The sequence below is a fragment of the Accumulibacter sp. genome, assembly GCF_031732815.1.
Taxonomy (GTDB): domain Bacteria; phylum Pseudomonadota; class Gammaproteobacteria; order Burkholderiales; family Rhodocyclaceae; genus Accumulibacter.
In genome coordinates this window covers 1-56326 of record NZ_JAVMKF010000316.1, presented here as the reverse complement: position 1 = coordinate 56326, position 56326 = coordinate 1, and the positions used below count along the sequence as shown (strand labels likewise).

Genomic DNA, 56326 nt, shown 5'->3' with positions numbered 1-56326 from the left:
CCACCTCGTGCGCGATGACGGCTTCTGCCTCCGAGCGCGTCATGCTCTGCAACAGTCCGGTGGATACGGCAACCATCGAGCTGTTGCGAGTGGCGCCGGTGGCAAAGGCATTCGGCTCGCCCTCGTAGATGGCGACCTCCGGCATCGGCAAGCCTGCCTTTTCCGAGAAGCGGCGAACCGTATCGACCAGCCAGAATTCGGTCGAGTTGGCCGGCGACTCGATGACCTGAGCGCCGGTACTCCATTTGGCGATGGTCTTCGACATCCAGAGCGAAATGAACGAACCGCCAAAGCCCATGATCAGGGCAAAGAACAGCAGCTTGCCCAAATCCAGACCTGTTCCCGAAAAGAACCGGTGCGCACCGGTAAGCGTGCTAACGATACCGAGCACGAGCATGATCGCCAGGTTTGTGGCGATGAGCAGAAAAACGCGTTTCATCGTTTGCCTCCAGAAAAGATGCCTGATCGCTGATGCCTGGCCGCCGGCCAAGCGTGCTCAGCGAGAAAGGCTGGCCAAGGCGCCGCTGTCGTGCCGGTATTGCCGCTGGCGCGCCAGCCGGCGCGCCAAGGTCCGTCCGGCACGATCGGCGGCGCGGTCTACCGCAACATGGAGGTCGGCCTGCGTATCTTCAACCACCAGGTCGAAAGTTTCGTTGCCGATGACGCGAATCCGGCATCGCTTGTCGTTGCCTCCGCGCGGCCCGTTGATGTCGGAAAGGACGACGCTGACGTTGGCAATGGCGTAACTTGCCCAATCGAATGCGAAGCGCAGACGGCGGTCGACGTGTTCGCGCAAGTCGGCGGTAAGATCGATACCTCTGGCCTGAATGACGATCTGCATGGAAGGACTCCTCGGAAGAGATTGGAGCGGAGAAACGAGGCGAAACGGCGCTAGTCTAGGCGATGCAAAAGCATCCGACAAATCGAATATACTGAACTGATGGTTCCATTTTTCCGAGGTAAGCGTGCATGCCCACGCTGAACTACAAGCATCTGCGCTATTTCTGGATGGTCGCCAAATCGGGAACCATCGCGCGCGCCTGCAAGCAACTGCACCTGACGCCACAGGCGATCAGCGGCCAGTTGCGCGAGCTCGAGCAGACGCTGGGTGTGGAACTGTTCCATCGTGTTGGCCGCGGGTTGGAAGTCACCGATGCCGGGCGGCGGATTCTCAGTTATGCCGACGAGATCTTCGCTCTCGGCGACGAGTTGCTCGATATCGCACGCGACCAGACGACCCGGCGAAGCCTGCCGTTTGCCGTCGGAATCGCCGATTCAGTGGCGAAGATGGTCGCTCATCGTCTGATCGAACCGGTCTTGAGTCTGCCTGAAGCGGTACGCCTGATTTGCCGCGAAGGACGATTGACGCCGCTGCTCGGCGAACTCGCCGTACATCGGCTGGATATCGTGATCGCCGACCAGCCGATGCCGGCCAACCTCAACGTGCGCGGATTCAGCCACCTGTTGACGGAAAGCGAACTCACCGTCTTCGGTGCCGATACGCTGCTCGCCAAGCTCTCTGGCGACTTCCCTGCCCTGCTGCAAGCTGCGCCCTTTCTTCTTCCGGGCGACGATGTGGCGATCCGCACACGCCTCGAGGAATGGTTTGTCAGTCAGCGTCTGCATCCGCGGATCGTCGGTGAGTTTGACGACAGCGCCCTGCTCAAGGCTTTCGCCCAGGGCGGTGCGGGTCTGTTCGTCGCACCGACTGCGATCGCCCGGCATCTGGCCGAACAGTATCGCGTCCGCGCCGTCGGCCGCATCGATTCGATCAGCGAACAGGTTTATGCGATCACCACCGAGCGCCGATCGACTCACCCGGCAACCGTGGCAATCATCGAACAGGCGCGCGCATCGACCATCGGCAGCAGCAGACGCGGCCGGCGAACGGCATCCGAGGCTGGGCTTGCGCCGCCCGACGAGGCCGTCGTTCGTTCGCTGCGATCGATTTCCCCAGACGACGGCGCAGAATCATGAGGGGACGAGTGTGCCCACACCGCAAGGGTGGACCGCGAGAGGCCGCCGCGGAACCTTCGATACTACGAAAATTTCGAAGTATCATTACAAATTATTCTGCTTTTCGTTCGACAGAGCGCTCTTTATCCTAGCTCGCGTTGCACCCCTGAACCCCTTACAGGAGATAACCATGAAATTCTTTACGATGCTGGCAGCCGTTCTAGCGCTCGGCTTGGCGGTGGTGGCCGGCGACGCTGATGCGGCAAAGCGCTTCGGAGGCGGCAAGTCCTCCGGTATGCAGCGTGAGTCAGTCAGTGCCGACCGCTCGCCGTCGTCGGCACCCTCCTCTGCTGCAGCAACGACTGGCGCGCGGCCGCCGATGGCTGGGGCGGCAGCGCCGGCACAGCCGAAACGATCGTGGATGGGACCGCTGGCCGGCTTGGCAGCGGGCCTTGGATTGGCCGCGCTCGCCGCTCATTTTGGCTTCGGTGAAGAACTCGCCTCGATGCTGATGATCGGCCTGCTGGTCATGGCGGGCCTTGCCCTGGTCGCGTTCATCATGCGGCGCAGGGCGGCATCGCAGGCAGCGGCTGGCGGCGGTCTTCAGTACGCAGCGGCAGGCGGACCTGCGGCGTACCCGGAGCACCGCTCCAGCGAGCCGGCAATGCTCTCTTCCGGCGCTGCGCAACCCCTTGCCGACGACAGCCACCCGACCGGGCATATTCCGGCTGACTTTGACGAAGCGGGATTCGTGCGCAACGCCAAGGTCAATTTCATCCGCCTGCAAGCGGCCAACGATGCCGGCAACCTTGACGACATCCGGGAGTTCACGACGCCCGAAATGTTTGCCGAGATCAAGATGAGTATCAGCGAACGCGGTAACGCCAAGCAGGAAACCGATGTGCTCGAGATCGACGCGCAGGTGCTCGACGTGACCGAAGAGAGCAGCCGTTACATCGTCAGCGTACGCTTTACCGGCTTGATCCGCGAAGAAAAGGATGCGGCGGCCGAGCGGGTGGATGAGGTCTGGCACATGGTCAAACCGCGCGATGGCCGTACGGGCTGGGTGCTGGCCGGTATTCAGCAAATGCAGTAGGCGCGTTGCAAGCGCCGGCGACGGCGTACGATGCAAGCATCGGGCGACGGCTCAGGCAGCGACTAGAAAATCGCGGCTGATGCCGTCGCCCAGATGATATATTCTGTCCATGAAGTCGGCCAGGTAGGCGTGCAGGCCGCCGGCCAGCACGTCATCAATGCGGGCAAAGTGCAGGCGAGCATGGAGCACGCCTGCCTGCCGCTCGGTTTCCGCCGAAACGCGGTTGGCAATCAACTGCAGCATCCGCACGATTCCGTCGGCACACGCGTGCAGCGAGCGCGGCATGTCCATGCGCAGGATCAGAAGTTCGGCGACGCGTGCCGGCGTGATCGCCTCGCTATACACCTTGCGATAGACCTGAAAAGCCGACACCGAACGCAGCAGCGCACTCCAGCGGTAGAAGTCGGTCGCCGCTTCATCGCCGTTCTGGTGCAGGACGTGGTACTGCATGTCGAGGATGCGCGCCGTGTTGTCGCCGCGCTCCAGGAGTCCGCCAAGGCGAATGAAATGCAAGGCGTCGTCCCTGAGCATCGTGCCGAAGGTCACGCCGCGGATGAGCGCCGAACGCAACTTGACCCAGTCGAAGAACTCGCTGATGCCGCGCGCGAGAATCTGGTCGAAGTGCTGCTGGCGCAATTCGAGCCAGGTTGCGTTGACGCTTTCCCACATCTCGGCGGTCAGCGTACCGCGCACGGCGTGCGCGTTTTCGCGCGCCGCGCGCAGGCAACTGTGGATAGAGGACGGGTTGGCCGGATCGGAAACCATGAAGTGGAGGACATTCTCGACGTTGACCTCGGCGTACACCTGGGCAAAAGCGTCTTCCAGGCTGTTCAACGCCAGGATGGCGCGCCAGTTCTCGTTCTGTGAGGCAACCGACTGCGGCAGCAGCGACATCTGGTAGGAGACATCGAGCAGGCGAGCAAGATTTTCCGCCCGCTCGGTGTAGCGGGCCAGCCAATAGAGGTGATCGGCAGTACGACTAAGCATTTTCGCTCTCCAGTACCCAGGTGTCTTTCGTCCCGCCACCCTGCGATGAATTGACGACCAGCGATCCGGCGCGCAAGGCGACCCGCGTCAAGCCGCCGGGCACCGTGCCGATGCCCTTGCCGGAAAGGACGAACGGCCGCAGGTCCACGTGGCGCGGTGCGATACCAGTGTCGACGAAGGTCGGGCAGTTCGACAAGGCGAGCGTTGGCTGCGCGATGTACTTGTCGGGTGCGGCAAGTATGCGGGCGCGGAAGTTCTCGATCTCGGACTTGCTTGCCGCGGGCCCGACGAGCATGCCGTAGCCGCCGGCGCCGTGCACCTCCTTGACGACCAGTTCCGGCAAATGCGCCAGGACATAGGCGAGGTCCTCAGGGCGGCGCAGAATCCACGTCGGCACGTTGTTCAGCAGCGCCGTTTCGCCGAGATAGAAGCGAATCATCTCCGGAACATACGGATAGATCGACTTGTCATCGGCAACGCCAGTCCCGATCGCATTAGCCAGTGTGACGTTACCGGCCCGGTAGGCCGAGAGCAGACCGGGAACGCCCAGCATCGAGTCCTTCTTGAACGCCAGCGGATCAAGAAAATCGTCGTCGAGCCGCCGATAAATCACGTCTACGCGCTGTGGGCCTTGTGTCGTGCGCATGTAGACGGTGTCGTCACGCACGAAAAGATCGCGCCCTTCGACCAGTTCGACGCCCATCTGTTGGGCCAGAAAGGTATGTTCAAAGTACGCGCTGTTGTACGCACCGGGCGTCAGCAGAACGACCGTCGGGTCGCTTACCCCCTGCGGGGCAACCGTCCGCAGGTTCTCCAGGAGCATGTCGGGGTAGTGCTGGACGGGCGCGATCTTGTGGCGCGAAAAGAGCTCGGGGAAAAGCCGCATCATCATCTTGCGGTCCTCGATCATGTAGGACACGCCCGACGGAACGCGCAGGTTGTCTTCCAGCACGTACGACTCGCCGGCCCCGGCGCGCACGATATCGACGCCGGCAACGTGCGCGTAGATCCCGCTGGCTACGTCCACACCGATCATCTCGGGCCGGAACTGCGGGTTGCGCAGCACCTGTTCGGGTGGAATCAAGCCGGCACGGAGAATTTCCTGCGCGTGATAGATGTCGTTCAGGAAAGCATTCAGCGCCGTGACCCGCTGCCAGAGTCCGGCCTGCAAGGCTTGCCACTCGCCGGCTGGAATGATGCGCGGAATGATGTCGAAAGGAATCAGTCGCTCGGTTCCGGCCTCCTCGCCATAGACGGCAAAAGTAATCCCGACCCGGTGAAAGGCGGTGTCCGCCTCAGCCCGCTTGCGCGCCAGCCGTTCGGCCGGCGTGCTCGCCAGCCAGTCGGCAAACGCGCGATAGTGCGCTCTGAGCTTGCCCTCGTCGTCTACCATCTCATTGTAGAAGTTCGCTGTCATCGCATTCGCCTTCAGCACCTGTTCCGGGATGAAAAGCAAATCGTATGCCAGGCGCTAGGCGACGTTGGCGAGCAGGAACCCGGCGACCGGCGGGAATCCGCGCGCCGGCTGTTGGTGCATGGAGACCCGCGATGCACTGCGCTGGTGCCCGGCGAGTTTGCCGCAGGCAGCCTGTGGTGCTGCGCTACGGTGACCGCAATCGGCGTGGCGCGTCAGACGCGCAGAAAATGCTTGCGGTAATACTTCAGTTCGGCAATCGACTCGCGAATGTCGGCCAGCGCGGTATGTTCCCCACGCTTGATCAAGCCTTGGGCCAGATCGGGCCGCCAGCGCCGACACAACTCCTTCAGCGTGCTGACATCAAGGTTGCGGTAGTGAAACCACGCTTCCAGGCGCGGCATGTATTTGTAGAGGAAGCGCCGATCCTGGCCGATCGAGTTGCCGCACAGCGGACTGGTCGATGGCGGAACATGTGCCTGGACGAAGGCAAGCGCTGCCGCTTCGACGCTGGCTTCGTCGAGTAGCGACGCGCGGACGCGGTCGATCAGGCCCGAACGGGTATGCGTTGTGCGATTCCACTCGTCCATCGCTTCCAGGCAGGCATTATCCTGATGCACCACCCAGACCGGCGACTCGCTGATCGTCGTCAGGCTTGTGTCGGTCACCACGATCGCCAGTTCGATGATGCGCTCGCGCTCCGGATCGAGACCGGTCATCTCCATGTCCAGCCAGACGAGGGAAGTCGCAGCCTGTGTCATATAATCCGCCTGAACCCGTACAAAGCCGCCATTCTGTCACAGCCCCATGCCCAACGCGTTTTCTTTCGTCTTTCTGGCTGCCTGCCTGCTCACCGCCAGCACACGCCTGTGGCTGGCCCGCCGGCAGATGGCGCACGTCGCCGCGCACCGGGCGCAGGTCCCCGCCGACTTCAGCGCGCGGATCGAGCTTGCCGCGCACCAGAAGGCGGCTGACTACACATTGGCGCGGACCTCGCTCGGCCGCGTCAGCCTGGCGCTCGATCTGGCGTTCCTGCTCGCCTTGACGCTTGGCGGCGGACTGCAGCGATTGCACGAACTATGGTTGGCGGAGCTGCCTGGAATAGCCTACGGCGTGGCGCTGATTTTCAGCGTGCTTGCGCTGGGCGCGCTACTCGATCTGCCGCTGGCGCTGTATCGTCAGTTCGTGATCGAAGAGCGCTTCGGCTTCAACCGGATGAGCGTGCGGCTCTTCTTCGCCGACCAGGCAAAAGCCGCGCTGCTCGCCGTGCTTATCGGCGTGCCGGTACTCGGGATTGTCCTCTGGTTGATGGAGGCGATGGGCGCCAACTGGTGGTGGTCGGTCTGGCTCTTCTGGTGCACCTTCAATCTGCTCGTCGTTTTCGTCTACCCGAGCTGGATTGCCCCGCTGTTCAACAAGTTCACTCCACTCGACGACGATTCGCTGCGCCAGCGCGTCGAGGCCTTGCTGGCGCGCAGCGGTTTTGCCAGTTCGGGTCTCTTTGTCATGGACGGATCGCGGCGCTCGAGCCACGGCAATGCCTACTTTACCGGCTACGGGCGGAACAAGCGCATCGTCTTCTTCGACACCCTGCTTAATCGTCTGCAGCCGACCGAGGTCGAAGCGGTGCTGGCGCACGAGCTGGGCCATTTCAAGCATCGCCATGTCCTCAAACGGGTCGTGCTCCATTTCGCCGGCGCACTCGCTTTGCTCGCCCTGCTTGGCCAACTGATCGACGAGCGTTGGTTCTACCTCGGTCTCGGCGTCACCACGATGAACACGGCGATTGGCCTGCAGCTTTTCCTTCTCGTCTGCCCAGTGTTCACCTTCATGCTCACGCCATTGTTCAGCCTGGCGGCGCGGCGCGACGAATTCGCGGCGGATCGCTATGCGGCCGAGCAGGTTTCGGCAAGCGAACTGATCAGTGCGCTGGTCAAGCTGTACGAGGACAACGCGGCGACGCTTACTCCCGATCCCTTGCACTCGCTGTTCTACGATTCTCACCCGCCGGCCGGTTTGCGCATCGCACGCCTGCAGGAGAGCCTTTGAAACTCGCCGGCCTTGTCGTCGCAGCGCATGGACGCCAGTACAGGGTCGAACTTGCTGACGGTACCACGCTCGTCTGCCTGCCCCGGGGCAAGAAGAGCGAAGTCGTGTGTGGCGACCGGGTCGTCGTCGAGCAAGTCAGCCCTGGACAAGGCGTGATTGGCGCGCTCACGCCCCGACAGACGCTGCTCTATCGTTCGGACCGCTGGAAGCAGAAACTGATCGCGGCAAACGTGACGCAAATCGTCATCGTCGTCGCGACCGAGCCGTCGTTTTCCGATGAACTGGTCACCCGCTGCATCGTCGCTGCCGAAAGCCAGGGAATCGAGGTTCTCATCGTGCTCAACAAGTGTGACCTGCTTGAGCGACTGGCTGAGGCCAGGGCGATGCTTGCGCCGTATCGCGAACTCGGCTATCGCGTGCTTGAACTGGCCGCACGTATCGACGCGACGAGCATCGTGCCCTGCCTGGCCAGGCATACCAGCCTGCTCATCGGGCAATCCGGGATGGGCAAGTCAACCCTGACGAACGCGCTGATTCCTCAGGCGCAGGCGACGATTCGCCCCGTTTCGCAGGCGCTCAAGGCAGGCCGGCACACGACCACGCACGCCAGTCTGTACCATTTCGGTGAGAATGCGGCATTGATCGACTCGCCCGGCCTGATGGCCTTCGGCCTGCGGCATCTTTCGCTGGCGTGCATCGCCGAAGCTTTCCGCGAGTTGCGCCCGCTGCTCGGTCAGTGCCGATTCCGCGATTGCCTGCACGAGCGCGAACCCGACTGCCGCGTTCTCGCTGCGCTGCGGGCGGGCAAGATAAGCCCGCGCCGCTACGCGGCTTTTCGTTCACTCTGCGCAGAGCTGGCGTAACTGCGAAGGACCCGCGACATGAGCGACATCATCATCCGCCGCCCGCATGGCAAGACCCATGCCGAGGCACGCGCTGCCGCCGAGCACATGGCGGCCGAACTGAAAGAGGAGTTCGCGCTGAACTACGCCTGGCACGGCGATGTCCTGCACTTCAAGCGAACTGGCCTGAGCGGCCAACTGACGCTCGACAGTCGCGAGGTTGCGCTCGATATTCGGCTCGGCTTCCTGCTCTCGGCGCTCAAGTCAACGATCGAGCGCGAAATTCACCGCTTTTTCGACGAGAACTTCCCGACCGGTAGCGGCTGATCAGTCGGCAATTTCCGCTTTCGCCGCCTCAACGTCGAGTCGCTCCATGGCGTCCATCGGCCGACACGCCGCCGCCTCCTGATAGAGCCGTTCGGCCTCCTTCATCTTCGCCTTGCCGTACATCATGACCAAGGCGTTGGCGAACTCGATCCGGCCGATCGCCGAGTCCGGATTGAGTTGCAGCGCCTTCTCGAGCAGTTCGTGGCCAGTGCTTTTCTTCGCCCCATAGGTCATGCCACCGACCAGCGCCCCCACCTTGTCGATCACCTCGGCATGGTAGGCACCGAGGGCGATATGCGCATCGGCGTGGCGCGGCTGCAACTCGATCGCACGCGTCAGGCTGTGCTTGATCTTGCCGCCCAGCCCCTGGGCCAATGCCTTGGCCACCGAAATGCTCTGGCTGTATCGACCGAGCGCGTAAGCGTGCAGATACCAGCCATTGGCATCGGCCGGAGTCCTCGACTGGAGTTCTTCGCAGCGCTTGGCGACCTCGAGCAAGAGGTCGCACTTGCGCCGATCGTCGGTCTCCAGATAGTTGGCATAGATGGCCGCCGCCTTGTTCGCCGCGTTATAGCCGGCCAGACCACACGCGACGCCGCTCTCGACGGCCTGCCCGAAGTCGCCCGCGTGATAGCTGCGCCACGCCTCCTGCACTGCCGGATCGTCGGGAAATGGCTCGCAATCGCCCCGGTGCAGGCGTTGCCAGTGATCGGCGAGGGCCGATCCGGCATAGCGATACTGCGCTTCGGTATAGGGAAATTTTGTCCACGCCATTGTTCTTCCTCCAGAGTGGTGAGATGTATTCGGGCTCGCTACGGCGCCACGTACTCGCGCGCCAGCCTGTCGAACAGCCCTTTCGCGTCGCCGATGAGAAAAGGCGAAAGCATCGCCATCACCTGATAGACGCCGCGCCCGAGGCGGTCGGTCTCGGCCTTGCCGCGCGGGTCACGCGCATACTCGAACGACAGCCAGTAAGTCGCCAGCACCGCCACGTTGGTTGCCAACGCACGCCGCTCCGGCGCGGTCGCGCGCATCGCTCCGCTCGACACCAGACCATCACACAGTGTCTGCGCGGTGCGCACCTTGTGCGCCAGAATTCGACAGAAATGGATTTCGAGCAAACGGTTGCGCGTCAGCAAGTCGTTCAGATCGCGGTAGAAAAAGCGATAAGCCCAGATTTCCTCAAAAAGCAGATGCAGGAAAAGCCAGATGTCCTCGACGTTGGCCAAACGCCGCGTCGGTGCGGCGAGCGTTTCCTCGATCTGGCGCTCGAAGACCGAGAAGATCGCCTCGATGATTTCGTCCTTGTTATGGAAGTGATAGTACAGATTACCCGGGCTGATGTTCATTTCATCGGCGATCACCGTCGTCGTGACGTTCGGCTCTCCGAACTCGTTGAACAGGCGCAGGCTCGTTTCAATGATGCGCTCGCGCGTTCGTCGCTTGGGTTTTCTTTCCATTCGCCGCCCGCCCTGCCCTGCTTCGATGTTTGACGAACGGTCAGCATAGCATTCGCAGCGAGCGCAGGGAACCCCGGCTTTCCGGGCACTGCGGATCAGCGTTGCGGGTCAGCGCTGGCGTGCCTGCAACCAGATCTCGAGATCATGCAGCGACGATTCCAGCGCCGCCGCACTCGTCGCCAGGTCGGGCCGCCGCTTGTGCGAGAGCAGAGAACGACTGTGGTCCTTGAGCACGCCGAGATTGAGGCCGATGCCGTGGCGCTCGAGGATCGGGCGCAGTTCGTGCCGCCGCCGGTACAACTCGCTGCGCGTGCGCTGATACGCGTGTTCGCACAGACGGCGGCGGCCGCGATAGCTGAACACGTTGGTGAAGAACATGTCGACGTCGTCGCGGGTTGGTTCGAAGAGGACGACATCCTTGCCCTTGAACTCCAGCCGATAGCGCTCCATGCCGGTACGCATGCGCGAATGAATGATGGCACGAAAGGTCTGCGCCAGAACGACTGGCAGTCCACCCTCGACCAGATGGTCGGGGGCCAGTGCCAGGTTGCCCTGCGGCGGCGTGCGGCGGGCTGCCAGGCGCGAGTCGAAAGGCACCAGCGGGTTGATGCACAGGACAAGATCGGCGCCTTCCTGCAAGGCGACCGAGGCATGCAGCGTCTTGATCAGCGCGCCGTCGACGAAATAGCGCTCACCAATCAAGACCGGCGGGAAAAGCCCAGGCAATGCCGCACTGGCCTGCACGGCAACCGAAATCGGAATGTCGTCGTAGCCCGGAGCACCAAAAGGAATCGATTCGCCCGTGTCGAGGTCGGTGGCAACAATGAACAGCCGGTGGTCGAGTTGGCGAAAGTCATTGCTCCGTCCGCCACTGGAGAAGAGTCGCCGGAGCAGCTGATCGATCCCTGCGTTGTTGAAGACGCCGGTCGGAATCGCGTGGCTCAAGCCCTGGAAAGCCTCGATCAGGCGCAAGTGCCACGGATCCGACAGGTACTGGCGAAGCGCCGTCCAGAACAGGACTGGAACCGACAGCGCGCGCCGGAAATACTCGCCCAATGCCGGTCTGAGCAGCATCTCGGGGTCGAAGACCTCCTCCGTATCGTCTTCCACCAGCATACGCGCCAAGCTGCCAGGAGCAAGCCGATTGGCCACCGCGGCTGCGATGAAGGCTCCCGAACTGACACCGACATAGATGTCGAACTCGTTGAAGTCGAGCCCGTCGAGCGCTTCGGCCAGCGCCGCCATTGCCCCCACCTCGTAGATGCCGCCTACCGGACCGCCACCGGCCAGTGCCAGTCCGATCGTCGAACGACTCGTTGTCGTAGCCATAGCCTAAGCCTCTCAATCCGGGAAGACTGCGCGAGCGCCGCGCGAAACGACGGCTGCAGGCGATTTCCCGCGTGCCTGCTGCCAGGCAGACGACTTGCCGCAGCCCCCCGGGAGCGCGGCGGCAGCGACGGCCGTCACACCTCCGGAAGACTGATCATCATCGGCAGGCAGCAAGCGCCAGCACAAGCGGCGCACCAAAGCCCGCCGACGCAGCACTGCCTACTCGCCAGCCTTTTGCGGAATCGTGTTCAGCACGTCAGCCGGCGTCACCGGCGGAACCGGTTTGGCGGCGGCCGCCCTTGGTTTTGCTGCAGCGGGTTTCGCCACCACCGGCGGACTGGCTACCGCGACCGCCTCGGCAGCTTCCTTGGCGGCCGGTTTGGCTGCGCTGCGCGCTGGCGCCCTGGCCGCCGGCTTGCCTTCGGTCAGCGCCTGCACGGCGGCACTCAACTCGACGACGCGTTTCGACAGCTTGTCGATATCCTGCTTGGTCGGCACGCCCAGGCTGCCGAGCGCGCGCGCGACCCTGTCCTCGAAGACCTGCTCGAGCCGATCCCACGTCCCCGCCGCCTTGCCGGCGACCTGAGCCACCTTCTCGTCGGTCATCTTGCGCGTCCTGGCCTGGATGCTCTCGCCTTCCTTGACCAGCGCGTCGAACACCTTGCCGCCCTCTTCCTGTGCTTTGGCAAAGGCACCGAGGCCCGCCAGCCAAATCTGCTGCGCCGATTCCTTGACCGTCAAAGCCAGTTGATTTTCCCCCAGGCCACCCGCCAGATCACGCAATTTCTTACCCATCATCATCTCCTTAACGTCGTTATCGAAAGGTCAACAAGTTTTTTGCTTGCCCTCAGGAGCTAGTCTAGTGACAATATCTAGAGGACGCACACTAAAGACCAGCGAAGTTGCCCGCCGAGCGTGTGCGTCCAGTCACGGCAGGCTTCGCACGACGACCATGTATGCAGGGAGACCCGTATGAATTACTTCATAACCGGCGCCACCGGTTTCATTGGCAAACGCCTGGTTGCCAAACTCCTGGCGCGCCCGGAGGCCACCGTGTACTTCCTGACACGCGCCATCGAGCTGCCGCGGCTGGCCGAGTTGTACGCTTACTGGCAGACGAGCGAAGCGCGCGTCATCCCGATCGTCGGCGACCTGACGCAGGCGCAGCTTGGCGTTTCGGAGGCTGACCTGAGCCGATTGAGCGGCCGCATCGACCACTTCTTTCACCTGGCCGCGATCTACGATCTGAAAGCGAGCGCCACCGATCAGCAGCAAGCCAACGTCGAGGGTACGCGCAACACGGTACGTCTGGCGGAAGCGATTGGCAGCCGGCATTTTCATCTGGTCAGTTCGATCGCTGCCGCCGGACTCTTCGAAGGACTCTTCCGCGAGGACATGTTCGAGGAAGCTGAAAACCTCGATAACCCCTACTTCCGTACCAAGCACGATTCGGAGGCGATCGTTCGCAAGGAGTGTTCGCTGCCATGGCGCGTCTTCCGCCCGGCAATCGTCGTCGGCGATTCACGTACCGGTGAAATGGACAAGGTCGATGGGCCGTACTACTTCTTCAAGCTCATCCAGAAGATGCGCAAGCTGTTTCCGGCGTGGATGCCGACCATCGGCATCGAGGGCGGCCGCATCAACGTCGTGCCGGTGGATTTCGTCGTCGCGGCAATGGATCATATTGCTCACCTGGACGGTGAGGACGGTCATTGTTTCCATCTGACCGATCCAACGCCGATGCGCGTTGGCGATCTGCTCAACACCTTCGCGCGTGCCGCGCACGCGCCGGAGATGGCCATGCGGGTCAATGCTGCATTGCTCGGCTTCATCCCGCGTTCGGTGCGCAAGGCGATGTTTGCCCTGACTCCGGTGCGACGAATCCGCAGTGCGGTGATGAAGGACCTCGGCCTGCCCGATGACATTCTCGAATTCATCAACTACCCGACGCGTTTCGACTGCCGCGAAACGCAACGCGCGCTGCGCGGCAGCGGCATTGCCGTGCCGCCGCTCGACACCTATGCCTGGCGGCTATGGGATTATTGGGAACGCCACCTCGACCCGGACCTCTTTATCGACCGGACGCTGCGCGGCCAGATCGAGGGCAAGCTTGTCCTCGTCACCGGCGGATCTTCCGGCATTGGCAAGGCCACCGTTCGCAAGATGGCCGAAGCGGGAGCCATCGCGGTGACCATTGCGCGCGATGCGCAGGCGCTGGAAGAAACCCGGCGCGAGTTCGAGGCTGCCGGCCTGAAGCTGATCACCTACGCGGTCGACGTCGCGAACCCCGAACAGTGCGCCGCCTTCGTCGAGGAAATCAGCCGCCTTTACGGGGGCGTCGACATTCTGGTCAACAACGCGGGGCGCTCGATTCGCCGCGGAATCGAAAGCTCGTTCGACCGCTTTCACGATTTCGAGCGAACGATGGAGGTCAACTACTTCGGTGCCTTGCGGCTCACGATGGGCTTTCTGCCCGGCATGATCGCCAAACGCAAGGGCCACGTGATCAACATCTCGTCGATCGGCGTGCTGACCAACGCACCGCGTTTCTCGGCTTACGTGGCATCAAAGGCCGCGATGGACGCGTGGGCGCGTTGCGCGGCTTCGGAATTTGCCGATCGTGGAATCGAATTCACCACGATCAACATGCCGCTGGTCAAGACGCCGATGATCGCGCCGACCAAGCTTTACGACCAGGTGCCAACGCTCAGCCCGGACGATGCCGCGGAAATGGTCGTCGAGGCGATCATTCACAAGCCGGTACGAATCGCCACCCGCCTCGGGATTTTCGGTGCGCTGCTTCACTCGCTGACGCCGAAAGTCGCCCAGATCGTGATGAACACCAGTTTCCGCATGTTCCCCGATTCGAGCGCCGCGTCGCACGCCAGCGCCGAAGCGAAACAGCAGACCGCCGACCAGATCGCTTTTTCGCAGATCATGCGCGGGATTCATTTCTGACCCGGCGGCACGACGAGCGATGACTACCCCGAACTCTGGCAGTCCCCACAGCGCCAACGCGCGCCAGCTCTTGCAGGACTTGCAGGACAAATTCCCGGTCATGCGTGACTGTCGTCCGCTGGCCATAGGGATAGACAAACAACTGTTGGCGCGCCTTCCCGACGTGGACCGCAAGCACTTGCGCATCGCGCTCGGCATCCACACCCACTCGCTGCGCTATCTGAAAGCGCTGGAGAAGGCGCAAGTTCGGCTCGATCTGGAAGGCAATCCGGCCGGCGAGGTGACGCCTGAACAACGCGTCTACGCTGGCGGACTGGTCAAGGAGAGGTTGGAAAGGCAGGCGGCACAGCGCCGGGCGCAGCGCGAAGCAGACGCGCTGGCGCGGCAACATGCGGAAAAGCTTGGCCGTCTGGTTGAGAAGTTCGGTCGCCTCAAATAGGCAATGGTGCAGCGCGGGCGGCGCGGCTCGCGCCTGATTGATCGAATGGATACGCCGCATGAAGCACCTCTTGCGAGACAGCGCACCGATCGAGCTCTATGCCTGGCTCGACGCCGACGACGAACTGCCGGGCTGGGACATCCTGCTCGGCAATCCTTTCAGCAAGTCCTTGCCGGAGGATCAGTTCACCACGGTGCAGAACTACTTTGCCGAGTACCATCTGGAGTACTTCCGGCAGCGCCAATATCAGCACTTTCCCAGTCGCCTGCATGCCCTGCTGCTCTTTGCCACGCGCGTCGACGCCGAAACCTTTCGCCGCAAGCATCCGGCGCGCGTCTTCGGCAAGCTGCTCGTGTGCGCGCGCAGCAAAGGGACGTACAGGTGTTCATTTCACGATTCAAGCTGGCTTGATTACCTGCGCCTGCCGCATAGCCTCAATCTTGCGATGCTCGACGAAGTCGCCCGCCACTATTGGAGCGGTGCGCTGGTCGAAGAAGTTGGCCTGACCTTCATGAACGAACGCTGGCACGAGCCGCCGGTGATCGAAGCGCTCTTCCAGGGCATGCTCGAGCCCCTCAACAACGCGCCAGACAGCGGCTGGTTGCCCGGCTTCGCCTGAGCCGGCCAGTGATGCCCTCGCCTTCCGGCTGGTGCTCGCCGCACACCCGCAGGTGGGCCGAGCGTCGGCTGTCCCGCCGGTGAGCCGCCCGCTGATCAGCGGAGTGGTGCTGGCAGGCGGACTCGCCCGCCGCATGGGCGGCGCCGACAAAGGATTGCAGTTGCTCGCCGGCAAGCCGCTCGTGCAATGGGTCGTCGAGCGCCTGCGGCCGCAAGTCGACGAATTGCTGATCAACGCCAATCGTGAACTCGCCGTTTACGCGGGTCTGGGTTACCCGGTCATCGGCGACCGCATCCCGGGTTTCGCCGGTCCGCTGGCCGGTTTGCACGCGGCTTTGGCCAGCGCGGCGAATCCGCTGGTCGCCTGCGTTCCGTGTGACTCGCCGCTGCTCCCCGCCGATCTGGTCGAGCGCCTCTACCACGCGCTGGCCAGCGAGGGGTGCGACCTCGCACACGCTCGAACCCTGGCGCAGCGTCAACCGATATTCTGCCTTTGCCGGCGCGCCCTGCTGCCGCATCTGACCACCTTCCTGCAAGACGGCGGCCGACAGCCCGGCCTCTGGTACCGCACGGTAAGCGCGTGCGAAGTCGCCTTTGACGACCAGGCCGAGGCTTTCTGCAACGTCAATACCTTCGACGATCTCGCTTGCTTGGCGAGTGGCGTGGCTGGGCAGGACGGCGTCGATGCCGCCGCTGCGGATCAGCTTCAGCCTTTCGCTGCGCGCCACACGCACTCGAGATAGGCGACGGCGTCGATTGTCGTGCGCTCCCTTTGCGCGCGCCAGAGGGCTTCGCCCAGGCATTCGAGGATGCGGTGTTCTGCCGCGTGCGGGTCAAGGCGCGCGGCCAGGGCCTGAAACGCGGCGCGGATTCCCGGCGGCTGGTCGATGCTCAATTGTTCGGCAATCGCCAGATGCAGCGACAAATGAAGAAACGGGTTGAGCTGTCCGCCCTCGGGAAGGTATTCCTGTGCGGCGGCCAGTTCCGGGTCGGCGAGTAGCGCATGGTACTCGGGATGGCGGATGATCACGTCGACCGCAGTCGCCTCGGCGCCTTCGAGCAGCGAGCGCTCGCGGTGTTTCCTCCACGCCGCGCAGAAGAACTCGCGCACCTGCGCTCGCGTTGGATTAAACATCTGACGACACGAGCGTTTGGCCGGCCGCAGCGTACTCCGCGCAGAGATCGGCAAGACAACAGCGCGCACATTCCGGCCGGCGCGCCTTACAGACGTAGCGCCCATGCAGGATCAGCCAATGGTGCGCGGAACGGCGGAACTCCTCGGGAACACGCTGCAGCAACTCGAGTTCGACCGCCAGCGGCGTCTTTCCGCTGGCCAGACCGATCCGCCGGGCAACACGAAAAATGTGCGTGTCGACGGCGATCGTCGCTTCGCCAAAAGCGACGTTGAGAACGACATTCGCCGTTTTCCGTCCGACGCCGGGCAAGGCTTCAAGCGCTTCTCGCGTAGCCGGGACCTCGCCGGCGTGCTTCTCGAGCAGTTGCCGACAGCTTGCGATGACGTTCTTCGCTTTGCTTCGAAAGAGTCCGATCCGATTGATATAGGGCAGCAAACCAGCTTCGCCAAGAGCCAGCATGGCGGCTGGTGTCGGGGCCGCGGCAAAGAGCGTGCGCGTCGCCTGGTTGACGCTCTTGTCGGTCGCCTGCGCCGACAAGATGACCGCGATCAGCAATTGAAAGGGCGTTGCGAATTCGAGTTCGGTCTCCGGTTGCTCGTTTTCCGCGCGCAAGCGGGCAAAGACCCGGCCGATGTCGGCCGCACTCAGGCAGGGCGAATCGACCATCTCAGGCACCCCCCGCCAGGTTGCTCAGCGTTGTTGCCGGCTGGCCTCGGCTGCGCCGCGCCGCCGCCCGCGCTTCGACCCAGTTCTTCCAGGCAATCAAGCAGCCCAGCACGATGAAAGCCCCAGGCGGCAGGATGGCAAGCAGGAAACCAGGATAATCCTCCGGCAGGATCTGCCACGGACGGAGTGCCGGAATGACCATGTCGATACCCGCGAACAGCGTACCGCCGGCGATGAATTCGCGCAGGCCGCCGAGCAGCGCCAGCGTCCACAGCATCCCGACACCCATGAACACCCCGTCGAAGGCCGCCTGCAGCGGTGGATTCCGATTGGCAAAAGCCTCGACGCGCGCGAGTACGATGCAGTTCGTGACAATCAACGGAATGAAGATGCCGAGCACCTGGTACAGCTCATGAAACTGAGCGTTGAACACCAGGTCGACAACGGTCACCAAGGCAGCGACGATCAGGATGAAAACCGGAATGCGGATCTCGTGCGGAATCAGATTGCGCAAGGCGGCAACCGCAACGTTGGCAATCGCCATGACCAGTATCGTTGCCAGCGAGAGCATGACGCCGTTGACCATGTTGCTGGTCACCGCGAGCAACGGGCAGAGGCCGAGGATCTGCACCAGGCTGGTGTTCTGGTGCCAGACGCCGTTATTCCGGATTTCCTTGAACTCAGCGCGGCTGATCATCGCTCTTCTCCTGTCGGGTGCCGTCGGCAAACCACTCCGCGCGGCGTTTCGCAACGTGCTGCAAGGCCTTGTGCACGGCGCGGATGACGGCACGTGGCGTGATCGTCGCTCCGGCGAGCGAGTCGAAGCGCCCGCCATCCTTCTTGACGCGCCAGTCGCGCTCGCCCAGGGCGGCCAGCGACAGGCCGTCGAATTGTCGAATCCATGGACGTTCCTTGTTCTTATCCTTGCGCGGCTCGATGTAATCGCCCAGACCGGGCGTTTCCTTGTGCTGGGTGACGCGTACGCCGAGCAGCCGGCCATCAGCAGTCACGGCGATCAGCAGGCGGATCTTGCCTGAGTAGCCGTCCGGGGCAACGGCCTCGAACACCAGCGCCGTGATCGCGCCCTGCCGGCGTGCCCGATAGGCCGTCGATTCCTGCTCCAGGCCAAGCTCCGGCGTCGGCGCCAGTGTCAGGACATCCCTGAGAAAGTCATTGTCATAGAGCTCGGGGGGAAGCACCTCGCCGATCAGTTTCATCTTCTCCGCCGCCGCCGCCGCCTCGACGGCGGGTCGCGTCCACTGATAGGCAGCTGCCAGCAGCCCGGTGAACGCGGTGACGAAGAGAAACAGGATGAGCGCCGTGCGCACGGCCATCCTGAGCGGCGTCGGCGTCTTCGCCGGCGATGTCACCTCTTTTCCTTCATGCCGAAGATCGGTGGCTGGGTGTACATGTCGATCAAGGGTACACACAGGTTCATCAACAGAACCGCGAAAGCGACGCCATCCGGATAACCGGCAAAGACGCGGATGACGTAAGCGAGAACCCCCGCGGCAAAGCCGAAAACAAGCTTCCCGCGGGCGGTCGTACAACCCGATACCGGATCGGTAACGATGAAGAAGGCACCCAGCATCGCGCCGCCGGAAAAGAGATGGAACAAGGGATTGGCGAAATGCTCCGGACGCCAGGCCCAGAGGGCGGCGGCGAGCAGCGACAGGCCGGCAATGAAAGCAAGTGGTGTTTGCCAGCCGATCACCTTGCGCTGCCATAGCCAGAGGCCACCAAGCAGGTAGCCGGTAGTCACCCATTCCCACCCGCGCCCGGCAAAGTTGCCAAAGACCTCCTGCGTGGCGAGCAGCGTCGGCACATCGATGTTTCCCTCGCTCATTTTCAGCGCTGTCTTGATCGCATCGAGCGGCGTCGCGCCGCTCATCACGTCGACGCGTGGCGCCAATCCGGCAACCAGCTCGAACTGTTCGCGTAGCGAGAGTTGCAGGCCGAGCACCGGCCATTGCGACATCAGGGCCGGAAACGAGACGATGCACGCGGCGAAAGCAACCATTGCTGGATTGAACGGGTTCTGGCCCAGTCCGCCGTACAGGTGCTTGGCAATCACAATGGCGAACAGGGTGCCGACGACGACCAACCACCATGGCGCCATCGGCGGAAAGGTCAGCGCGACCAGCCAGGCGGTGACTACCGCGCTACCGTCGGTGAGAAAGAGCGCCATCGGTCGGCTGCGCAGGCGAAGCATCACGGCTTCGCCGCACAGCGCCGCGGCCGTTGCCAGCAATAACTGGAACAGGATGATCGGCCCGATCAGCCAGACGTAGGCAGCGATTCCCGGGAGCAGGCCGATCAGCACCTGCAGCATGATCCGCCGCACGCTGGTACGCTCAAGCAGGAGGTATGGGGGAGTCGAAAAATCCATCGCTCAATCGCCTGATGCGGCCTTATCCAGCGGGCTTTCCGGTGGCGCAGGCGGGGCGCCGGTGGCGCTTGCCAGGCGTGCCCGTCGCGCGTCGACGGCTGCGATTTCCTTTGCCTGCGCTGGTGTGAGCGAGTCGATATTCCTCGCCGCCTGTTCCGCGCGTTGGGCGCGGGCACGTTCCATCGCGGCCTGGATGGTCGCCCTTTTCAGCGCTTCAGCGTCAAGCGTGCCGGCGCTGCCGGCAGCATCGACGGTAGCCGGCGGCGTGTCGTGTGCGCCGCGCGCGCGCGGGCTGCCTTCGGCCTCGTCGCCCGCGGGCAGCGCCCCAGCCTTGCGTTCAGCCGCCTTGGCGGCAGCGGCTTTCGCCAGCCGCTCAGCCTTTTCTTCCTTCTCGCGCTCTTCGCGCGCGTTGCGCAGTTCAAAACGCGCTTTGGCGGCGTCGGCAGCCTTCTTTTCGCGCTCGCGCGCCCAGATTTCGCTCTTGGCAAAACGAAAATACTGCACGAGCGGAATGTGCGACGGGCAGACATAGCTGCAGCAGCCGCACTCGATGCAGTCGAAGATGTGATACTCCTGCGTCTTGCCGAAGATCCTGGCCCGCGAAAACCAGTACAGCTCGAACGGCTGCAACTCGTGCGGACACGCCTCAGCGCACGCTCCGCAACGGATGCACGGCATCTCGGGCGGATTCGGCGGAAAGAGCCCGGCCGATCCAGCAATGATGCAATTGGTCGCCTTGACCACTGGCGCGTCGAGGCTGGGCAGGGCAAAGCCCATCATTGGGCCACCCATCAGAAAAGCGTTGGTATCGTGCCGCGGCTCAGCGAGGGCGACGAACTCGCGCAGCGGCGTCCCGATCCGGACGTCCCAATTGCGCGGATGAGCGACGTTGCCGGTAAGCGTGACGGTGCGCGAAATGACCGGCTCGCCGAACTCGAGCGCGCGGTACGCCGTGTAAACCGTAGCCACGTTGAAGCATTGCACACCGAGTTCGGTAGACCGCCGACTGGCCGGCACTTCCTTGCCGGTCAGCACGCGGATCAACTGCTTGGCGCCGCCCGCCGGATAGCGCGTCGGAACAGCAACGACCGCATAATCGAGCTGCAGGCGCTCGACCGCAGCGCGCATTGCGGCGATTGCTTCCGGCTTGTTGTCCTCGATGCCAATCAGCACGCGCTGCGCCGCCAGCAACTCGCGAAAGATGGCAATCCCGCGTACCGTCTCGTCGGCCCGCTCGCGCATCAGCATGTCGTCGCAGGTCATGAAGGGCTCACACTCGGCGCCATTGATGACCAGATCTTCTACCGTCACGGACTTTGCCGGCGTCAGTTTGGCGTGGCTGGGAAAGACCGCACCGCCCAGGCCGACGACTCCGGCGTCGCGCAACATCTCGCGCACGCGTTCGGGTGGCAGACGACGGTAGTCGATGGGCTTGCGCTCCACCCATTCGTCGCTGCCATCGGGCTCGATGACGACGCTCAGCGTCGACAAGCCCGAGGGGTGCGTCGCGACATGGTCTTCGATCGCCAGGACACGACCCGAGGTCGGCGCGTGCACGGCGGACGACATCCAGCCGTCTGCACCCCCGATCAACTGGCCTTTGCCCACTGTCTCGCCCGGGCGGACGAGCGGATTGGCCGCCCCGCCAATGCTCTGGTGCAAAGGCACGTAGAAGCGCTCGGGCAAGGGCGCGAGGCCGATTGCTTCCTGTACCGACGGGCTCTTGCCGGTCTGCGGCTTGACGCCGCCTTTGAAGCTGAACAGTCGCTGCAGCATCAGCGCGGCCCTAGGCAGCCCGCCGGATGGCGACGACCGGGTACTTCCATTTCCAGTTTTCGAGGTTCTCGCTCAATGGCTCCATGCGGATACATTCGACCGGACAGGGCGGGATACACAGTTCGCAACCCGTGCACAGCGGCCCGATGATCGTGTGCATCTGCTTCGCAGCCCCGACGATGGCGTCCACTGGACATGCCTGAATGCAGAGCGTGCAGCCGATGCACGTCTGTTCGTCGATGATCGCCACCTGCTTCGGCTTCTCCTCGGCGACCAGTGGTTTGACCTCGCGCCCGAGCAGATCTGCCAGCTTGCGTACGCCGTCCATGCCGCCCGGGGGACAGAGGTTGATTTCTGCTTCGCCGGAAGAGATCGCCTCGGCGTAGGGCTTGCAGCCAGGGTAACCACACTGGCCGCACTGCGTCTGCGGCAGAATGGCATCGATCTTTTCGACCAGCGGGTCACCCTCGACCTTGAACTTGATCGAGGCGTAGCCGAGCGCCGCGCCGAGAACGATGGCACCCAGCGCCATGATGGCCAGGCTGGCGATCATTGATACTTGTCCAGACCGACAAAGCCCATGAAAGCCAAGCTCATCAGCCCGGCGGTGACCATCGCGATCGCTGCCCCGCGAAAGTAGACCGGTACGTCTGCTCCTTCGATGCGCTCGCGAATCCCGGCGAAAAGGACGAGAACAAGCGAGAAACCTGCCGCGCTGCCCGCTCCAAAAAGCAGCGACTCGACGAAATTGAAATCGTTGGCGACGTTCAGCAGCGGCACCCCGAGAACGGCGCAGTTGGTCGTGATCAGCGGCAGGTAAATACCCAGCACCTGGTGCAAGAGCGGACTGGTCTTCTGAATGACCATCTCGGTCAGCTGGACGATCGCCGCGATGGTCACGATGAACGACAGCGTGCGCAGGTATTCGAGCCCGAAAGGCATCAACAAGTAATGGTCGATGACGTAGCTTGCTCCCGTTGCCACGGTGAGCACGAAAGTGGTCGCCGCACCCATCCCGAAGGCCGTGTCCAGCTTCTTCGAGACGCCCATGAACGGACACAGACCGAGAATCTTGACGAGAACGACGTTATTGACCAGGACGGCGCCGACGATGATGAACAAATAGTGAGTCATGGCTGTGGCATGGACGCTGGGCAGCACGTGGTGAAGCGCAGAGATTATCCCGGGCGCGAGCCCGGTGCGCAAGCTTGGCGACCGCTGCCGAGCGAGCTGCGGTCATCCCTGACGCAGGGCAGCAATCGCCTTGGCCGCTTCGCCGACGAGTTGCGGCCCGCGATAGACGAAGCCGGTGTAAAACTGGACGAGGCTGGCTCCGGCAGCGATCTTTGCGGCGGCATCGGCGCCGCTCATGATCCCGCCGACGCCGATGATCGGCAGTTCGCCCGCCAAGGCCGCCGCCAACTGGCCGACGACCGCGGTCGAGCGCGCGAACAGGGGCTGCCCGGAAAGGCCTCCCGCCTCCTCGGAGTTCGGCAGACCCTCGACACCGCTGCGCGCGATCGTCGTATTGGTGGCAATGACGGCATCGATCCGATGCCGGCGCAGCAAGTCGGCGATCAGCCGGATCTGCCCCTCTTCCAGGTCGGGTGCGATCTTCAGCGCGAGGGGCACGTAGCTGCCGTGCACCTCGGCCAGCCTGATTTGCGCCGTTTTCAGGCGAGCCAGCAAGGCAGCGAGCGCGTCGTCCTTCTGCAACTCGCGCAAGTTTTTCGTGTTCGGACTGGAAATGTTGATCGCGACGTAACTGGCTGTCGAATAGACGCGTTCGAGACAGATCAGATAGTCGTCGGCCGCCTGCTCGATCGGTGTGTCGAAGTTCTTTCCGATATTGATGCCGACGATACCGCCGCCGCGCTTGAAGCGGCTGCCGGCCACATTGGCCAGCAAGCGGTCGACGCCGTCATTATTGAAGCCCATGCGATTGATGATCGCGCGCTGCTGCGGAATGCGAAAGAGGCGCGGGCGTGGGTTTCCCGGCTGTGCGCGTGGCGTCACCGTCCCGACCTCGAGGAAGCCGAAGCCAAGGGCAGCCAGCGCGTCGATGTGAGCGCCGTTCTTGTCCAGACCGGCGGCCAGACCGACGCGATTCGGGAAGTCGAGACCCATCACGCGCAGCGGGTCGACTGGAACGTCGCCCGCCAGCAGACACCCGGCACGCGTCGCCGCAAGCAGGTCGACACCGGCCAGCCCGAGCAGGTGCGCCGTTTCCGCGTCGAGCGAAAAAAAGAAGCGACGAATCAGCGGATAGAACATGTACACATTCTACCGCATTGCAACATGCCGAGCGATCAGCGTTTTCGCTCGCCGATGGGTAGCGCTGCTGCGCGTCGCGCCGGGAACGGCTTTTCGTGGGCCTGAGCGTCTCGACGCACTGATGTGCAAGCCGAAGTCACTTACAATGCTGCGTTGCTGTTCCCCGATTTCATCAACGAGAAAGGACCAACCATGTCGTATTCCGCTTTCGTGCAGGCACGTGACTTCCTTCTGGCGCACCGTACCGACTATCAGACCGCCTACGACGGTTTCAAGTGGCCGGAACTGACCGAGTTCAACTGGGCCATCGACTACTTTGACGTGATGGCTGCCGGTAATGATCGGCGGGCGCTATGGGTGGTCAACGAGGACGGATCGGAACAGACAATGTCTTTTGCCCAGATGTCCGCCCGATCGAATCAGGTCGCCAACTGGTTGCGCCGGCAAGGCGTGCGGCGCGGCGATCGCATTCTGATGATGCTCGGCAATGAAGTCGCGCTCTGGGACACCATGCTCGCCGCCTTCAAACTTGGCGCCGTCCTGACGCCGGCGACGACGCTGCTGGCGCCGGACGATCTGCGTGACCGCCTTGACCGTGGTCAGGTCCGCCATGTCATCATCGGTCATACGCACGCCGACAAGTTCGCCAGCCTGCCGGGCAACTACTCGCGCATCACGGTTGGCGGCGTGGTGGCCGGCTGGCAGGCGCTGGAAGATGCCTACCAGGAGTCGAGCGACTTCCAGCCGGACGGAGCGACGCTGGCGACCGACCCGATGCTGCTTTACTTTACTTCCGGCACGACATCCAAGCCCAAGCTCGTACTGCACAGTCATCAGAGCTATCCGGTCGGCCATCTGTCGACGATGTACTGGCTCGGCTTGCAGCCTGGCGATGTGCATTGGAACATCAGCTCTCCGGGCTGGGCGAAACATGCCTGGAGTTGTTTCTTCGCGCCGTGGAATGCGGGCGCAACGATCTTCATCTTCAACTACTCACGCTTCGCTGCGTCAGCGATTCTCGACACGCTGGTGCGCTGTTCGGTGACCACGCTGTGCGCCCCGCCGACCGTCTGGCGCATGCTGATTCAGGAAGACCTGGGCAAGTACCCGGTCAAAGTGCGCGAATTGATCGGCGCTGGCGAACCGCTCAATCCGGAAGTCATCGACCAGGTCAAGGACGCCTGGGGAATCACGCTGCGCGATGGTTTTGGCCAGACCGAGACGACGGCACAGGTCGGAAACTCGCCGGGGCAGCCGGTCAAACTGGGTTCGATGGGACGACCGATGCCGGGCTACCAGGTTCGCCTGGTCGACAGCGACGGTAATGTCTCGGATGAAGGTGAAATCTGCCTCGACCTCAGCGCCCGCCCGCTTGGTCTGATGATTTCCTATGCCGATGATCCGGAAAAGACGGCCGAGGTAATGCGCGACGGTTTCTATCACACCGGCGATACCGCGTCGGTCGATGCTGACGGCTACATCACCTACGTCGGGCGCGCCGACGATGTGTTCAAGGCTTCCGATTACCGAATCAGCCCCTTCGAGCTGGAGAGTGTTCTGATCGAGCACGAGGCCGTCGCTGAAGCTGCCGTCGTACCGAGCCCAGACCCGCTTCGGCTGGCCGTTCCGAAAGCCTTTCTGACGCTACGCACGGGCCACGAGCCCAGCCGCGAACTGGCGCGTGACATCTTCGTCTTCCTGCGCAGCCGCCTTTCGCCTTACAAACGCGTCCGGCGAATCGAGTTCGGCGAATTGCCGAAGACCATCTCGGGCAAGATTCGCCGGGTCGAACTGCGCAAGGGCGAGCAGGACAAGGCGGCTGCTCCGCAGCGTGGCGCCTTCGAGTACTACGAAGACGATTTCGACTTCTGAGTCATCCCGCGCCTCGAGCGAATGACCACCTGACCGGGACAAAGCCGAGTCTGCCGTGTCGCTGGCCAGCGCGGCGGCAGATTTGGCGCCGCCGCCTGGTCCAATTTGACCGACGGATGGCGACAGGCTGAGCTTGACCGAGCGGCTCGCGCCAGCGCCGGTCGTAGGCGGGGCCAGGAGGTGACGGCTTATCGTCCAGCGCTCAGGCCGGGCGATCGAGCTTGGCGCCGAGTTGATCTTCGCCGCGCGTCTCGCCCGCCTTGCCGTGGAGTTGTTGCTCGATCCCCTCGAGCAATCCGCTCGCCGCGTCTTCGATCATGTCGAGCACGAGGTCAAAGCCGTGCCCCAGACCGTAGTAGGGATCGGGGACTTCGTCGTCGTCGAAATTCTTCGAGTAGCTCATGAACAGACCGAGGCGCTCATGCTTCTCGGGCGGACAGATGCGCTTCAAGGCATCGAGGTTGTTCTGATCCATGGCCAGGATAAGGTCGAAATAATCGAGGTCCTGTGCGGCAACCTTGCGCGCGCGCATGTCGGAGAGATCGTAACTGCGGCTCGCGGCGGCCCTCTGCGTTCGTTGATCGGGAGCCTCGCCAACGTGGTAGCCGTGCGTTCCGGCAGAATCCACCTCGACCTTGTCCTCAAGGTTTTTCTGGCGCAGGAGATGGCGGAAGACGCCCTCTGCAGTCGGCGAGCGGCAGATGTTTCCCATGCAGACGAATAGAACCTTGATCACCCTCGACCTTCCAGTTTCGTTTCCACTTCGGCGCCGCGCCGGCTCGCGCGGACGGCACCGCCTGTTCACGCGTATCTTATAATGAATTGCTTCTTTTCCGAAACTCGCCAACGGACGAGCGTTCGGTGGCCGGCCCGCCGTTGCATGGCGGCCGGCGTGCTGCGCCCGCCCGGCGCCGCCAGGGCCGGGTCAGCGGCAGGCTCGTGCCGCTGGTCAAGGCTTGCGCGTCGGCAGCTTCGTTCGCGCGGGCGACTTCATTGTGCCGGCGACGCCCGCTCCCGGTGGGCGCGGCTTCGTGCTGCGCTGGGGGTGAGCGGTGCTCGCCCGTGCGCCTTGCTCGCTCGCCGGACGCCCACCCGTCGCTCCCTTGCCGCTCCTCTCCGTCTTGCCGCGCTCGTCGTGCTTCTCGCCGGCAAAGGGATTGCTCGACACGTTGAACTGTATGCGCAGCGGTGTCCCCTGCAACTCGAAAACGCTGCGGAAAGTGTGCTCGAGATAGCGACGATACGACTCGGGAACCTTGTCGAGAGCGTTGCCGTGGATGACGATCAGCGGTGGATTGCGGCCGCCCTGATGTGCGTAACGCAGCTTCGGGCGAAACTGACCGCTGCGCGGTGGCGCCTGGCGGGCAACCGCGTCGATCAGCGCGCGCGTCAGCTTCGGTGTCGGCAGCTCGGCGGTGGCGGCGCGATAGGCGGCGTCGACCGAGCGGAAGAGCGCTGCCAGACCGTGCCCGCGTAGCGCAGAAACGTAGTGGAAACGAGCAAAATCGATGAAAGCGAGCTGCTTCTCCAGCGTTTCCTTGATCTGCTGGCGACGATACGAGTCAAGCTCATCCCACTTGTTGACTGCGACGACCAGCGCGCGGCCCGCCTCGCGGATGAACGCCGCGATATGCGCGTCCTGATCCGCAATGTCCTGCCGCGCGTCGAGCACGAGGATGACCACCTGGGCCCCTTCGATCGCCTGCAGAGTCTTGATCACCGAGAACTTCTCGATTGTTTCAAAAACCTTGCCGCGGCGCCGCAAGCCGGCCGTATCGATCAACGCATAACGGCGGCCGTCGCGCTCGAAGTCGATGACGATCGAGTCGCGCGTCGTTCCTGGCTGGTCGAAGGCAATCACTCGCTCCTCGCCGAGCAGCGCGTTGACCATCGTGCTCTTGCCAACGTTCGGCCGCCCGACAATGGCCACCCGGATCGCTGAGTCGGCCTCAGCTTCCTCCTGCGCCTGGGCGAAGGGAGCGAGCGCCGCCTCGAGCAAGCCGCCAACACCAGCCCCGTGCGCCGCGGAAATCGCCAGTGGCTCGCCCAGACCCAACTCGTGGAAATCGGCCCCGGCGACCGCCGCATTCATGCCTTCTGCCTTGTTTACTGCGACCAGGACGCGTTGCCCGGACCTGCGCAAGCGGATGGCGATCTCCTGGTCGAGCGCGGTGACGCCACTGCGTCCATCGACGACCAGAATGACCACATCCGCCTCGTCGATCGCCTGTTCGGTCTGGCGTGCCATCTGGTAGCTGATCCCCTCTTTCGCCAGGGGCTCGAAACCGCCGGTATCGATCACCAGGAAGGGTTTGCCGCCAAGCCGACCATGGCCGTAGTGCCGGTCGCGCGTCAGGCCGGGCAGGTCAGCCACCAAGGCATCGCGGGTACGCGTCAGGCGGTTGAACAAGGTCGATTTGCCGACGTTCGGCCGGCCGACAAGCACGATATTGGGCTTCACTCGACGCCTATCGCGAGGACGCTGCCAGCGCTCGTCTGCAGAATGACATCCCTCGTTCCGGAAAGCTGCGGCGCCGCCAGTACCGGACTTCCATCGCTGCGCACGCGTGCGGCGAATGAACCATCCTCGCGGTTCAGGAAGTGCACCGTCCCCTGCACATCGGCGACTGCCAGCAGGCCGGAGACGACCAGCGGCGCGGTCAGCCGGCGCAGGAAGAGCTTGTCCTGTTTCCATATGCTTGCCCCGCTGGCCCGGTCCAAGGCATGCAAAGCTCCCTTATCGTCCGCCACAAACACGTAGCGGCTATCGAGCGCGAGCCCGGCGGCACTGGAGATGTCGCGCGTCCACATCAGGTTGCCCGAACCGAGGTCGAAACACGCGACACGTCCCTGATACGCCGCCGCGCAGACGGTGCGACCATCGATCACCGGAACGCTCGTCACGTCGGCAATCCGGTCGAGTTCGGTTGCTCCCTTTGGCAGTGCAACCGTTCCTTCCCACAAGGGCGCTCCGTTGTCGAGCCCCAAGGCGATCAGCTTGCCGCCAGGAAATCCAACGAAGAGGTATTTGTCGACCAGCACGGGAGGTGCCGTGACACGCAGCGAAAGGGGCGGGTTCGGCCGCTGGTAGATCCACTTGCGCTTGCCGTCGAAGGCATCGTAGGCGGTCAGCCGGTGGTCGCCGCTGCGCACGATGACCAGCCCCGGGGCAAGGACCGGCGGCGCGATGATCTCGCTGTTGGTCGAGGTCTTCCACAGCAGCTTGCCGTCGGCTGCGGCAAAAGCGAGTACTTCGCCCTTGGGCGAGCCGACGACGAGCATCCGCTCGTCAGCCGCAACACCGCCCGACAAAGGCCGCTCGGCCTTGATCCGCCAGCTTGCCTGCCCGTCGTCCAGGCGGGCGATCGTGCCGTTCGCTGCCGCCGCGTAAACCGACGACCGGACGACGGCCGGCACGAACGCCTGGCCAGCGGACTTGCCGACATCGTACTGCCAGAGGACGCGCGCCGCCACCGTCGCCTGTATCGGCTCCAGCGAGGCCATCTTGGGGCCACTGCCGGAAAAGGGATTCAATGCGTCGAGCAGCGAACACCCGCTGCTCAGCAAGCCCAGCAAGAGAACGGCGGCTGCCCGCTTCATCAACCGCTCTCCCCTTGCGCATCAAGCTTCTGCTCGACGAGTTCGCGATAGGCGGCGGCCGTCTGCCGATCCTGCACGCCAGCCCCGCCGCCTTTCTTCGCCCCTTCGTCGAGACGAGTCAGCGCCGCCTGATACGCGGTGCGTGCTTCCGCCCTCTTCCCCTGCGCAGCCAACACGTCGCCGCGCACCTCGGCAACGCGCGCCGCGAAACCGCCAGCCGTCGCCTGGCCGAGTTGTGTCAGGGCTTCGTCGTAGGCCTTCTCGTCGATCAGCAAGGTGGCCAGGCGCAAACGCGCCAGATCGCGCAGATCATCGCTGGCGTGCTCGGCGACCCACTGCAACTGCAGCTTGGCAGTCTTTACGTCATTTGCTGTGCTCGCCACATGCGCCGCCTTCAGTGCCGCCAACACGGCATACGTCGTACCGCCGTACTTCTCGAGCAGTTCGCCGCTGGCCGCCTTGATTCGCTGTGCGTCGTTGTCGAGCACCGCTTTCTGCAGGACGGCGTAAGCGGCCGAGGCCTGTACCGCCTGATTACGCTGATACCAGTTCCACCCCTGCCAGGCGATGACGCCCAGCGAAGCAATGGTCGCCACGATCGTCACCAGGTTGCCGTACTGCTTCCACCACGCCTTCAGTTCGGCGATCTGCTCCTGCTCTTCGAGGTCATACGTAGCCATCAACACTCATCCCGATCCAGATCCAGTAGATAATTTCTGATTGCGTCGCCGACGTCGTCGGCAGCGATGCGTTGCTGTCCCGCCGCTGGCGCGAAGGCGCCGCGCAGCGGCTTGAGCGTCACCTCGTCGGCTGCTGCTTCGTCGTCGCCAATGATGACCGCGAAGATTGCGCCGGAGGCATCGGCCTTCTTCATCTGCGCCTTGAAACTGCCACCACCGCAGTGAAAGAGGACGCTGATTCCCTGATCGCGTAGACGCTCGGCAACGCGCACGGCAAAGCGTGAGGCGGCGCTCCCCTGATGCACCAGGTAGACCTCGACAGCATCGCTCTGGGTCGCACCGCCGGCGTCGCGAACCAGCGCCAGCAAACGTTCAACACCCAGGGCAAAACCGCAAGCGGGCGTCGGCTTGCCACCCAACTGTTCGACCAGCCCGTCGTAGCGCCCGCCGGCACAGACCGTTCCCTGCGCCCCGAGACGATCGGTAACCCACTCAAAAACCGTCAGGTTATAGTAGTCCAGCCCGCGCACCAAGCGCGGATTGATGACAAAGGCCTGGCCGGCATCGTGCAGCACTTGCTGGACGCCGTCAAAGTGGGCTCGCGACTCGCCGCCGAGGTGATCGATCAGGCGCGGCGCGCCCTGCAGCAAGTCGTGCAGCGCCGGATTCTTGCTGTCGAGAATGCGCAGCGGATTGCTCTGCAGGCGTCGGCGGGAATCGTCATCGAGCGCCTGTTCGTTGCGCGTGAGGTAGGCAATGAGTTCGCTGCGATGCCGGGCGCGTTCGTCGGGCTGGCCAAGCGTATTGATCTGCAGGCTGATCCCGTCGAGGCCGAGATCCGCCCACAAACGCGCGCCCATCAGGATCTGCTCGCCATCGATGTCCGGTCCGGGCAGGCCGAGCGCTTCGACGCCAACCTGGTTGAACTGCCGGTAACGGCCCTTCTGTGGTCTTTCGTGGCGAAACATCTGGCCCATGTACCAGAGGCGCTGCGCCTGCTGGGCGACCAGATTGTGCTGAATGGCCGCACGCACGCAACCGGCGGTTCCTTCCGGGCGCAAGGTCAGCAACTCACCGTTCAGGCTGTCGACGAAGGAGTACATTTCCTTTTCGACGATGTCGGTGACCTCGCCGATCGCCCGCCGGAAGAGCGGCGTCGGTTCGACGATCGGTAGCCGGATCGGCCGGTAAGCGTAGCGCTTCAGCCAGCTACGGACGGTGTCTTCGAAAAGTTCCCAGAACTCCGCCTCATCGGGCAGGATGTCGTTCATCCCGCGGACGGACTGAATCTTTGGCGAGTTCATTGGTCGGACAACTTCCTCCGATAGGTGCGCGCGACATACGCGTCGACGATGGCGGTAAACTCCTCCGCGATATGTTCGCCACGTAGCGTCACACTCTTGACGCCGTCCACAAATACGGGAGCTGCTGGCGCTTCACCGGTCCCGGGTAAGCTGATTCCGATGTTGGCGTGCTTGCTCTCCCCGGGACCATTGACGACGCAGCCCATGACGGCCAGCGTCATGCTCTCGACGCCGTCGTGCTCGATTCGCCACTGTGGCATCTTTGCCCGCACGTGCGCCTGAATCGATTGCGCAAGTTCCTGAAAGAAACTGCTTGTCGTGCGGCCGCACCCAGGGCAGGCAACGACCATCGGCGTGAACGCGCGCAGCCCCATCGTCTGCAACATCTCCTGCGCGACGATGACCTCGTGCGTCCGCTGCCCGCCCGGCTCGGGCGTCAGCGAAACGCGGATCGTGTCGCCTATGCCCTCCTGCAGCAGAACGGCCATCGCCGCCGTCGAGGCGACGATTCCCTTTGAACCCATGCCGGCCTCGGTCAGACCCAGGTGCAGCGGGTAGTCGCAGCGCCGCGCCAGTTCGCGATAGATGGCGATCAGATCCTGCACCCCGGAAACCTTGCACGAAAGGACGATCTGGTCGCCGCCCAGGCCGATTTCCTCGGCCCGCGCGGCCGACTCGAGCGCCGAGGCAACCATAGCCGTGCGCATCACCTCAAGCGCGGGCATCGGCTGTGCACGACTGGCGTTCTCGTCCATGATGCGCGCCAGCAGATCCTGGTCGAGGCTGCCCCAGTTCACCCCGATGCGCACTGGCTTGCCGTAACGGCAGGCCAGTTCGATCATCTGCGCAAACTGCTCGTCGCGCTTTCGCCCGTGCCCGACGTTGCCCGGATTGATCCGGTACTTGGCAAGTGTTTCCGCACAGCCGGGATGGTCGCTGAGCAGACGATGGCCGTTGTAATGAAAATCGCCAATCAGCGGTGCGTCGATTCCCATGCGGTCGAGATGCGCACGAATTTTGGGTACGGCGAGCGCGGCTTCCGCGGTGTTCACGGTGATCCGCACCCACTCCGAACCAGCGCGCGCCAGTTCGGCGCACTGGATCGCCGTGCGCAGCGCGTCAGCGGTATCGGTGTTTGTCATCGATTGGATGAGGACCGGCGAACCGCCACCGATCATCGTCTGCCCGACACGGACCTGCCGGGTCGGCCGCTGCCCGCCGATCGGGAACCCGCCGCTCACGCCGGCCTCGTCGGCGACTTGCCGTTCATTCGACATTCAGGCGCGCGACCTCGCCCTTGCTGTGTGGCGCCAGGTCGATCGTGCGCCCCTGGTACTCGAGTCTGACCTGCGTCGCGTTGCCAACGACGAGTGCAAAGGGCGGTTGCCCTTCGACCTCACGCTGACTGCCAGCCGGATTATTGTCCGCCACGATGACCTGTCCGCGGCCATCGCGCACCTGCAGCCAGGCGGCCTGGCCAAAGGTGAACTTGAGCCGGTTGGCGGCTGGTTGAGACTCGCTGCTCACTATGGGTTTGCCAGACGTCGTCGCCTCCGACGAGAGGACGGTTGCGTTTGGCGCTATTACCGGGGTGACCGATTCGCCGCTGGCGGGCAGTGCGCTCGCTTGCTGAGTTGTGGCCTGGACGGTTGTCGGCGCTTCCGCGGCCGGCCGCACCTCCGTCGGTGCGGGCGTGCGTTCAGCCGGCGCTGACCGGCCGAAACTGCTGATCATGCCGCTCATCCTCTCGTGCCAGGCCTCAGGTGGGACATAGAAGTAGATGAGAAGGGCGAGAACGAGAAGCAGCAGTCCACCGACGATGGCCAGAAAGTCGCGCCGCTCGACCCGGTTGGCAACATGCGGCAAGCTGGCGCTGGTTCCCGCCGAGGCCTCGAGTCTGGGCGTCTGCTGCAGTTGCGCCGCGTCAAGCGCGTGCATCAGCGCTTCCGAATCCAGTCCGAGCAAGCGTGCGTAGTTGCGCACGAAACCGCGGATCATCGTATTGCCGGGCAAGGCCGACCATTCCTCGGCTTCCAAGGCTTCAACCTGTCGCGGCGCCAGTTTGAGCGACTGCGCGGCTTCGGCGATGCTCAGGTTGCGCGCTTCGCGTGTCCGGCGCAAGCGTTGCCCAACACCGCCGACATCGGCGTTCGCCGGTAGCACCTGGTCTGCGGACAGCGGATCGGCAATACCGATCGCTGTCGTCTTTTCTCCCCCGGCATGGGAGAATCGGGTTTCTTCACTCATTCGAAGTTGCCTTTCAGCAGTTCCTGAGTCTCGCTCGACAACGGAAACCTCCGTTTCAATTGGCTGGCGTAGCGCGCTTCCGCCTGACGGTTGCCCAGGTTGCGCTCGATGCGAACGATCAGCCACAGCGCGTCGGCACCGGGCTCGGCGGGGCTGAGCACGCTCTGCATCTGCTGCCGGGCGAGGGCGAAGTCGCCCCGACGATAGCTGATCTCTGCCAACTGCAGCAGGCCGGCCGGGTTGTCCGGGTGGATGCGCAGACTGTGCTGAACGAAATCCTCGGCTTGCGCAAGATTGCCGAGCCGGGTGTAACACGCACCAGCATTCAGATACGCCTTGTCGGGCGTCGCATACAAGGGATTGCGGATTGCCCGCTGAAAGAAAGCGATGCCTTCCTTCTCGCGACCGATCTGGCAGAGAAACCATCCGTAGTTGTTGTGGATCTCGGGATCGTTCGGTTCGAGGCGCAGCGCGCGCTGAAAGTCGCGCTCGGCCAGCTCCATTTCCTTGATGTAGTAATGGGCGAGGCCACGGGTATTGTAGGCCTTGGCGTAGTCGGGATCGATTGAGATGGCAATCAGCAGTTCTTCCAGTGCCACCGCAAGCTGGCCTTCCTGCAGATAGAGCGAGCCCAGTTCGACATGCAGCTTGGCACGCGTTCGCGTGTCGCGTGGAGCCGTCGGCGTGCGCGAATCGCTTGCCTCATCGGGTTTCGTCCGACCACCCGGCGTCAGTGCACCGGTTGAGCACGCGCTGAGCGACAGCGCGAGGAGCAGGATCAGCACCGCCCTGGTCATTGCAGTTGGCCGTTGTAGACAAGCTGGACCGGGTGTTGCCGTGTGCGCTGCGTGCGATCGCGCACCTGGCCGGCCAACTGCCCGCAGGCAGCGGCAATGTCGTCACCGCGCGTCTTGCGGGTCGTCGTGACGACGCCAGCGGCCAGCAGTATGTCGGCAAAACGCCGGATGCGCGCAGCCGACGAGCGGCGATACGAAGAGCCCGGAAATGGATTGAAGGGGATCAGGTTCAGCTTGCAAGGCACCTCGCGCAGTAGCGCGAGCAGTTCGTGCGCCTGCGCATCGGCGTCGTTCACCCCGTCGAGCATGATGTATTCGAAAGTAATGAAATCGCGCGGCGCGCGTTCGAGATAGCGCAGGCACGCCGCCAGCACGCTCGACAAGGGGTACTTGCGGTTGATCGGCACCAGTTCGTCGCGCAGACGATCGTTCGGCGCGTGCAGCGAAACGGCCAGCGCGACGGGGCACTCCTCGCGCAGACGGTCGATCGCCGGGACCAGCCCGGAAGTCGATACGGTGACCCGGCGCCGCGAGAGGCCGTAGGCGTTGTCGTCGAGCAGCAGACGAAGGGCCACGATGACATTATCCAGGTTGGCCAGGGGTTCGCCCATACCCATCAACACGACATTGCTGATCACCCGCTCGCCGGAGCCTTCCCGGCTCGGGTAGGCACCCAGCGCGTGCCGCACCTGCCACAACTGCCCGACGATCTCGGCGACACTCAAGTTGCGATTGAAGCCTTGCTTGCCGGTTGCACAGAACGAGCAGTCAAGCGCACAGCCGGCCTGCGTGGAGATGCACAAGGTTCCGCGCTCGACCTCGGGAATGAAAACCGTCTCGATCGCGTTGCCACCGCCGACCGCGAAGAGGAACTTGCGCGTTCCATCCTCACCCAGGCGGTCGGCGATGATCGCCGGCGGGCTGATGACCGAAAGCGTGGAGAGCTTTTCCCGCAGGTTCCTGGCGATATCGGTCATGTCGGCGAAGTCGGCCTGCCCGCAACGATGCAACCAGCGCAGAACTTGGCGGGCGCGAAACGCCTTCTCGCCGTGTTCAGCGAAAAAGCCGGTCAGGCCGACCGCATCGAAATCGAGCAGATTGATCACCATATGCCCGCTGGGTCGACGATCAGCGGCCGGAATAGACGCTCATCGCCGGGAAGAAGAAGGCGATCTCGGTGCGTGCCGTTTCCTCGCCATCCGAACCGTGTACGGCGTTCGCATCGATCGACTCGGCAAAGTCCGCGCGTATGGTTCCCGGCTCGGCCTTCTTCGGATCGGTCGCGCCCATCAATTCGCGGTTCTTGGCAATGGCGTTCTCGCCTTCCAGCACCTGGATCATCACCGGACCCGAGATCATGAAGGACACGAGGTCCTTGAAGAACGGACGCTCCTTATGCACGGCATAGAAAGCACCGGCCTCCTGCGGCGACAGCCAGGCCATCTTCGCGGCAACGATCTTCAGGCCATTCGATTCGAAGCGGGAATAGATCTTCCCGATGACGTTCTTGGCAACGGCATCGGGCTTGATGATTGACAGGGTACGTTCGCTAGCCATGAGCAACTCTCCCAATTGGGGTGGACGAAAAAGAACGGCAAATCATGTCTCTAGAAACCTAATCCGAGATTATACCAACAGTCGCCCCGGTCATGCCGGAATTGCCGGCATCGATGGGGCCAAGCGGTCGTCCGGGCGCGCTGCGCTTGGTTCGGGCGCCGTTGCACGCCGTTGCCAACACCGACAGCCGGACCCGCCTGTGCCGCGCAGGCGGCGAGCGCGGCTTCGCCGGGCGGCGCCTCAACCGGGTATGTGCGCGAAGGCGCGAGTCGCATCAGCCGCGCGTGTAAATCGATGAAGCGAGCTCCGGGGTTGGCACGGCGGCCCTTGGGGGGGTCAAGAGGCGCCGGTGAAATCTCACTCGATGTTCTGCACCTGCTCGCGCATTTGCTCAATCAGCAGCTTGAACTCGATTGCAGTTTGCGAAACCTCAGCCACCAGCGACTTGGAGGCCAGCGTATTGGCTTCGCGGTTCAACTCCTGCATCAGAAAATCCAGCCGCTTGCCGCTTGCCCCACCTGCAGCCAGAACGCGCTCGACCTCGTCGAGGTGCGCGGCAAGTCGTGTAAGTTCCTCGGCAACATCGATCCGCGCAGCAAAGAAGGCGACTTCCTGCCGCATGCGCTCACCGTCGGCAGCCTCGACGACCTCCAGCAGGCGTTGCCTGAGCCGCTCGGCGAAAGCTGCCTGGGCCTCGGGTATGCGCGGTTCGACCGCACGCAACAAGGCGCGCATGCGCGCGACGCGTTGGCTCAGCGCCTCGGCCATCTTCTCGCCTTCGCGCGCTCGACAGGCATTCAGCTCGTCCAGCGTATCGGCGGCGAGCGCCAGGCAGGCAGGGGCAAGCGTCGCCAGGTCGAGCGTATCGTCGCCGAAAACCCCCGGCCAGCGCAGGATGTCGGCAACACTCAGTGGCGTGGCGAGCGGCAGGACGCTGCGCACACGCTGCTCACAGGAGCGCAAGCGATCGAGCACATCAGCGTTGAGCGTTGCCGACGCCCCGCCCCCTGCTCCGCTGGCAAAACTGACGCGACACTCGAGCTTACCCCGCGTCAATCGGGTACCGACGAGTTCGCGCAGTGCCGGCTCGACCAGGCGCAGTTCGTCACAGACACGGAAGAGACAGTCAAGGTAACGTGAGTTGACGCTTTTCAGCTCGACGTGAAGGACACCGCCCGGGGCGGCACGGGTCTTTGCGGCATAGCCGGTCATACTGTAAATCATCGGGATTCCTGACTCGTGCAAGGTTGGCAATGACAAGCAGCTTTACAGCCGCCCCCGAAAAACCGGACAATGCCTGAAAAAGGCCAATGATAGCTTTGACGCCAATGGTGCAACAAGCGAACCACCCTCTTCCAGCCGGTTTCAAGCTCGACGAATACAGCATTGAGCAACAACTGTCGCTGGGTGGCTTTTCCATCGTCTATCTTGCCACGGATTCGCACGGCAAGCGCGTGGCCATCAAGGAATACCTGCCGAACACGCTGGCACTGCGCGGCGAGGGTCGCACTTCGCCAATTATCGCCGAGGATCACCTGCCCGCTTTTCGCTACGGCATGAAGTGTTTTTTCGAGGAGGGACGGGCGCTGGCCGGTCTGTCGCACCCGAATGTAGTGCGCGTGCTGAATTTTTTCCGCGCCAATGAGACGGTCTACATGGTGATGGAGTACGAACACGGACGGACGCTGCAGGAAATCATCCAGAAGAACCGGGCGAGCGTCACCGAGAACTTCCTCCGCAATGTGTTTACCAAGATGCTCAATGGCTTGCGCGAGGTGCACTCGCGTCGCCTCCTGCATCTGGACCTCAAACCGGCAAACATCTACATGCGCAACAACCATGTGCCGGTGCTCATCGACTTTGGTGCAGCGCGCCAGACGCTGACCTGCGACACGCCGATGCTCAAGCCGATGTACACGCCGGGCTTCGCCTCGCCCGAGCATTACAGTCACCGGGACCTGCTCGGCCCGTGGAGCGACATCTACAGCGTCGGCGCTTCGATGTACGCCTGTATCGCTGGCGGCACACCGCAACCTGCCGACAGCCGCCTGGAGAAGGATCGCCTGGCGCCGGCCATGGTACGCTGGGAGGGTCAGTTTTCCGACCAACTGCTGGAGACGATCGACTGGTGCCTGTGCTTGAACCACCGCTACCGTCCGCAGAGCGCATTTGCCTTGCAGAAGGCGCTCACCGAACCCGTTGTCGTGCCGCAGCCGCAGCCGAAGGAGACATGGCTGACCCAGGTCGTCGGTAAGCTAAGAAAAATGAAGAGCGAATGAAATTCACCATCTATCAGGAAACGCGCACCGGCAAGCGCAACAACAACGAGGACCGGCTGGCGCACTGCTACTCGCGCGACGCCTTGCTGATGGTCGTCGCCGACGGCATGGGGGGCCACTATTTCGGCGAGGTCGCGGCGCAGATTGCCGTCCAGACGCTGACCGAAGCGTTTCAGCGCGAGTCGAAGCCTCGCTTGCGTGATCCCTTCCTCTTCCTGCAGAAGGGCATGCTCAATGCGCATCGCGCCATCCTCGATTTCGCCGGGCGGCACCAGTTGAAGGATTCGCCGCGCACGACCTGCATCGCCTGCATCGTGCAGAGCAACATCGCCTACTGGGCCCACTCTGGCGACTCTCGCCTTTACCTGATGCGCGCCGGTCGCGTGCTGACGCGGACCAAGGACCACTCGCGCGTCCAGATTCTGGTCGACCAGGGCCTGATCAGCGAGGAACAGATGGCCGGGCACGTCGACCGGAACAAGATCTACGGTTGCCTGGGTGGCCAGCAGTCGCCGGAGATAGAGTTTTCGCGCAAGACGACGCTGGAGGCCGGCGATCTGATCGTCCTGTGCACCGACGGTGTGTGGAGCGGCTTGTCGGGCGATCTGCTGGCCCGCTCGTTGCACACGGCCAACCTGATGCGCAGCATTCCGGTCCTGCTCAACCAGGCGGAAACCCGCAGCGGACTGCACGCCGACAATCTTTCGATCATCGCCGTCCGCTGGGAAGACACCTACATCGACGAGAGCAGTGGCGGGAGCAGCATCGTGTCGACGAAAACCATGCCGCGCGATACGGTGACGACCCGACTGAGCGAATTCGGCCGAGCACCGAATCAGAAAAGCGAGCTGACTGACGCCGAAATCGAAAACGCGATCGAAGAAATCAGAACGGCCATCCAGAAGTACTCCCGGTAGGAAGACACCGTGCGCCCCAGTCAGCGTCAGCCCGCCCAACTCCGCCCGGTGCGCATCACGCGCCGGTTTACCTGCCATGCCGAAGGTTCGGTGCTGATCGAGATCGGCGGCACCCGCGTGCTGTGCACCGCCAGCGTCGAGGACGTGCTTCCGCCCTTCCTGCGTGGCAAAGGACAGGGCTGGGTGACCGCCGAATACGGCATGCTGCCACGCTCGACGCACACGCGCTCCGGACGCGAAGCGACGAAAGGCAAGCAGAGCGGACGCACGCAGGAAATCCAGCGTCTGATCGGGCGCGCGCTGCGCGCGGTGGTCGACCTGAAGGCGCTTGGCGAACGACAGATCACACTCGACTGCGATGTCCTGCAAGCCGACGGCGGAACGCGTTGCGCGTCGATCACCGGCGCCTGGCTGGCGCTCGACGACGCGTGTCGACACTTGCAGAGCCTCGGCAAGCTGAGCGAGAATCCCTTGCGCGACCAGGTCGCCGCTGTTTCGGTCGGCATCTGCAATGGTCTGCCCGTGCTCGACCTCGACTACGCCGAGGACGCTGCCTGTGACACCGACATGAACGTCGTCATGACTGGCAGCCAGGGGATCGTCGAAGTCCAGGGGACGGCCGAAGGCGAGCCTTTCTCGCGTCAGCAGCTCAATCAGTTGCTCGATCTCGCGGCAAGCGGAATCAACCAGCTTTTCGATCACCAACGCCAAGCCCTCGCACGATGAAACTCGTCCTTGCTTCGAACAACACCAAAAAGCTGCGGGAACTTGATGCCATCCTGGCACCGCTGGGCTGGACGCTCGTACCGCAAGGCGAGCTCGCTATCCCGGAAGCTGCGGAACCCCACTGCACCTTCGTCGAGAATGCCCTCGCCAAAGCGCGCCAGGCGGCGCGTCTGAGCGGCCTGCCGGCGCTTGCCGACGACTCCGGCCTCTGCGTCGACGCGCTCGGCGGTGCACCCGGGGTGCAGTCGGCGCGCTACGCCGGTGAACCACGGACCGACGAACGCAACAACGCCCGATTGCTCGGCGAGCTCGCCGCACTGCCCGCCGGCACGCCACGCAGCGCCCGCTTCGTCGCGCTGATCGTTTTCGTACGCCACGCCGACGACCCGCAGCCGATCATCGCCGAAGGCGAATGGCCCGGCGAGATTCTCGCCGCGCCGCGCGGCGACGACGGCTTTGGTTACGACCCGGTCTTCTTCCTGCCCGAACTCGGCAAGACTGCAGCCGAACTCGAAGCGGCCGAGAAGAACCGTCGCTCACACCGCGGGCAGGCACTTGCCCGCTTGGTCGAGCGCCTGCGCGGCGTGCGCGCATGACGGAGCGAGGATGACGGGCCGCCCGGCGCGCCCGGTCATTCCGCTCCAGGTGCTTTCCGCGTCGCCCAGCCAGGTCGAAGCGCCGCGCCATTTGGCGCCAGTTCCGCTCGCGCTGTACGTTCACTTTCCCTGGTGCCGGCAGAAATGCCCTTACTGCGATTTCAATTCGCATGCCTGGCCGACGCGATCCGGCGCCGCGGGCGCCCCCGCGCTTCCCGAAGAGGACTACGTCGCTGCCTTGCTCGCCGATCTCGAGCAGGCCGTGCCGCTGATCTGGGGCCGTCGCGTCGGCAGCATCTTCTTCGGCGGCGGGACGCCCAGCCTGCTCTCGGCAGCCGCCGTCGACACACTGCTCGGCGGGCTGCGCAGCCGCCTGAGCGTGCTGCCGAACGCGGAAATCACGCTGGAAGCCAACCCGGAAAGCGTAGACGCGGCGAATTTTGCCGCCTATCGCGCGGCCGGCGTCAATCGGCTGTCGCTCGGCATTCAGAGTTTCGCTGACGGACACCTGCTTGCCCTCGGACGCATCCACAACGGCAAGCAGGCCAGATGGGCCATCGAAACGGCTGCCCGGCACTTCGACAACTTCAACCTCGATCTGATGTACGGGCTGCCCGGACAAACGCTCGACCAGGCGATCGCCGATCTGCGCACAGCGCTCGCCTACGCGCCGCCGCATCTGTCGTGTTATCAACTGACGATCGAACCGAATACCGCTTTTGCCGCGCGCCCGCCGGCCTTGCCCGACGCTGACGCCTGCGCCGACATGCAGGATGCGATCGAAGGCGAACTGGCCGCAGCGGCCTACGTCCACTACGAAACTGCGGCCTTCGCGCGCAGCGGCTACGAATGCCGGCATAATCTGAACTACTGGCACTTTGGCGACTATCTGGGCATCGGTGCCGGTGCGCACAGCAAGCTCACGCTGCCCGAGCGCGTGCTCCGGCAGATGCGCTGGAAGCAGCCGCAAACGTATCTTGCACAGGTCGCCGTTGGCCAGCCGGTGCAAGAAGAGCACCGCATTTCGCCGGGCGACCTGCCGGTCGAGTTCATGATGAACGCGCTGCGTCTGCTCGGCGGCTTCGAAGCGCCGTTGTTCGCAGCGCGCACCGGTCAATCGCTGGCGCAGATCGAAGCCGCGCTGCAGCAGGCAGAACGCACCGGGCTGCTCGAGCGTAGCGGTCAGCGCATCGCGCCGACTGATCGGGGGCGGCGCTTCCTCAACCGCCTGCTTGCCGGCTTCCTGCCGAAATCGCCGTAGAGCGCCGCGCTTTTTCGCCAGAGGCCGGCGGCGCGCGCGAGTTCGCCAGCCGGCGCCCCTGGCCCGCGTGTTTCATCCAGCTTGCATTTCAGGAAGCGGCGTATAGACTACCCGCGAGCCAGCTAGCGCGCGAGCCGCTGCCGTGTCTGCTCCGGCGCGCTACAGCCATCGCCAAGCTGCCGTTGGTGCTGCTCTCACGGCTTGGCGCAACATCCGCGCGGTGACGACTGCGCAAATGCGGCGGCGCGAATTGGCCTGCGCCGCATGCCGCACCCAGATGCCGGCCGAGATCACTGGCCAGCCGCGCCGGCACTCGATGAGAGCAAGCCTGAGCCGGTGAGCGCAGTTGCTCGAGCCCATGCGCTGTGCTGACCGCCCGCCGTCTGCTGTCCTGGAGGAGGAGATGTCATGACCGATCTATCGATCACGCTCGACGACCGCTATACGGCTACCTCGGGCCGCGTTTTTCTGACCGGCACGCAAGCACTCGTTCGCCTGCCGATGTTGCAGCGCCAGCGCGACCTCGCCGCCGGATTGAACACGGCAGGCTTTGTCTCGGGCTACCGCGGCAGTCCGCTGGGGTCGGTGGACCAGGCCTTCTGGCGCGCCAGGCAGTACCTCGAAGCGGCCAATATCGTCTTCCAGCCCGCGGTCAATGAGGATCTGGCGGCGACCGCAGTCTGGGGAACACAGCAGATCAAGCTCTTCCCCGGTGCCAGATACGACGGCGTCTTCGCCATGTGGTACGGCAAGGGACCTGGTGTCGATCGCTGCGGCGACGTCTTCCGGCACGCCAACGCTGCCGGAACGGCAAGGCTCGGCGGTGTTCTGGTGATTGCTGGCGACGACCACGCCGCCAAGTCGTCGACGCTGCCGCACCAGACCGAGCACGTGTTCAAGGCAGTAATGATGCCCGTGCTCTACCCGGCCAACCTGCAGGAATACCTCGACTACGGCCTGCACGGCTGGGCGATGAGCCGCTACTCGGGTTGCTGGGTGGTCATGAAGGCGCTTGCCGACACCGTCGAAACGTCGGCTTCGGTGAGCATCGATCCGCTCTCGCCGGCGATCCGCCTGCCGGATGATTTCGCCATGCCGGCGAATGATCCGAACGGGCTGAACATTCGCTGGCCCGACCCGCCCTTGCAGCAGGAAGCGCGCCTGATCAACAGCAAGCTCTACGCCGCGCTGGCCTATTGCCGCGCCAACCGGCTGAACCGGATCGTCATCGACAGCAATGACCCGGCAAGCCCGGCGCGTCTGGGAATCATCACTGCTGGCAAGGCGTATCTCGACGTTCGCCAGGCGCTCGACGAACTGGGCATCGACGAGCAACTGGCGGCGCAGATCGGTCTGCGCCTGTACAAGATCGGCATGGTCTGGCCGCTCGAAGCTGACGGCGTGCGCCGCTTTGCCGAAGGCCTGGAAGAGATCCTCGTCGTCGAGGAAAAGCGGCAACTGCTGGAGTATCAACTCAAGGAGGAACTCTACAACTGGCGCGAGGACGTTCGCCCGCGTGTCGTTGGCAAGTTCGACGACAAGGGCGAGTGGTCGCTGCTGCCAACCGGCAGCGGTCACCTGACGCACGGCGACTGGCTGCTGCCGGCGGCCGGCGAGCTGTCGGTGGCCCAGGTGGCGCGCGCGCTCGCCGCGCGCATCGGCCGCTTCTTCACCTCGCCGACCATTCAAGCCCGGATGGCGCTGATCGAAGCCAAGCAAAAGGCGCTGAGCCCGGCCAGTGTGCCGACGACCGGGAGCAGTGGCCTGCCGATTCAGCGGATTCCCTACTTCTGTTCGGGCTGTCCGCACAATACCTCGACGCACGTTCCCGCCGGTTCACGTGCCGTCGCTGGCATCGGCTGTCACTACATGGTTACCTGGATGGACCGCAACACGGCGACCTTCACGCACATGGGAGGCGAAGGTGCTACCTGGGTTGGCCAGGCGCCGTTTTCGAACGAGAAGCACGTCTTCGCCAACCTCGGCGACGGGACCTACTTCCACTCCGGCCTGCTGGCGATTCGCCAGGCGGTCGCAGCCGGTGTTTCGATCACCTACAAGATCCTCTACAACGACGCCGTCGCGATGACCGGTGGCCAGCCGGTCGACGGCAGCCTGAGCGTCGGACAAATGACCCGCCAACTGGCGGCCGAAGGCGTCGGGAAGATCGTCATCGTCACTGACGAACCGGAGTACTACGGCAAGCTGCACGATCTGGCGCCAAACACGCCGGTTCATCACCGCCGCGAGCTCGACGCCGTGCAGCGTGAGCTGCGCCGCCATGTCGGCGTTTCGGCGCTGATCTACGCGCAAACCTGCGCCACCGAGAAGCGCCGCCGGCGCAAGCGCGGCAAGCTCGCCGACCCGCCACGCCGCGTCGTCATCAACCCGGCGGTGTGCGAAGGCTGCGGCGACTGCAGCGTTCAATCAAACTGTCTGTCAGTGATTCCGCTCGATACCGAATTCGGCCGCAAGCGGGCAATCGACCAGTCGTCGTGCAACAAGGACTTCTCGTGCCTGAACGGCTTCTGTCCCAGTCTGGTCACCGTCGAAGGCGGCCGCTTGCGTGCCGGACAGGCAATCGATACCGGTGGAGGCGGCCTCGGCGACCTGCCCACCCCGTCGCTGCCCGACACTAATAAGCCGTTCAACATCCTGCTCACCGGCGTTGGCGGCACCGGCATCGTCACCCTCGGGGCCGTCCTCGGGATGGCCGCACACCTCGATGGCAAGGGCGTTTCCGTTCTCGACATGACCGGCTTGGCGCAGAAGTTCGGTGCCGTCTTCGCCCACCTGCGCATCGCCGACCGACCGGAAGACCTGCACGCGGCGCGCATTGCCACTGGTGAAGCAGACGCCCTGATCGGTGGCGATCTGGTCGTTGCGGCAAGCGCCGAGGCGCTGTCGAAAGTCGTTGCCGGCAAGACGCGCGCCGTCGTGAACGTCGCCGAGACACCCACTGCCGAGTTTACGCGCAACCCCGACTGGCAGTTCCCGCAAGCACAGTTGCGCGCGCTGCTCGACGATGCCTGCGGCGCCGGCCAGACGCTCTTCCTCGACGCAGCCGATCTGGCTCGCCGCCTGCTCGGCAACACGATCTACACCAATCTGTTCATGCTCGGAGTGGCCTGGCAACGCGGCCTGGTGCCGGTCTCGCTGGCGGCGCTTGAACAGGCGATCGAGCTCAATGGCACGGCCGCCGAGCGCAACCGCGAAGCCTTCGTCTGGGGCCGCTGGGCGGCGCACGACGGCGACCGCGTGCGTCGCCTGAGCGAACCGGCGAGCAAGGGCCGGCAAACAGCCGAAGGGCAGAATCCCACAAACACGCTCGACGAGATTATCCGGCGCCGGCGGGAAGCCCTGACCGCCTACCAGAACGCGCGCTACGCCGAGCGTTACAGCGTGCTGCTCGACCGCGTGCGCCATGCGGAGAGCGCTCATCGTCGTCAGTCGAGCGCACTCGGCGAAGCGGTCGCGCGCAACTACTACAAACTGCTGGCGTACAAGGACGAATACGAAGTGGCTCGCCTGCATAGCGATCCGGCGTTCGCCGAGGCCCTGCGCGGCGAGTTCGAGGGAGACTTCAGTCTGTGCTTCCACCTTGCTCCGCCGCTCTTCGCCCGACCCGACCGCGTCACCGGCAGGATCGAAAAGCGCGCCTATGCTTCTTGGATGCTGCGCGTCTTTGCCCTGTTGCGGCACCTCAGGTTCCTCCGCGGGACGTTTTTCGATCCCTTTGCGCACAGCACCGAACGCCGCCTGGAGCGGCAGTTGCTGGCCGACTACGAGTCTGACATCGAACTCATCCTGCAGACGCTGACGCCGACCGACGAAGCAAAGCTGCACACAGCGATAGAGCTGGCCAGCCTGCCTGAACAGATTCGCGGCTTTGCGCACGTCAAGGCGCAGGCCGCCGAACAGACCCGCGAGCGGCGAGCGGCGCTCCGCCGCGCCCTCCTTGCCAATGCCGCGGGCTGACGCGAGCAAGTCGCCGCGCGCCAGGCGGACCGCCGTCCACGGCGATCCGCCGATTGACCGTACAATGCCGGATCGTCCCTCGCGCGAGTGTTCATTGTCCAAGTCTGCTGCTGAACCGAAGCCCGCAACGCCCGGCGACGCGCCCAGCGATGCGCCCGCGCCGGCCGCCGCCGGCGATCCGCCGGCGGCCCGTCCGCACCTGCGTCAGCTTGCCTTGCAAGCCGCCGCTGCGCTCGCCGTCCTTTCACTTGCCTGGCCGTACTACGGCATCCGCGGCGAAGCACTGCCGTGGCCGGCAACCGCTTGCGCGATTGGCGGCGTTGCCGGCTTGCTTGCCGTGCTGACCCGCCAGGCGTGGTGGTGGTGGCTGATCCATCTGGCGTTTGCGCCGCTCGCCTGGAGCGTCGCTCGCCTGGGTATCGACCCCGGCTGGTTTCTGTTGCTGTTCATCGGGCTGCTGCTGGTCTATCGGGGAGCCCTGAGCGGACAGGTGCCGCTCTACCTGTCGAACGCACAGACGGCTGCTGTGCTTGACGAGCTGACGAAGGATGACGCCGCTGTGCGCTTCGTCGACCTGGGTGCCGGGATCGGCAGCGTCGTTCGGCGGCTCGCGCGCAGGCGCCCGACAGGCCACTTTACCGGTATCGAGAACGCGCCGGCAAGCTGGCTGATCGGCCGCCTGCGCACGCAGAGCCTGGCCAACTGCCAATGGGTCTGGGGCAACCTGTGGCAGACCCGGTTGGCGGCTTTCGACATCGTCTATGCTTTCCTGTCACCGGCGCCGATGGCAGCGCTCTGGGAAAAGGCGCAGCGCGAAATGCGGCCTGGCAGCCTTCTGATCAGCAACAGTTTCCCGATCCCCGGGGTAGCCGCGACGAGCGTCGTCGCGGTCGCCGACCACCGGCAAACTCAGCTTTACTGCTACCGCCTGCCCGGCGTGTCGCTTGTTTCCGGGGGGAAAGAGACCAGCGTCACGCCCGCTCAGTAGACCCGGTAGGTCCCCGGTGGTGGAGCATACACCGCCGGCGGCGGCGCGAAGCGCGGTGGCCGCGGCGGCGCGACATAAACCGGGGCAGGCGCATACACCGTGCCGTACGCTGGACCGTAGACCGGGGCATAGGCTGGTGAATAGGCCGGCGCATACACCCGCGGCGGTGGCGGTGGCGGCTCGACATAGACCGGGCGTGGCGGCGGGCTCTGCGTCGATGCAGCGATTCCGACCGCGATTCCGGTCAGCGCAAGAATCGCCAAGGGAGCCACCCAGCGATCACTGCGCGCATGCCGCGACCGGTGATGATGGCGTTCCCCATCGGCATGGTAGCCGCGCTGCCGACCGAAGTCGTCGCGGTAGTAGTCCCGATCAGCGAAAGCCGGGGTGGATAAGCCGAGTGCAAGACTCAGCGCCAGACAGAGGGAGGCAGGGGTCGTTTTCATAAGCAGAATAACGACGCCTCAGGCGGTCCGATGACTGAAAGCGCAAGGTCGATGGTAAGCATTTGTAACCGGCCTCGCCCTGCCCAACCGACACGCGCTAACGACCGGCGAGCTGGCCGACCCCTACCCCGCCCACTGGCGCGTCAGCGGGCGATTCCTGCAACCGTCACTCTTTCTCCTTGCTCTCCGACGTTCCCGCCACCGCCTTGACACCCGCGGCGGTAACGTCCACCGTCGTTTCCACGACTTTCGCTCCCACTTTGACGGTTGTCGCAACTACGCTCACCGCAGCATCGGCAACGGCTACGACGGAGCACCCGACCGAGAGCAGCGAAAGCAGACCAGTGAGGAGAAGGCGTGGCATCGATTCCTAGCCGCAGGTTGTGAGCAGGAAGCAAGTGTAACCCGCCCGGCGGCGGCGGTCGATGCCTGCCGATCCGCTCGCTTCGTGCGCAGCCTTTCGCTGGTCATGACCGCTGGAGCGTGACCTTGCGCGTACGCGTGTCGACGCGGAAGGTCGCACCGCGCTCGTTCGTGACGCGCAGGTGACGACCATCAGCTTCGAACTTGAGCTCGGTGATGAAAACGTCGCGCTTGTCGGATTCCTTGCCGTCGTCGGCGGCTGCCGCGTAGACCTGCACGAGCCAAAGCTCCTTCCCGGTCTTTGCGTCGACCGCTACGACGTAACCGCCATTCTGCGCAAGGCCACGGGCACGACCCCAGATGACCGCCTCGTAGCGCACGCCAGCGTGCACGGCGCTCACCGCTTCAGGAACTTCCGCACGCTCCTTTTCGCCGCCATCGCCAGCCAGGCAGCCGCCCGCGCCTAGCGCCAGAAGCATCGCCGCAGCCAGGCAAACTTCCTCTCGCCGCCGCAATCCTCCCATAGCTAGTCCTCGGAGTCGGCAAGCAAAGCGGGTTGCGCCAAGTCCACGCGATAGACTTCGCCACGCTCGTCAGTCACCCGCAAGCGACCCTGCGCATCCAGGGCGAGGTCCTCGATGAAGACGTCCTGCTTGTCCTCTTCCATTTCCGGTCGGTACTTTACGTCGTACACCTTGAACAGCCACAGCTCCCGGCCGCTCGCCACATCGTAAGCCGCGAGGTAGCCACCATTCTGTCCAAGGCCACGCATACGCCCCCATGGCACGGCTTCGTATCGCATTCCGCCGACCACGACCGGCGCCGGCTCGGGTATTTCTCTGCGCTCCTTTTCGGGTGCGTCGTCCATCGTCAAGTCCCTCTCTCAGCCTATGATTGCATTTCCTGACCAGCGCACGACCATGCCCGTCATACGGCAGTCAGGCTGCGCGTTGGCACTTGGAGAATCGCCTTGCTCGCAGTCTTGCCGTTCTCCTTGTCAGGCCCGGTCAGGTAACCCAAGAGGTCGACCGCGAAGTAGGCCCAGCTGTCGGCGTTGTGCAAGGCATACTCGGCGGTGAGCGCCGATGAGCCCTCGGGCATCAGTCCCTTGGGACCGTAAACGATGTCTTCGGTGCCCACTTCCTTGTGAGAAAGCTCGTGAATGATGGTGCGCACACAGCGGTACAACGGGCTCTGGTTGGACGGCCCGACCTGGTCTGCCTTGGCAAGCCACGCGCCCTGGAGGTAAATGACCGGCATCTTCTCGCTCGTGTAGATGAACGCCCAGTCCTTCCAACCACCGCTGTTGCGGTCGACGGGCTCGTCCGAAATGACGATGGATCCGCCGTTGCAGGCGTTCGCGATCTTCTGGTAACCCGCGGCCAGCGTGTTCATCGTGGCGATGATGTTCTTCTCGGTACTGTCCGCCTTGCCGAAATAGCGGCGTACCACGCTCCTGGTGACATCGCTGGCAGCGCCCAGCTTGGTGGCTACCGCCAGCGTCACGGCACGCGCCTCCTGGATCGCCGCGGCCATTACGACGCGCTGTTCAGCTGAGTAGACCTCGGTCGCCGGTTTGGCCAGCAGCGCCTCCAGAATCGGCGCCGAAGCCCCGGCAACTTCGTCGAAAATCCACTTCGTATAGGCCATGGGCGGCGCATAGACCCAGATCGTCTGTCCGCCAGTACTTTTCTCTCGGTACAGGTGACGCAACATCTTCAGCGTTGCGGCGCGCTCTGCTCTATGGTGCGCCTCGCCAGCGCCATCGACGATCACCTTGGCTTCCGCCTTGGCAGCATTCGTCTCGACACCGACAAGCGCCTTCTTCCCGGTCTCGATCAACTTGCGCAGGTTGTCCAGTTGCTCGGCTTCACCTTGCGCGGGCCCATCGGCGCCGAACACGCGTGCCAACCCTGGCTTTAGATCGACGAAGCTGCCGGCCAGTGCGCCGCCTGCCATGGCTGCACGCCCCGCCTCAAAAGCCTCCGAGAACTTGTTCATTTGCTACTCCTCAATCGGACGATGATCGGACTCACACCAGCACGAAACAATCATACCCTCTTTCTATACACGGTTTCAGGGATGGCAATGATTCTGCCATGCGGCAAGCTCTGGCGAGCGACGGCGCTGGCGGCGCTGAAGCTCGAAAAGCCTTTGGCGAAAGCGGCGCAGTCGTACGGCATCGAAACGAAAGCGACCACGAACTGGAAAATTCGACCCCGTTTGTTTGAACAGCAAATGCTCTCCGATAAATCAAGCCCTGCCATTCCTCGATGACCAATTGCAGCAGCCCGTCGGGCAGATGCTCGCCTCCGCGGTACCGCCAGACGCCGGGTAGTACGCAGAATGCGCGCCGAGTGTCGGGCAGCCTCTTGCTCGCCTGAGGCAGTGCCTCCTGCTCCGAATCGGTGAGCAAGGTCCGCAGGCAGTCGACTCGCTTGAATCCGTGTTCGCTCAACCGCGCGAAGCATTCACACACCGGCGTCAGTTTGCATCAGAAAGCGCCGTGGGCGAGGCTCGAACGCGAGCGGGTCCCGCCCGCGACGGTGCCGGCAACCTCGAGCAGGCGCTGGATCTGGCGAATCGAACAGGAGGTTGGCGCGCTCGGCGGCGAGAATCAGCGTCTGGACGGCGGCGAAGCGTGGCGACTGGCAGCGATCGGTCCTCCGTTGGGGATCAGAGCGTCGAAGCCGCGAGTCGCGAGCTGACGCAGCGTCCTCCGCAACTCGCCCCGCGGTTCCTGTTGCTGGCTGATCAGCCGAGCCAGGACAAAGCAGCAAAACCGCACTTGCAGATCGGTTTCGTTCATGGGCACTCCGCACAGCACGGAAAGCCGGCTTTCGCCAGCAAACCGCAAGCGCCGCGTGCAGGACCCCTGAAAGGCCCCAGCCCGCGGCGAGCCGCAGGAATTCGCCGCATCCAGATGGGCTCCTTGCTCTCCGGGTGCTCGTCAAGCTTCCCACGACAGCAAAGCTGCTCCAGCCCTCCCTGCTCCCCAAGTGTCTCAGCCCGCTTCAGTACGCGCTGCTTCTCAAGTTCTCTCCGTTGGCAGGATAAGCGAGCGCCTCAGCCCTCTGGGAGAGGAAGACGCAACACCAGGCTGCAACCAATCCCGCTTCTGCGCAAGTCGGACATCGTGATCCGGGCGGCCCTCCTCGAATGGGCATTCGTAGGGAGCGCCTTGGTGCACCAGGCGCGGCATGTCGTTCCAGCTTGAGGGAATTGCGACCGGATGATTAAACGCCGATAATGGCTATTACAAAGATAAGAATAGCCAAACTGGGTATACACATCCTGGGGCTGGTGAAAGCGCTGGAGCGTTTGAGATGCCTGGAGCACACCCACAACCATTGGCCAGCATTCTGGCGGTTGACCACAGCAAGGACGGTCTGCGGCTATTGGCGCGGCTGTTGTCGGAGCAGGGGTTTGGGGTTCGCCCGGTGCTCGACGGCCCATCCGCCTTGGCCGCCGTTGCCATCGATCTGCCCGATCTGGTGCTGCTGGATGTGCAAATGCCGGGCATGGACGGTTACGAGGTCTGCCGCCGTCTGAAGGCCGACAAACGCTCTGCCCGGGTGCCGGTGATCTTCCTCAGCGGCGCCAACGAAACGGCCAACAAGATCGAGGCATTTGCCGTGGGCGGCGTGGATTTCATTACCAAGCCCTACCAGGCCGGGGAGGTGTTCGCGCGGATCGACGCCCAACTTCGACTGCATCGCCTGCAGGCGCGCATCGAAGCCCAGAACAGGGCGCTGCAAGCCGAAATCGCCGAACGCCAACGCGCCGAAACCGCCTTGCTGGAACTGAACCAGCGGCTCGAAGAGCGTGTCGCCGAGCGCACCGCCGATCTGATCCGGGCCAATGCCGAACTCAAGGCCGAACTTGCCGAGAAGATCCAGAGCGAAGCTGCTCGACGAACCAACGAGGAGAAATACCGGCTGCTGATCGATAATCAAACCGATCTGATCGTCAAGGTCGATCCGGAAAACCATTTTCTGTTCGTCAGTCCTTCTTACTGCCACGTTTTCGGTAAGACGGAGGCTGAGCTCCTGGGTCGGACTTTCATGCCACTGGTGCATGAGGACGACCGCGAGTCGACCGCCAAATCGATGGAGGATCTGTTCCGGCCGCCCTACCGGGATTATCACGAACAGCGCGCCCTGACCCAGGCCGGCTGGCGCTGGTTCGGCTGGGCCGACCAGTCGGTGCTCGACGACAATGGCCAGGTCGTAGCCATTGTTGGCGTTGGCCGGGACATCACCGAGCGCAAGCAGATGGAGGACGCGCTGCGCGACAACGAGGCGAAGTTCCGCCGCATGATCGAAGCCTTGCCGATGGCGATCGGCGTCGCCGGTGCGGAGGGCAACATCGAATATCTCAACCCCCGGTTCATCGAGCTTTTCGGCTATCAGCCCGAGGAACTGCCGCACGTCAATGACTGGTTCCAGCGCGCCTACCCTGATCCCGTCTATCGCCAGGAGTTGCTCGATCTCTGGCTCCTGGGCATGGAAAGCGCCAGGCAGAAGGGATCCGATTTCGTTCTCAACGAAGCCCATATCACCTGCCGCGACGGCGCGGTGCGGATAGCACACGTGATCAGCGCCTTGATCGGGGACAAATCGCTGGCCATCTTCAATGACATCACCGACCGCAAGCGAGCGGAAGCGGAATTGCTCGCCTACCGGGACCGTCTGGAGGACCTGGTCGAGCAACGCACGGCGGAACTGGTGGCGGCCAAGGAGCAAGCGGAATCGGCCAACCGGGCGAAATCGGTGTTCCTGGCCAATATGAGCCATGAGCTGCGCACGCCATTAAACGCGATATTGGGCTTCACGGAACTGATGCGGCGCGGCTCCAGTCTGCTCGGTCGCGACCGGGAGCACCTCGACATCGTCAACCGCAGTGGTGCGCACCTGCTGGGATTGATCAACGACATACTGGACATGGCCAAGATCGAGGCCGGGCGCATTCAGTGGGAGAAGGCCCCGCTGGACCTCGGCGTGATCGTGGACGACATCATGCTGATGATGGGCCAGCGCGCCCGCGAGAAAGGCTTGGCGCTGGGCTTGGAGCGCTCGTCGCGGACGCCGCGGTACATTCGGGGCGACGAAATTCGGTTGCGCCAAGTGCTGGTGAACCTGCTTGGCAACGCGATCAAGTTCACCGAGCGGGGGAACGTCACCCTGCGGCTCGGTGCCGGGGTTGACCCGGACGAGCCCCGGCTATTGATCGAGGTGGAAGACACCGGGCCAGGTATTGCAGCGGAGGACCAGGCACGCGTGTTCGAGCCGTTCGTGCAGGGCCACCAGATGTCAGCCCGGAGAGGCACTGGCTTGGGGTTGGCGATCTGCCGGCAGTTTGTCGAACTGATGGGGGGCCGGATCGGCGTGGTCAGCGAGCTGGGCCACGGCAGTCGGTTCTGGATTGACCTGCCGGTAGAAATCCTGAACGGCGGCGAGCTAGCGGGGACCGAGGAATCGCCCGGTGAGGTGCTTGGCTTGCTCCCTGACCAACCGAGGTGGCGGATTCTGATCGTCGAGGACCAGCCAGAAGACACCCTGCTACTCGCACGTTTGTTGGAGCGTGCCGGCTTTCATGTCCGGACGGCAGCGAACGGGGTGGAGGGAATCGAGCAGTACCAGGCTTGGCATCCGCATTTCGTCTGGATGGATCGCCGCATGCCGATGCTGGACGGGTTGGAAGCCACACGACGGATTCGGGCGCTGGCGGGGGGCGAGGCGGTCAGAATTGTCGCCCTGACCGCCTCGGTGTTCGCCGAGCAGCGCGGTGAGATGCTCGAAGCGGGGATGGACGAAGTCGTACACAAGCCATATCGCCCAGAGGAGATATTCGGCTGCCTGGAGCGCCTGTTGGGCGTGCGCTTCCGGCGCCGGGAGACCGGGCACGGCGCGCCTGCCACCCCGACAGTACCGGCGCTGCTTCAAGCGGCTTTGGCGGCGCTACCGCAGGCCTTGCGGCGCGATCTGGCCGACGCCCTGGTGACGCTGGACACCGCGCGCATTGACGACCTGATCAGACAAATCGAAGCTCTGGATACAACCTTGGCTCAAGCCCTGCGTAAGCAGGCCGATAACTTCGATTACGCGGGAATCGACAAGGCATTGCGAGGCGATGAGGCAACTCGCCGTGCAAGGGTTCAAGCAAGCTGAGAAAGCAAGCGCCTCACGGCCGCTGAGGCTCGACCAGGTACATGCCGAAGCCGCCGCATCGGCGATGCAGCGCGCTGCCGCGCAAGCCCTGACAATCGAGGCTTTCGTCGCCCAATATGTCGCTCTTTCCTGAACTCGGGAGCGAGAGCAGGCGATGCGTATCAAACTGCTGCTGAAGCTGATTGAGGAGTTCGGCCAATGACTGCGTTTCGACTTCCCATCGGGCCCCCCAGGCTACAGGTAACGGCTGGCCAGGGGTACGGCCTGGGCCAACGGTGTTCCACCGGTCTCCACAATCTGTTGCCGCCCACGATCTGCCGGTTCGATCGGATGACAAGCGAACAGCGACGACTCCGACGCCCAACCCAGCTCGGTCTGGTGTGGCGGCCGTCGAAGTGATAAGAGAAGGACTGGCAGTCATGAAGAAGGTCGAGGTAAGGAGTTTCAACCAACCGGTCGAGGTTCGCACCTTCCCGAAAGGCCGCGTCGAGCTCATTGAAGTCGGAGGAACTGTCATCGGACGCGCGACCTTCGAACCGGGATGGAGATGGTCCGACTCCGTCAAGCCCATCGTCCATACCGAGCTGTGCCAAGCCCCGCACCTGCAATACCACATGTCGGGCGTCATGATTGTCGAGCAGGACGGCGTCCGCCATGTGGTGAAAGCCGGGGAGGTCTCCATGCTTCCGCCCGGGCACGACGCCTGGATCGAAGGGGATGAACCCGTTCACCTTGTCGACTTTCAAGGCATGCTCGACTACGCGAACTCTGCGGAGCAAAAAGTCCAACACATCACTGAAGAGCTTCGCAGCACGGAAACACGACACCGGCTCATCCTCTCCTCCGTCAGCGACGGCATCATCGGGACCAATGCCAACGGCGAAATCACCTTCAGCAACCCCGCCGCTGCGTCTCTCCTCGGATATGCCGAGGCGGAAATGCTGGGACGGAAAATGCACCACCTCGCCCATCATTCGTATGCTGACGGAACTCCGTTCCCCGAGTCCGAATGTGCAAGCTACCAGACCTTTCAGGATGGTCAACCCCGCACCGTCGATTCCGAGGTCTTCTGGCGCAAAGACGGATCCAGTATCCCTGTCGAATACTCGACAACCCCCCTCAAGCAAGGTTTTGCCATGGTCGGCGCGATCGTCGTCTTTCGCGACATCACGCAACGCAAGGCCACGCTGGACGCCATTCTCGATGCAAAGATGGCAGCCGAAGCCGCCAACCGCGCCAAGTCGGCGTTTCTGGCCAACATGAGCCACGAGTTGCGCACACCCTTGACGCCATTCTCGGTTTCGCCGACCTGATGCGGCGCGAAGCGCGCACGGGCCGCGCCCGGCTGACGGCTGAGCAGGCCGAGAACCTCGCCACCATACACCGCAGCGGCGAGCATCTGCTCGGGCTGATCAACGACGTGCTGGAAATCTCCAAGATCGAGTCCGGCCGCGCCACCTGTCAGCCCACCGACTGCGACCTGCACGCCCTGCTCGACGAACTCCGCCAGCTGTTGCGCGAGCGCGCCACTCGCAAGAACCTGTCGCTGCAGGTGCATTGGGCGGATGCCCCGCGCCACGTGCGCGCCGACGCCACCAAGCTGCGCCAGGTCTTGATCAACCTGGTGGGCAACGCCGTCAAATTCACCCAGCAGGGCAGCGTGCTGCTGACCGTGGACACCCTGCGCGCCGAGCAAGGCGGACACTGTCGGCTGCGCTTTGCTGTCACTGATACCGGGCCGGGTATTGCCGCCGAGGAACAGGCGAAGTTGTTCCAGCCCTTCTCGCAGGCGCTCGCCGGCGTTAATTCCCAGGAAGGCAGCGGACTGGGGCTGGCGATCAGCCGACAGCACGTACAGTTGATGGGCGGCGATATCACGGTGCAAAGTACGCCCGGCCAAGGCAGCCGCTTCAGCTTCGAGCTGAGCTTCGAGGTGCTGGAAGGTGCCGTTGGCCAAGCCAAGGCGCAGCGCCTGGTGATCGGACTCGAACCCGGCCAGCCGCGCTATCGCGTGCTGATCGTCGACGACATCGAGACCAACCGCCAGCTCTTGATCAAGAACCTCAAACCGCTGGGTTTCGCGCTGATCGAGGCAGCCGATGGCGAGCAAGCGCTGGCCCGCTGGCACGACGAGCAGCCCGATCTGATCCTGCTGGACATGCGCATGCCCAAGATGGACGGCTATGAAGTAGCACGGTGCATCCGCGCCGAGGAAACGGGTTGCCGAACGCCGATCATCGCGGTCACCGCCAGTGCCTTCGAGGAACAGCGCGATGAGGTGCTGGCCGCCGGCTGCGACGAGTTTCTGCGTAAGCCCATTCGCGACGCCGATCTGTTTGAGCTCATCGGCCGCCATCTGAAGCTCGAATTCGCCTATGCCGGGCGGTTCGCGCCAGAACTGCACACGGCGCTCGACGCCGCGCGCCTGCGCGCGCTCCCTGCGGCCTTGCGCGCGCACCTGCGCGAAGCCTTGCTGGTCCTTGACGGCGCGCGTTGCGGCGAGCTGGCGGAACAGGTCGCCGCCCTCGATCCCGAACTGGGCGCTGAGCTCGGCAGACAGGTGAAGGAAATGCGCTTCGAAGAGTTGCTTGGGCTGTGCGAGGCGGCTGATGCCTGGACCGGGACCTAATCATATCGCCCGTCGTCGCCACAGTGGGATCAACATGACCACGTAGAACGCCGGTGCTGATCTTGTTGTTACGTCCTGCCCCATTCAAGACTCTTCGTCGGAGAGGCCCCCGGGGAAGAGGCTGTTGCGGCGACGGCTCATCGGCGTTCCTCGATGGCCAATTGCAACAGGTCGTCGGGCAGATGATTGAGCCCGCGCGG

Annotated in this window: 55 protein-coding genes (1 of these 55 cut by a window edge); 21 read left to right on the top strand and 34 right to left on the bottom strand. The window is 63.7% G+C overall.

The genetic code is table 11. From position 1 onward, the window contains the following. Positions 1–439: the beginning of a protease HtpX gene (gene htpX, locus RKP46_RS19350; RefSeq protein ID WP_311108136.1), read on the bottom strand. 440 nt of this gene lie to the left of the window's left edge; the window shows 439 of its 879 coding nt (coding positions 1–439); its start codon is at positions 437–439; its stop codon lies beyond the left edge, outside the window. 57 nt (positions 440–496) lie between these two features. Continuing rightward, complete coding sequence (locus RKP46_RS19345; RefSeq protein WP_311108135.1) at positions 497–841, bottom strand: HPF/RaiA family ribosome-associated protein; 345 nt, start codon at positions 839–841, stop codon at positions 497–499. Between the two features lie 128 nt (positions 842–969). On the opposite strand from RKP46_RS19345, the gene nhaR reads away from it, so the two are divergent. Both nhaR and RKP46_RS19335 read left to right on the top strand, forming a co-directional pair. Next, positions 970–1977, top strand: coding sequence for a transcriptional activator NhaR (gene nhaR, locus RKP46_RS19340; protein WP_311108134.1), 1008 nt, complete (start codon positions 970–972; stop codon positions 1975–1977). 169 nt (positions 1978–2146) lie between these two features. Beyond that, complete coding sequence (locus RKP46_RS19335) at positions 2147–3052, top strand: Tim44-like domain-containing protein (protein ID WP_311108144.1); 906 nt, start codon at positions 2147–2149, stop codon at positions 3050–3052. A 51-nt stretch (positions 3053–3103) separates the two neighbouring features. Here RKP46_RS19335 and RKP46_RS19330 read toward each other — a convergent pair whose 3' ends face one another. The 3 genes from RKP46_RS19330 to orn all read right to left on the bottom strand — a co-directional run bounded on the left by RKP46_RS19330 (position 3104) and on the right by orn (position 6214). After that, positions 3104–4039, bottom strand: coding sequence for an alpha-E domain-containing protein (locus RKP46_RS19330; RefSeq protein ID WP_311108133.1), 936 nt, complete (start codon positions 4037–4039; stop codon positions 3104–3106). Continuing rightward, positions 4032–5456: a circularly permuted type 2 ATP-grasp protein gene (locus tag RKP46_RS19325; protein WP_311108132.1), complete on the bottom strand. Its 1425-nt coding sequence runs from the start codon at positions 5454–5456 to the stop codon at positions 4032–4034. The genes RKP46_RS19330 and RKP46_RS19325 overlap by 8 nt, the downstream gene beginning before the upstream one ends. Before the next feature lie 212 nt (positions 5457–5668). Continuing rightward, entirely contained in the window at positions 5669–6214 is a 546-nt protein-coding gene (gene orn / locus RKP46_RS19320; RefSeq protein WP_311108131.1) for an oligoribonuclease, read from the bottom strand. A gap of 46 nt (positions 6215–6260) precedes the next feature. Here orn and RKP46_RS19315 point away from each other — a divergent pair, with 46 nt between their 5' ends. From RKP46_RS19315 to RKP46_RS19305, 3 genes are read left to right on the top strand one after another with little or no spacing between them, the layout of a single operon-like run. After that, positions 6261–7502 carry a M48 family metallopeptidase gene (locus RKP46_RS19315; protein ID WP_311108130.1) on the top strand — a complete coding sequence of 414 codons (1242 nt, stop codon included), beginning with the start codon at positions 6261–6263 and terminating at the stop codon, positions 7500–7502. Further along, positions 7499–8365 (top strand): ribosome small subunit-dependent GTPase A, encoded by an 867-nt coding sequence (gene rsgA, locus RKP46_RS19310; RefSeq protein WP_311108129.1) that lies wholly within the window; start codon positions 7499–7501, stop codon positions 8363–8365. The genes RKP46_RS19315 and rsgA overlap by 4 nt, the downstream gene beginning before the upstream one ends. Positions 8366–8383: 18 nt before the next feature. Continuing rightward, positions 8384–8671, top strand: a complete 288-nt coding sequence (locus RKP46_RS19305) for a polyhydroxyalkanoic acid system family protein (protein WP_311108128.1) — start codon at positions 8384–8386, stop codon at positions 8669–8671. Here RKP46_RS19305 and RKP46_RS19300 read toward each other — a convergent pair whose 3' ends face one another. The 4 genes from RKP46_RS19300 to RKP46_RS19285 form a co-directional block, all read right to left on the bottom strand. Then, entirely contained in the window at positions 8672–9445 is a 774-nt protein-coding gene (locus RKP46_RS19300) for a hypothetical protein (protein WP_311108127.1), read from the bottom strand. Positions 9446–9483: 38 nt separating this feature from the next. After that, positions 9484–10131: a TetR/AcrR family transcriptional regulator gene (locus RKP46_RS19295; RefSeq protein ID WP_311108126.1), complete on the bottom strand. Its 648-nt coding sequence runs from the start codon at positions 10129–10131 to the stop codon at positions 9484–9486. Between the two features lie 108 nt (positions 10132–10239). Continuing rightward, a complete protein-coding gene (locus RKP46_RS19290; protein ID WP_311108125.1) occupies positions 10240–11460 on the bottom strand; it encodes a patatin-like phospholipase family protein in 1221 nt (406 codons plus the stop codon). Between the two features lie 219 nt (positions 11461–11679). Next, positions 11680–12255, bottom strand: coding sequence for a phasin family protein (locus RKP46_RS19285; protein ID WP_311108124.1), 576 nt, complete (start codon positions 12253–12255; stop codon positions 11680–11682). A gap of 177 nt (positions 12256–12432) precedes the next feature. Between RKP46_RS19285 and RKP46_RS19280 the strand changes: the two genes are divergently transcribed. The 4 genes from RKP46_RS19280 (at position 12433) to mobA (ending at position 16218) form a co-directional block, all read left to right on the top strand. Further along, positions 12433–14418 carry an SDR family oxidoreductase gene (locus tag RKP46_RS19280; RefSeq protein ID WP_311108123.1) on the top strand — a complete coding sequence of 662 codons (1986 nt, stop codon included), beginning with the start codon at positions 12433–12435 and terminating at the stop codon, positions 14416–14418. A 19-nt stretch (positions 14419–14437) separates the two neighbouring features. Then, positions 14438–14857, top strand: coding sequence for a ProQ/FinO family protein (locus RKP46_RS19275; RefSeq protein ID WP_311108122.1), 420 nt, complete (start codon positions 14438–14440; stop codon positions 14855–14857). Between the two features lie 58 nt (positions 14858–14915). Continuing rightward, positions 14916–15476 (top strand): hypothetical protein, encoded by a 561-nt coding sequence (locus RKP46_RS19270; protein WP_311108121.1) that lies wholly within the window; start codon positions 14916–14918, stop codon positions 15474–15476. Positions 15477–15555: 79 nt separating this feature from the next. Next, complete coding sequence (gene mobA, locus RKP46_RS19265; RefSeq protein WP_311108120.1) at positions 15556–16218, top strand: molybdenum cofactor guanylyltransferase MobA; 663 nt, start codon at positions 15556–15558, stop codon at positions 16216–16218. Here mobA and RKP46_RS19260 read toward each other — a convergent pair. From RKP46_RS19260 to RKP46_RS19220, 9 genes are all read right to left on the bottom strand, one after another. Beyond that, positions 16182–16610, bottom strand: a complete 429-nt coding sequence (locus RKP46_RS19260; RefSeq protein ID WP_311108119.1) for a DUF1841 family protein — start codon at positions 16608–16610, stop codon at positions 16182–16184. The genes mobA and RKP46_RS19260 overlap by 37 nt on opposite strands. Further along, on the bottom strand, positions 16603–17277 hold the full coding sequence (gene nth, locus RKP46_RS19255; protein WP_311108143.1) for an endonuclease III: 675 nt from the start codon (positions 17275–17277) through the stop codon (positions 16603–16605). The genes RKP46_RS19260 and nth overlap by 8 nt, the downstream gene beginning before the upstream one ends. A 1-nt stretch (position 17278) precedes the next feature. Continuing rightward, entirely contained in the window at positions 17279–17974 is a 696-nt protein-coding gene (locus RKP46_RS19250; protein WP_311108118.1) for an electron transport complex subunit E, read from the bottom strand. Beyond that, a complete protein-coding gene (gene rsxG, locus RKP46_RS19245) occupies positions 17958–18647 on the bottom strand; it encodes an electron transport complex subunit RsxG (protein ID WP_311108117.1) in 690 nt (229 codons plus the stop codon). The genes RKP46_RS19250 and rsxG overlap by 17 nt, the downstream gene beginning before the upstream one ends. Beyond that, positions 18644–19666, bottom strand: a complete 1023-nt coding sequence (locus tag RKP46_RS19240; RefSeq protein ID WP_311108116.1) for an RnfABCDGE type electron transport complex subunit D — start codon at positions 19664–19666, stop codon at positions 18644–18646. Before RKP46_RS19240 ends, rsxG begins: the two co-directional genes overlap by 4 nt. A gap of 3 nt (positions 19667–19669) precedes the next feature. Beyond that, entirely contained in the window at positions 19670–21442 is a 1773-nt protein-coding gene (gene rsxC, locus RKP46_RS19235; RefSeq protein WP_311108115.1) for an electron transport complex subunit RsxC, read from the bottom strand. 10 nt (positions 21443–21452) lie between these two features. Beyond that, positions 21453–21995, bottom strand: a complete 543-nt coding sequence (gene rsxB / locus RKP46_RS19230; protein ID WP_311108114.1) for an electron transport complex subunit RsxB — start codon at positions 21993–21995, stop codon at positions 21453–21455. After that, positions 21992–22576, bottom strand: coding sequence for an electron transport complex subunit RsxA (gene rsxA / locus RKP46_RS19225; RefSeq protein ID WP_311108113.1), 585 nt, complete (start codon positions 22574–22576; stop codon positions 21992–21994). The genes rsxB and rsxA overlap by 4 nt, the downstream gene beginning before the upstream one ends. A 102-nt stretch (positions 22577–22678) precedes the next feature. Further along, complete coding sequence (locus tag RKP46_RS19220; protein ID WP_311108112.1) at positions 22679–23716, bottom strand: quinone-dependent dihydroorotate dehydrogenase; 1038 nt, start codon at positions 23714–23716, stop codon at positions 22679–22681. A 192-nt stretch (positions 23717–23908) separates the two neighbouring features. On the opposite strand from RKP46_RS19220, the gene RKP46_RS19215 reads away from it, so the two are divergent. Then, on the top strand, positions 23909–25588 hold the full coding sequence (locus tag RKP46_RS19215) for an AMP-binding protein (RefSeq protein WP_311108111.1): 1680 nt from the start codon (positions 23909–23911) through the stop codon (positions 25586–25588). Between the two features lie 202 nt (positions 25589–25790). Here RKP46_RS19215 and RKP46_RS19210 read toward each other — a convergent pair whose 3' ends face one another. From RKP46_RS19210 to RKP46_RS19160, 11 genes are all read right to left on the bottom strand, one after another. Beyond that, the gene (locus tag RKP46_RS19210) at positions 25791–26324 is read right to left on the bottom strand and encodes a low molecular weight protein-tyrosine-phosphatase (RefSeq protein ID WP_311108110.1); all 534 of its coding nucleotides are present in this window, start codon (positions 26322–26324) and stop codon (positions 25791–25793) included. A gap of 213 nt (positions 26325–26537) precedes the next feature. Next, positions 26538–28049 (bottom strand): ribosome biogenesis GTPase Der, encoded by a 1512-nt coding sequence (gene der, locus RKP46_RS19205; protein WP_311108109.1) that lies wholly within the window; start codon positions 28047–28049, stop codon positions 26538–26540. After that, a complete protein-coding gene (gene bamB / locus RKP46_RS19200; protein WP_311108108.1) occupies positions 28046–29188 on the bottom strand; it encodes an outer membrane protein assembly factor BamB in 1143 nt (380 codons plus the stop codon). Before bamB ends, der begins: the two co-directional genes overlap by 4 nt. Beyond that, on the bottom strand, positions 29188–29868 hold the full coding sequence (locus RKP46_RS19195; protein WP_311108107.1) for a tetratricopeptide repeat protein: 681 nt from the start codon (positions 29866–29868) through the stop codon (positions 29188–29190). The genes bamB and RKP46_RS19195 overlap by 1 nt, the downstream gene beginning before the upstream one ends. Further along, positions 29868–31172, bottom strand: a complete 1305-nt coding sequence (hisS, locus tag RKP46_RS19190) for a histidine--tRNA ligase (protein WP_311108106.1) — start codon at positions 31170–31172, stop codon at positions 29868–29870. Before hisS ends, RKP46_RS19195 begins: the two co-directional genes overlap by 1 nt. After that, a complete protein-coding gene (ispG, locus tag RKP46_RS19185; protein ID WP_311108105.1) occupies positions 31169–32413 on the bottom strand; it encodes a flavodoxin-dependent (E)-4-hydroxy-3-methylbut-2-enyl-diphosphate synthase in 1245 nt (414 codons plus the stop codon). Before ispG ends, hisS begins: the two co-directional genes overlap by 4 nt. A 25-nt stretch (positions 32414–32438) precedes the next feature. Next, complete coding sequence (locus tag RKP46_RS19180; protein ID WP_311108104.1) at positions 32439–33419, bottom strand: RodZ domain-containing protein; 981 nt, start codon at positions 33417–33419, stop codon at positions 32439–32441. Further along, the gene (pilW, locus tag RKP46_RS19175) at positions 33416–34216 is read right to left on the bottom strand and encodes a type IV pilus biogenesis/stability protein PilW (RefSeq protein ID WP_311108103.1); all 801 of its coding nucleotides are present in this window, start codon (positions 34214–34216) and stop codon (positions 33416–33418) included. The genes RKP46_RS19180 and pilW overlap by 4 nt, the downstream gene beginning before the upstream one ends. Continuing rightward, positions 34213–35325: a 23S rRNA (adenine(2503)-C(2))-methyltransferase RlmN gene (gene rlmN, locus RKP46_RS19170; RefSeq protein ID WP_311108102.1), complete on the bottom strand. Its 1113-nt coding sequence runs from the start codon at positions 35323–35325 to the stop codon at positions 34213–34215. Before rlmN ends, pilW begins: the two co-directional genes overlap by 4 nt. A gap of 19 nt (positions 35326–35344) precedes the next feature. Further along, entirely contained in the window at positions 35345–35773 is a 429-nt protein-coding gene (gene ndk / locus RKP46_RS19165) for a nucleoside-diphosphate kinase (protein ID WP_311108101.1), read from the bottom strand. A gap of 357 nt (positions 35774–36130) precedes the next feature. Further along, entirely contained in the window at positions 36131–36997 is an 867-nt protein-coding gene (locus RKP46_RS19160) for a YicC/YloC family endoribonuclease (RefSeq protein ID WP_311108100.1), read from the bottom strand. A gap of 104 nt (positions 36998–37101) precedes the next feature. Between RKP46_RS19160 and RKP46_RS19155 the strand changes: the two genes are divergently transcribed. From RKP46_RS19155 to RKP46_RS19125, 7 genes are all read left to right on the top strand, one after another. Further along, positions 37102–38052 (top strand): serine/threonine-protein kinase, encoded by a 951-nt coding sequence (locus tag RKP46_RS19155; RefSeq protein ID WP_311108142.1) that lies wholly within the window; start codon positions 37102–37104, stop codon positions 38050–38052. After that, the gene (locus RKP46_RS19150) at positions 38049–38969 is read left to right on the top strand and encodes a serine/threonine-protein phosphatase (RefSeq protein ID WP_311108099.1); all 921 of its coding nucleotides are present in this window, start codon (positions 38049–38051) and stop codon (positions 38967–38969) included. The genes RKP46_RS19155 and RKP46_RS19150 overlap by 4 nt, the downstream gene beginning before the upstream one ends. Positions 38970–38978: 9 nt before the next feature. Then, entirely contained in the window at positions 38979–39695 is a 717-nt protein-coding gene (gene rph / locus RKP46_RS19145; RefSeq protein WP_311108098.1) for a ribonuclease PH, read from the top strand. Then, the gene (rdgB, locus tag RKP46_RS19140) at positions 39692–40291 is read left to right on the top strand and encodes an RdgB/HAM1 family non-canonical purine NTP pyrophosphatase (RefSeq protein WP_311108097.1); all 600 of its coding nucleotides are present in this window, start codon (positions 39692–39694) and stop codon (positions 40289–40291) included. The genes rph and rdgB overlap by 4 nt, the downstream gene beginning before the upstream one ends. Before the next feature lie 10 nt (positions 40292–40301). Next, positions 40302–41552 carry a radical SAM family heme chaperone HemW gene (gene hemW, locus RKP46_RS19135; protein WP_311108096.1) on the top strand — a complete coding sequence of 417 codons (1251 nt, stop codon included), beginning with the start codon at positions 40302–40304 and terminating at the stop codon, positions 41550–41552. A 408-nt stretch (positions 41553–41960) separates the two neighbouring features. Beyond that, entirely contained in the window at positions 41961–45530 is a 3570-nt protein-coding gene (locus tag RKP46_RS19130; RefSeq protein WP_311108095.1) for an indolepyruvate ferredoxin oxidoreductase family protein, read from the top strand. 94 nt (positions 45531–45624) lie between these two features. Beyond that, positions 45625–46518, top strand: a complete 894-nt coding sequence (locus tag RKP46_RS19125; RefSeq protein WP_311108094.1) for a class I SAM-dependent methyltransferase — start codon at positions 45625–45627, stop codon at positions 46516–46518. Here the strand turns inward: RKP46_RS19125 and RKP46_RS19120 are convergent. From RKP46_RS19120 to RKP46_RS19100, 5 genes are all read right to left on the bottom strand, one after another. Continuing rightward, the gene (locus RKP46_RS19120; RefSeq protein WP_311108093.1) at positions 46512–46964 is read right to left on the bottom strand and encodes a hypothetical protein; all 453 of its coding nucleotides are present in this window, start codon (positions 46962–46964) and stop codon (positions 46512–46514) included. The two genes, RKP46_RS19125 and RKP46_RS19120, sit on opposite strands and share 7 nt — an antisense overlap. Positions 46965–47130: 166 nt before the next feature. Beyond that, positions 47131–47328: a hypothetical protein gene (locus tag RKP46_RS19115; RefSeq protein ID WP_311108092.1), complete on the bottom strand. Its 198-nt coding sequence runs from the start codon at positions 47326–47328 to the stop codon at positions 47131–47133. 103 nt (positions 47329–47431) lie between these two features. Next, on the bottom strand, positions 47432–47806 hold the full coding sequence (locus tag RKP46_RS19110; RefSeq protein ID WP_311108091.1) for a hypothetical protein: 375 nt from the start codon (positions 47804–47806) through the stop codon (positions 47432–47434). A 47-nt stretch (positions 47807–47853) separates the two neighbouring features. Further along, the gene (locus RKP46_RS19105; protein ID WP_311108090.1) at positions 47854–48195 is read right to left on the bottom strand and encodes a hypothetical protein; all 342 of its coding nucleotides are present in this window, start codon (positions 48193–48195) and stop codon (positions 47854–47856) included. 59 nt (positions 48196–48254) lie between these two features. Continuing rightward, the gene (locus tag RKP46_RS19100; protein WP_311108089.1) at positions 48255–49229 is read right to left on the bottom strand and encodes a M35 family metallo-endopeptidase; all 975 of its coding nucleotides are present in this window, start codon (positions 49227–49229) and stop codon (positions 48255–48257) included. A gap of 180 nt (positions 49230–49409) precedes the next feature. Here RKP46_RS19100 and RKP46_RS19095 point away from each other — a divergent pair, with 180 nt between their 5' ends. From RKP46_RS19095 to RKP46_RS19080, 4 genes are all read left to right on the top strand, one after another. After that, positions 49410–49604 (top strand): hypothetical protein, encoded by a 195-nt coding sequence (locus RKP46_RS19095; protein WP_311108088.1) that lies wholly within the window; start codon positions 49410–49412, stop codon positions 49602–49604. Between the two features lie 1073 nt (positions 49605–50677). Next, a complete protein-coding gene (locus tag RKP46_RS19090; RefSeq protein ID WP_311108087.1) occupies positions 50678–53497 on the top strand; it encodes a response regulator in 2820 nt (939 codons plus the stop codon). A 419-nt stretch (positions 53498–53916) separates the two neighbouring features. Beyond that, positions 53917–54810: a PAS domain S-box protein gene (locus RKP46_RS19085; RefSeq protein ID WP_311108086.1), complete on the top strand. Its 894-nt coding sequence runs from the start codon at positions 53917–53919 to the stop codon at positions 54808–54810. Further along, complete coding sequence (locus RKP46_RS19080) at positions 54810–56126, top strand: ATP-binding protein (protein WP_311108085.1); 1317 nt, start codon at positions 54810–54812, stop codon at positions 56124–56126. The genes RKP46_RS19085 and RKP46_RS19080 overlap by 1 nt, the downstream gene beginning before the upstream one ends. Positions 56127–56326: the final 200 nt, after the last annotated feature.

What these genes read in the sequence shown, in the direction of transcription:
- RKP46_RS19345 (WP_311108135.1), bottom strand. Translation starts at nt 841, where the DNA reads ATGCAGATCGTCATTCAGGCCAGAGGTATCGATCTTACCGCCGACTTG.
- nhaR (WP_311108134.1), top strand. Translation starts at nt 970, where the DNA reads ATGCCCACGCTGAACTACAAGCATCTGCGCTATTTCTGGATGGTCGCC.
- RKP46_RS19335 (WP_311108144.1), top strand. Translation starts at nt 2,147, where the DNA reads ATGAAATTCTTTACGATGCTGGCAGCCGTTCTAGCGCTCGGCTTGGCG.
- RKP46_RS19330 (WP_311108133.1), bottom strand. Translation starts at nt 4,039, where the DNA reads ATGCTTAGTCGTACTGCCGATCACCTCTATTGGCTGGCCCGCTACACC.
- RKP46_RS19325 (WP_311108132.1), bottom strand. Translation starts at nt 5,456, where the DNA reads ATGACAGCGAACTTCTACAATGAGATGGTAGACGACGAGGGCAAGCTC.
- orn (WP_311108131.1), bottom strand. Translation starts at nt 6,214, where the DNA reads ATGACACAGGCTGCGACTTCCCTCGTCTGGCTGGACATGGAGATGACC.
- RKP46_RS19315 (WP_311108130.1), top strand. Translation starts at nt 6,261, where the DNA reads ATGCCCAACGCGTTTTCTTTCGTCTTTCTGGCTGCCTGCCTGCTCACC.
- RKP46_RS19305 (WP_311108128.1), top strand. Translation starts at nt 8,384, where the DNA reads ATGAGCGACATCATCATCCGCCGCCCGCATGGCAAGACCCATGCCGAG.
- RKP46_RS19300 (WP_311108127.1), bottom strand. Translation starts at nt 9,445, where the DNA reads ATGGCGTGGACAAAATTTCCCTATACCGAAGCGCAGTATCGCTATGCC.
- RKP46_RS19295 (WP_311108126.1), bottom strand. Translation starts at nt 10,131, where the DNA reads ATGGAAAGAAAACCCAAGCGACGAACGCGCGAGCGCATCATTGAAACG.
- RKP46_RS19290 (WP_311108125.1), bottom strand. Translation starts at nt 11,460, where the DNA reads ATGGCTACGACAACGAGTCGTTCGACGATCGGACTGGCACTGGCCGGT.
- RKP46_RS19285 (WP_311108124.1), bottom strand. Translation starts at nt 12,255, where the DNA reads ATGGGTAAGAAATTGCGTGATCTGGCGGGTGGCCTGGGGGAAAATCAA.
- RKP46_RS19280 (WP_311108123.1), top strand. Translation starts at nt 12,433, where the DNA reads ATGAATTACTTCATAACCGGCGCCACCGGTTTCATTGGCAAACGCCTG.
- RKP46_RS19275 (WP_311108122.1), top strand. Translation starts at nt 14,438, where the DNA reads ATGACTACCCCGAACTCTGGCAGTCCCCACAGCGCCAACGCGCGCCAG.
- RKP46_RS19270 (WP_311108121.1), top strand. Translation starts at nt 14,916, where the DNA reads ATGAAGCACCTCTTGCGAGACAGCGCACCGATCGAGCTCTATGCCTGG.
- RKP46_RS19260 (WP_311108119.1), bottom strand. Translation starts at nt 16,610, where the DNA reads ATGTTTAATCCAACGCGAGCGCAGGTGCGCGAGTTCTTCTGCGCGGCG.
- nth (WP_311108143.1), bottom strand. Translation starts at nt 17,277, where the DNA reads ATGGTCGATTCGCCCTGCCTGAGTGCGGCCGACATCGGCCGGGTCTTT.
- RKP46_RS19250 (WP_311108118.1), bottom strand. Translation starts at nt 17,974, where the DNA reads ATGATCAGCCGCGCTGAGTTCAAGGAAATCCGGAATAACGGCGTCTGG.
- RKP46_RS19240 (WP_311108116.1), bottom strand. Translation starts at nt 19,666, where the DNA reads ATGGATTTTTCGACTCCCCCATACCTCCTGCTTGAGCGTACCAGCGTG.
- rsxC (WP_311108115.1), bottom strand. Translation starts at nt 21,442, where the DNA reads ATGCTGCAGCGACTGTTCAGCTTCAAAGGCGGCGTCAAGCCGCAGACC.
- rsxB (WP_311108114.1), bottom strand. Translation starts at nt 21,995, where the DNA reads ATGATCGCCAGCCTGGCCATCATGGCGCTGGGTGCCATCGTTCTCGGC.
- rsxA (WP_311108113.1), bottom strand. Translation starts at nt 22,576, where the DNA reads ATGACTCACTATTTGTTCATCATCGTCGGCGCCGTCCTGGTCAATAAC.
- RKP46_RS19220 (WP_311108112.1), bottom strand. Translation starts at nt 23,716, where the DNA reads ATGTTCTATCCGCTGATTCGTCGCTTCTTTTTTTCGCTCGACGCGGAA.
- RKP46_RS19215 (WP_311108111.1), top strand. Translation starts at nt 23,909, where the DNA reads ATGTCGTATTCCGCTTTCGTGCAGGCACGTGACTTCCTTCTGGCGCAC.
- bamB (WP_311108108.1), bottom strand. Translation starts at nt 29,188, where the DNA reads ATGAAGCGGGCAGCCGCCGTTCTCTTGCTGGGCTTGCTGAGCAGCGGG.
- RKP46_RS19195 (WP_311108107.1), bottom strand. Translation starts at nt 29,868, where the DNA reads ATGGCTACGTATGACCTCGAAGAGCAGGAGCAGATCGCCGAACTGAAG.
- hisS (WP_311108106.1), bottom strand. Translation starts at nt 31,172, where the DNA reads ATGAACTCGCCAAAGATTCAGTCCGTCCGCGGGATGAACGACATCCTG.
- RKP46_RS19180 (WP_311108104.1), bottom strand. Translation starts at nt 33,419, where the DNA reads ATGAGTGAAGAAACCCGATTCTCCCATGCCGGGGGAGAAAAGACGACA.
- pilW (WP_311108103.1), bottom strand. Translation starts at nt 34,216, where the DNA reads ATGACCAGGGCGGTGCTGATCCTGCTCCTCGCGCTGTCGCTCAGCGCG.
- rlmN (WP_311108102.1), bottom strand. Translation starts at nt 35,325, where the DNA reads ATGGTGATCAATCTGCTCGATTTCGATGCGGTCGGCCTGACCGGCTTT.
- ndk (WP_311108101.1), bottom strand. Translation starts at nt 35,773, where the DNA reads ATGGCTAGCGAACGTACCCTGTCAATCATCAAGCCCGATGCCGTTGCC.
- RKP46_RS19160 (WP_311108100.1), bottom strand. Translation starts at nt 36,997, where the DNA reads ATGATTTACAGTATGACCGGCTATGCCGCAAAGACCCGTGCCGCCCCG.
- RKP46_RS19155 (WP_311108142.1), top strand. Translation starts at nt 37,102, where the DNA reads ATGGTGCAACAAGCGAACCACCCTCTTCCAGCCGGTTTCAAGCTCGAC.
- RKP46_RS19150 (WP_311108099.1), top strand. Translation starts at nt 38,049, where the DNA reads ATGAAATTCACCATCTATCAGGAAACGCGCACCGGCAAGCGCAACAAC.
- rdgB (WP_311108097.1), top strand. Translation starts at nt 39,692, where the DNA reads ATGAAACTCGTCCTTGCTTCGAACAACACCAAAAAGCTGCGGGAACTT.
- hemW (WP_311108096.1), top strand. Translation starts at nt 40,302, where the DNA reads ATGACGGGCCGCCCGGCGCGCCCGGTCATTCCGCTCCAGGTGCTTTCC.
- RKP46_RS19130 (WP_311108095.1), top strand. Translation starts at nt 41,961, where the DNA reads ATGACCGATCTATCGATCACGCTCGACGACCGCTATACGGCTACCTCG.
- RKP46_RS19120 (WP_311108093.1), bottom strand. Translation starts at nt 46,964, where the DNA reads ATGAAAACGACCCCTGCCTCCCTCTGTCTGGCGCTGAGTCTTGCACTC.
- RKP46_RS19115 (WP_311108092.1), bottom strand. Translation starts at nt 47,328, where the DNA reads ATGCCACGCCTTCTCCTCACTGGTCTGCTTTCGCTGCTCTCGGTCGGG.
- RKP46_RS19110 (WP_311108091.1), bottom strand. Translation starts at nt 47,806, where the DNA reads ATGCTTCTGGCGCTAGGCGCGGGCGGCTGCCTGGCTGGCGATGGCGGC.
- RKP46_RS19105 (WP_311108090.1), bottom strand. Translation starts at nt 48,195, where the DNA reads ATGGACGACGCACCCGAAAAGGAGCGCAGAGAAATACCCGAGCCGGCG.
- RKP46_RS19095 (WP_311108088.1), top strand. Translation starts at nt 49,410, where the DNA reads ATGGCAATGATTCTGCCATGCGGCAAGCTCTGGCGAGCGACGGCGCTG.
- RKP46_RS19085 (WP_311108086.1), top strand. Translation starts at nt 53,917, where the DNA reads ATGAAGAAGGTCGAGGTAAGGAGTTTCAACCAACCGGTCGAGGTTCGC.
- RKP46_RS19080 (WP_311108085.1), top strand. Translation starts at nt 54,810, where the DNA reads ATGCGGCGCGAAGCGCGCACGGGCCGCGCCCGGCTGACGGCTGAGCAG.